Source organism: Nocardia takedensis NBRC 100417 (assembly GCF_000308695.1).
Taxonomy (GTDB): domain Bacteria; phylum Actinomycetota; class Actinomycetes; order Mycobacteriales; family Mycobacteriaceae; genus Nocardia; species Nocardia takedensis.
Map to the genome: position 1 here is coordinate 1 of NZ_BAGG01000124.1, position 57,671 is coordinate 57,671.

At 69.1% G+C, this 57,671-nt stretch carries 50 protein-coding genes and 2 pseudogenes (1 of these 52 running past the window's edge); 32 read left to right on the plus strand and 20 right to left on the minus strand.

Going from position 1 to position 57,671, the window contains the following annotated elements; genetic code table 11:
- The 3 genes and pseudogenes from ON30_RS40695 to ON30_RS26940 all read left to right on the plus strand — a co-directional run.
- Positions 1 to 426, plus strand: a pseudogene (locus ON30_RS40695) (hypothetical protein); the annotation flags it as partial.
- Positions 384 to 2,543 carry a transglycosylase domain-containing protein gene (locus ON30_RS26935; RefSeq protein ID WP_040711477.1) on the plus strand — a complete coding sequence of 720 codons (2,160 nt, stop codon included), beginning with the start codon at positions 384 to 386 and terminating at the stop codon, positions 2,541 to 2,543. The pseudogene ON30_RS40695 and the gene ON30_RS26935, both read left to right, overlap by 43 nt.
- Before the next feature lie 120 nt (positions 2,544 to 2,663).
- Positions 2,664 to 4,382 carry a glycosyltransferase family 87 protein gene (locus ON30_RS26940; protein WP_373282637.1) on the plus strand — a complete coding sequence of 573 codons (1,719 nt, stop codon included), beginning with the start codon at positions 2,664 to 2,666 and terminating at the stop codon, positions 4,380 to 4,382.
- Here ON30_RS26940 and ON30_RS40700 read toward each other — a convergent pair.
- The 5 genes from ON30_RS40700 to ON30_RS40710 form a co-directional block, all read right to left on the minus strand.
- The gene (locus ON30_RS40700; protein WP_218006307.1) at positions 4,375 to 4,734 is read right to left on the minus strand and encodes a PIN domain-containing protein; all 360 of its coding nucleotides are present in this window, start codon (positions 4,732 to 4,734) and stop codon (positions 4,375 to 4,377) included. The two genes, ON30_RS26940 and ON30_RS40700, sit on opposite strands and share 8 nt — an antisense overlap.
- 300 nt (positions 4,735 to 5,034) lie before the next feature.
- Complete coding sequence (locus ON30_RS26950; RefSeq protein WP_040711479.1) at positions 5,035 to 5,868, minus strand: ImmA/IrrE family metallo-endopeptidase; 834 nt, start codon at positions 5,866 to 5,868, stop codon at positions 5,035 to 5,037.
- The gene (locus ON30_RS26955) at positions 5,865 to 6,197 is read right to left on the minus strand and encodes a helix-turn-helix domain-containing protein (protein ID WP_040711482.1); all 333 of its coding nucleotides are present in this window, start codon (positions 6,195 to 6,197) and stop codon (positions 5,865 to 5,867) included. Before ON30_RS26955 ends, ON30_RS26950 begins: the two co-directional genes overlap by 4 nt.
- 93 nt (positions 6,198 to 6,290) lie before the next feature.
- Complete coding sequence (locus ON30_RS40705; RefSeq protein WP_040711484.1) at positions 6,291 to 6,515, minus strand: hypothetical protein; 225 nt, start codon at positions 6,513 to 6,515, stop codon at positions 6,291 to 6,293.
- The gene (locus ON30_RS40710; protein ID WP_218006308.1) at positions 6,491 to 6,733 is read right to left on the minus strand and encodes a maleylpyruvate isomerase N-terminal domain-containing protein; all 243 of its coding nucleotides are present in this window, start codon (positions 6,731 to 6,733) and stop codon (positions 6,491 to 6,493) included. The genes ON30_RS40705 and ON30_RS40710 overlap by 25 nt, the downstream gene beginning before the upstream one ends.
- 175 nt (positions 6,734 to 6,908) lie before the next feature.
- Between ON30_RS40710 and ON30_RS37830 the strand changes: the two genes are divergently transcribed.
- Positions 6,909 to 7,175: a hypothetical protein gene (locus tag ON30_RS37830; RefSeq protein ID WP_083911698.1), complete on the plus strand. Its 267-nt coding sequence runs from the start codon at positions 6,909 to 6,911 to the stop codon at positions 7,173 to 7,175.
- The gene (locus tag ON30_RS26965; protein WP_051030034.1) at positions 7,172 to 7,768 is read left to right on the plus strand and encodes a hypothetical protein; all 597 of its coding nucleotides are present in this window, start codon (positions 7,172 to 7,174) and stop codon (positions 7,766 to 7,768) included. The genes ON30_RS37830 and ON30_RS26965 overlap by 4 nt, the downstream gene beginning before the upstream one ends.
- Positions 7,769 to 7,858: 90 nt before the next feature.
- Here ON30_RS26965 and ON30_RS41805 read toward each other — a convergent pair whose 3' ends face one another.
- Both ON30_RS41805 and ON30_RS26975 read right to left on the minus strand, forming a co-directional pair.
- Positions 7,859 to 9,436 (minus strand): TerD family protein, encoded by a 1,578-nt coding sequence (locus tag ON30_RS41805; protein ID WP_040711672.1) that lies wholly within the window; start codon positions 9,434 to 9,436, stop codon positions 7,859 to 7,861.
- Positions 9,437 to 9,470: 34 nt separating this feature from the next.
- Positions 9,471 to 10,781, minus strand: a complete 1,311-nt coding sequence (locus ON30_RS26975) for a TerD family protein (protein WP_040711485.1) — start codon at positions 10,779 to 10,781, stop codon at positions 9,471 to 9,473.
- Between the two features lie 269 nt (positions 10,782 to 11,050).
- On the opposite strand from ON30_RS26975, the gene ON30_RS26980 reads away from it, so the two are divergent.
- The 5 genes from ON30_RS26980 (at position 11,051) to ON30_RS27000 (ending at position 15,840) form a co-directional block, all read left to right on the plus strand.
- The gene (locus ON30_RS26980) at positions 11,051 to 11,674 is read left to right on the plus strand and encodes an AIM24 family protein (protein WP_040711487.1); all 624 of its coding nucleotides are present in this window, start codon (positions 11,051 to 11,053) and stop codon (positions 11,672 to 11,674) included.
- Positions 11,675 to 11,684: 10 nt separating this feature from the next.
- On the plus strand, positions 11,685 to 12,389 hold the full coding sequence (locus tag ON30_RS26985; protein ID WP_040711488.1) for an AIM24 family protein: 705 nt from the start codon (positions 11,685 to 11,687) through the stop codon (positions 12,387 to 12,389).
- Between the two features lie 3 nt (positions 12,390 to 12,392).
- Positions 12,393 to 13,154 (plus strand): AIM24 family protein, encoded by a 762-nt coding sequence (locus ON30_RS26990; RefSeq protein ID WP_040711491.1) that lies wholly within the window; start codon positions 12,393 to 12,395, stop codon positions 13,152 to 13,154.
- A 37-nt stretch (positions 13,155 to 13,191) separates the two neighbouring features.
- A complete protein-coding gene (locus ON30_RS26995; RefSeq protein WP_040711492.1) occupies positions 13,192 to 14,691 on the plus strand; it encodes a hypothetical protein in 1,500 nt (499 codons plus the stop codon).
- 96 nt (positions 14,692 to 14,787) lie between these two features.
- Complete coding sequence (locus tag ON30_RS27000) at positions 14,788 to 15,840, plus strand: alpha/beta hydrolase (protein WP_040711494.1); 1,053 nt, start codon at positions 14,788 to 14,790, stop codon at positions 15,838 to 15,840.
- A gap of 35 nt (positions 15,841 to 15,875) precedes the next feature.
- Here the strand turns inward: ON30_RS27000 and ON30_RS27005 are convergent, their stop codons facing one another.
- The 5 genes from ON30_RS27005 to ON30_RS27025 all read right to left on the minus strand — a co-directional run bounded on the left by ON30_RS27005 (position 15,876) and on the right by ON30_RS27025 (position 21,753).
- Positions 15,876 to 16,649, minus strand: coding sequence for an HAD family hydrolase (locus ON30_RS27005; RefSeq protein ID WP_051030049.1), 774 nt, complete (start codon positions 16,647 to 16,649; stop codon positions 15,876 to 15,878).
- 119 nt (positions 16,650 to 16,768) lie between these two features.
- Positions 16,769 to 17,929: a cysteine protease StiP family protein gene (locus ON30_RS27010; RefSeq protein ID WP_245554236.1), complete on the minus strand. Its 1,161-nt coding sequence runs from the start codon at positions 17,927 to 17,929 to the stop codon at positions 16,769 to 16,771.
- On the minus strand, positions 17,926 to 19,317 hold the full coding sequence (locus tag ON30_RS27015; RefSeq protein WP_083911700.1) for a phosphoribosyltransferase family protein: 1,392 nt from the start codon (positions 19,315 to 19,317) through the stop codon (positions 17,926 to 17,928). Before ON30_RS27015 ends, ON30_RS27010 begins: the two co-directional genes overlap by 4 nt.
- Positions 19,314 to 20,525, minus strand: a complete 1,212-nt coding sequence (locus ON30_RS27020) for an HpcH/HpaI aldolase/citrate lyase family protein (RefSeq protein WP_085999419.1) — start codon at positions 20,523 to 20,525, stop codon at positions 19,314 to 19,316. The genes ON30_RS27015 and ON30_RS27020 overlap by 4 nt, the downstream gene beginning before the upstream one ends.
- A gap of 13 nt (positions 20,526 to 20,538) precedes the next feature.
- Positions 20,539 to 21,753 (minus strand): coiled-coil domain-containing protein, encoded by a 1,215-nt coding sequence (locus ON30_RS27025; RefSeq protein ID WP_245554237.1) that lies wholly within the window; start codon positions 21,751 to 21,753, stop codon positions 20,539 to 20,541.
- 192 nt (positions 21,754 to 21,945) lie between these two features.
- On the opposite strand from ON30_RS27025, the gene ON30_RS27030 reads away from it, so the two are divergent.
- The 3 genes from ON30_RS27030 to ON30_RS27040 all read left to right on the plus strand — a co-directional run bounded on the left by ON30_RS27030 (position 21,946) and on the right by ON30_RS27040 (position 24,542).
- On the plus strand, positions 21,946 to 22,521 hold the full coding sequence (locus ON30_RS27030; protein WP_040711498.1) for a TerD family protein: 576 nt from the start codon (positions 21,946 to 21,948) through the stop codon (positions 22,519 to 22,521).
- A gap of 168 nt (positions 22,522 to 22,689) precedes the next feature.
- On the plus strand, positions 22,690 to 23,796 hold the full coding sequence (locus tag ON30_RS27035; RefSeq protein ID WP_040711499.1) for a DUF475 domain-containing protein: 1,107 nt from the start codon (positions 22,690 to 22,692) through the stop codon (positions 23,794 to 23,796).
- A 131-nt stretch (positions 23,797 to 23,927) separates the two neighbouring features.
- Entirely contained in the window at positions 23,928 to 24,542 is a 615-nt protein-coding gene (locus ON30_RS27040) for a TerD family protein (protein ID WP_040711501.1), read from the plus strand.
- Between the two features lies 1 nt (position 24,543).
- Here the strand turns inward: ON30_RS27040 and ON30_RS27045 are convergent, their stop codons facing one another.
- On the minus strand, positions 24,544 to 25,926 hold the full coding sequence (locus ON30_RS27045) for a glycosyltransferase family protein (protein WP_083911701.1): 1,383 nt from the start codon (positions 25,924 to 25,926) through the stop codon (positions 24,544 to 24,546).
- 133 nt (positions 25,927 to 26,059) lie between these two features.
- On the opposite strand from ON30_RS27045, the gene rpsF reads away from it, so the two are divergent.
- The 9 genes from rpsF to ON30_RS27090 all read left to right on the plus strand — a co-directional run bounded on the left by rpsF (position 26,060) and on the right by ON30_RS27090 (position 36,433).
- The gene (gene rpsF / locus ON30_RS27050; protein ID WP_040711502.1) at positions 26,060 to 26,347 is read left to right on the plus strand and encodes a 30S ribosomal protein S6; all 288 of its coding nucleotides are present in this window, start codon (positions 26,060 to 26,062) and stop codon (positions 26,345 to 26,347) included.
- Between the two features lie 96 nt (positions 26,348 to 26,443).
- Positions 26,444 to 27,001, plus strand: coding sequence for a single-stranded DNA-binding protein (locus ON30_RS27055; RefSeq protein ID WP_040711504.1), 558 nt, complete (start codon positions 26,444 to 26,446; stop codon positions 26,999 to 27,001).
- Between the two features lie 77 nt (positions 27,002 to 27,078).
- Positions 27,079 to 27,330: a 30S ribosomal protein S18 gene (rpsR, locus tag ON30_RS27060; RefSeq protein ID WP_040711506.1), complete on the plus strand. Its 252-nt coding sequence runs from the start codon at positions 27,079 to 27,081 to the stop codon at positions 27,328 to 27,330.
- A gap of 16 nt (positions 27,331 to 27,346) precedes the next feature.
- Entirely contained in the window at positions 27,347 to 27,799 is a 453-nt protein-coding gene (rplI, locus tag ON30_RS27065) for a 50S ribosomal protein L9 (protein ID WP_040711509.1), read from the plus strand.
- 707 nt (positions 27,800 to 28,506) lie between these two features.
- The gene (gene dnaB / locus ON30_RS27070; protein ID WP_040711511.1) at positions 28,507 to 30,891 is read left to right on the plus strand and encodes a replicative DNA helicase; all 2,385 of its coding nucleotides are present in this window, start codon (positions 28,507 to 28,509) and stop codon (positions 30,889 to 30,891) included.
- A 238-nt stretch (positions 30,892 to 31,129) separates the two neighbouring features.
- Positions 31,130 to 32,878, plus strand: coding sequence for a cutinase family protein (locus tag ON30_RS27075; RefSeq protein WP_040711513.1), 1,749 nt, complete (start codon positions 31,130 to 31,132; stop codon positions 32,876 to 32,878).
- A gap of 90 nt (positions 32,879 to 32,968) precedes the next feature.
- Positions 32,969 to 33,583 (plus strand): class I SAM-dependent methyltransferase, encoded by a 615-nt coding sequence (locus ON30_RS27080; RefSeq protein ID WP_245554238.1) that lies wholly within the window; start codon positions 32,969 to 32,971, stop codon positions 33,581 to 33,583.
- 119 nt (positions 33,584 to 33,702) lie between these two features.
- Entirely contained in the window at positions 33,703 to 35,058 is a 1,356-nt protein-coding gene (locus ON30_RS27085; RefSeq protein WP_040711515.1) for a WS/DGAT/MGAT family O-acyltransferase, read from the plus strand.
- Positions 35,059 to 35,311: 253 nt separating this feature from the next.
- On the plus strand, positions 35,312 to 36,433 hold the full coding sequence (locus tag ON30_RS27090; protein WP_040711518.1) for a nitronate monooxygenase: 1,122 nt from the start codon (positions 35,312 to 35,314) through the stop codon (positions 36,431 to 36,433).
- A gap of 2 nt (positions 36,434 to 36,435) precedes the next feature.
- Here the strand turns inward: ON30_RS27090 and ON30_RS27095 are convergent, their stop codons facing one another.
- Both ON30_RS27095 and ON30_RS27100 read right to left on the minus strand, forming a co-directional pair.
- A complete protein-coding gene (locus ON30_RS27095) occupies positions 36,436 to 37,410 on the minus strand; it encodes a DUF5996 family protein (protein ID WP_040711521.1) in 975 nt (324 codons plus the stop codon).
- Positions 37,411 to 37,503: 93 nt separating this feature from the next.
- Positions 37,504 to 38,277 carry a GntR family transcriptional regulator gene (locus ON30_RS27100; protein WP_040711524.1) on the minus strand — a complete coding sequence of 258 codons (774 nt, stop codon included), beginning with the start codon at positions 38,275 to 38,277 and terminating at the stop codon, positions 37,504 to 37,506.
- 128 nt (positions 38,278 to 38,405) lie between these two features.
- Here ON30_RS27100 and ON30_RS27105 point away from each other — a divergent pair, with 128 nt between their 5' ends.
- Positions 38,406 to 39,932, plus strand: coding sequence for an ABC1 kinase family protein (locus tag ON30_RS27105; RefSeq protein ID WP_083911702.1), 1,527 nt, complete (start codon positions 38,406 to 38,408; stop codon positions 39,930 to 39,932).
- 26 nt (positions 39,933 to 39,958) lie between these two features.
- Here ON30_RS27105 and ON30_RS27110 read toward each other — a convergent pair whose 3' ends face one another.
- Genes ON30_RS27110 through ON30_RS27120 form a run of 3 tightly spaced genes read right to left on the minus strand, consistent with a single transcriptional unit; the run spans position 39,959 to position 41,290 of the window.
- Positions 39,959 to 40,552 (minus strand): GDSL-type esterase/lipase family protein, encoded by a 594-nt coding sequence (locus ON30_RS27110; protein WP_040711526.1) that lies wholly within the window; start codon positions 40,550 to 40,552, stop codon positions 39,959 to 39,961.
- A 58-nt stretch (positions 40,553 to 40,610) separates the two neighbouring features.
- On the minus strand, positions 40,611 to 41,030 hold the full coding sequence (locus ON30_RS27115; RefSeq protein WP_040711529.1) for a PIN domain-containing protein: 420 nt from the start codon (positions 41,028 to 41,030) through the stop codon (positions 40,611 to 40,613).
- Positions 41,027 to 41,290, minus strand: a complete 264-nt coding sequence (locus ON30_RS27120; protein ID WP_245554239.1) for a FitA-like ribbon-helix-helix domain-containing protein — start codon at positions 41,288 to 41,290, stop codon at positions 41,027 to 41,029. Before ON30_RS27120 ends, ON30_RS27115 begins: the two co-directional genes overlap by 4 nt.
- A gap of 160 nt (positions 41,291 to 41,450) precedes the next feature.
- On the opposite strand from ON30_RS27120, the gene ON30_RS27125 reads away from it, so the two are divergent.
- The 3 genes from ON30_RS27125 to ON30_RS27135 all read left to right on the plus strand — a co-directional run bounded on the left by ON30_RS27125 (position 41,451) and on the right by ON30_RS27135 (position 45,604).
- Positions 41,451 to 42,248: a 2OG-Fe(II) oxygenase gene (locus ON30_RS27125; protein WP_051030052.1), complete on the plus strand. Its 798-nt coding sequence runs from the start codon at positions 41,451 to 41,453 to the stop codon at positions 42,246 to 42,248.
- A complete protein-coding gene (locus ON30_RS27130; RefSeq protein ID WP_040711537.1) occupies positions 42,235 to 43,008 on the plus strand; it encodes an SDR family NAD(P)-dependent oxidoreductase in 774 nt (257 codons plus the stop codon). Before ON30_RS27125 ends, ON30_RS27130 begins: the two co-directional genes overlap by 14 nt.
- 223 nt (positions 43,009 to 43,231) lie before the next feature.
- Complete coding sequence (locus ON30_RS27135; protein ID WP_040711540.1) at positions 43,232 to 45,604, plus strand: flippase-like domain-containing protein; 2,373 nt, start codon at positions 43,232 to 43,234, stop codon at positions 45,602 to 45,604.
- A 52-nt stretch (positions 45,605 to 45,656) separates the two neighbouring features.
- On the opposite strand, the gene ON30_RS27140 is transcribed toward ON30_RS27135, so the two are convergent.
- A complete protein-coding gene (locus tag ON30_RS27140; RefSeq protein ID WP_174387582.1) occupies positions 45,657 to 46,634 on the minus strand; it encodes an NAD(P)H-dependent flavin oxidoreductase in 978 nt (325 codons plus the stop codon).
- 381 nt (positions 46,635 to 47,015) lie between these two features.
- Between ON30_RS27140 and fadD5 the strand changes: the two genes are divergently transcribed.
- Positions 47,016 to 48,587: a fatty-acid--CoA ligase FadD5 gene (fadD5, locus tag ON30_RS27145; protein WP_040711542.1), complete on the plus strand. Its 1,572-nt coding sequence runs from the start codon at positions 47,016 to 47,018 to the stop codon at positions 48,585 to 48,587.
- Positions 48,588 to 48,748: 161 nt separating this feature from the next.
- Here fadD5 and ON30_RS36415 read toward each other — a convergent pair whose 3' ends face one another.
- Entirely contained in the window at positions 48,749 to 49,357 is a 609-nt protein-coding gene (locus ON30_RS36415; protein WP_051030035.1) for a TetR/AcrR family transcriptional regulator, read from the minus strand.
- Between the two features lie 351 nt (positions 49,358 to 49,708).
- Here ON30_RS36415 and ON30_RS27155 point away from each other — a divergent pair, with 351 nt between their 5' ends.
- The 5 genes and pseudogenes from ON30_RS27155 to ON30_RS27175 form a co-directional block, all read left to right on the plus strand.
- Positions 49,709 to 49,990, plus strand: coding sequence for an acyl carrier protein (locus tag ON30_RS27155; protein ID WP_051030036.1), 282 nt, complete (start codon positions 49,709 to 49,711; stop codon positions 49,988 to 49,990).
- Entirely contained in the window at positions 49,987 to 55,002 is a 5,016-nt protein-coding gene (locus ON30_RS27160; protein WP_040711545.1) for a type I polyketide synthase, read from the plus strand. Before ON30_RS27155 ends, ON30_RS27160 begins: the two co-directional genes overlap by 4 nt.
- Positions 54,999 to 56,864 (plus strand): fatty acyl-AMP ligase, encoded by a 1,866-nt coding sequence (locus ON30_RS27165; RefSeq protein WP_063719951.1) that lies wholly within the window; start codon positions 54,999 to 55,001, stop codon positions 56,862 to 56,864. The genes ON30_RS27160 and ON30_RS27165 overlap by 4 nt, the downstream gene beginning before the upstream one ends.
- A gap of 51 nt (positions 56,865 to 56,915) precedes the next feature.
- Positions 56,916 to 57,305: a hypothetical protein gene (locus tag ON30_RS27170; protein WP_040711548.1), complete on the plus strand. Its 390-nt coding sequence runs from the start codon at positions 56,916 to 56,918 to the stop codon at positions 57,303 to 57,305.
- A pseudogene (locus ON30_RS27175) lies at positions 57,302 to 57,671 on the plus strand (cation:proton antiporter) (it continues 777 nt past the right edge of the window). Before ON30_RS27170 ends, ON30_RS27175 begins: the two are co-directional and overlap by 4 nt.

Consider the following 57,671-nt stretch of genomic DNA (forward strand, 5'->3'; position numbering starts at 1 on the left):
CCGCAGGCTCCCGGCGCCCCGCAGGCCACCCAGCGCATCGCGCGTCCCGGCCAGGAGGGACGCCCCGCCAACGGTCGCCCCGGTTCGCTGAGCGAAGCCGTCGCCGACCGCGAACGCCGCACCGGCCCCACCACCGGCCCGCGGCCTGCTGGCGCGCGGCCCACCACCGGCGCACGCCCCACCGTCGATGACCGCAACACCGGAGCCCGCCGCGTCAACGGCACGGGCACCGGCGAACGCCGCGCCGCCACCGCGGGCGGACCGCCCTCCGGCCCCCGCCCCGCCGCGGCAGCGGTGACGCGAGCGGCCCCGGCGGCGGCAAGCGCGGCCCCGGACAGAAGCGCAAATTCCCCTGGAAGATCGTTCGTCGCGTCCTCTACGTCATGGTGGCCTTGGCCATCGTGCTGCCCAGCACCGTCTTCCTGATCGCCTACAGCACCGTCTCGGTACCCGAACCGGGCGACCTGAAAACCAATCAGGTCGCGACGATCTACGCCACCGACGGCTCCACCGTGCTCAGCAAGGTGGTCCCGCCGCAGGGCAACCGCACCGATGTGACGATCGAACAGATCCCGCCGCACGTGCGCAACGCCGTCATCGCCGCCGAGGACCGCGATTTCTACAGCAACCCCGGCTTCTCCATCAGCGGTTTCGTGCGCGCCGCGCGCGACAACGTGCTGGGCCGCGAGAGCGCGGGCGGCGGTTCGACCATCACCCAGCAGTACGTGAAGAACGCGCTGGTCGGTGACGAACGCTCGCTCACCCGAAAGATGCGCGAACTCGTCATCTCGGCGAAGATGGCGCGCCAGTGGAGCAAGGACGAAATCCTCGCCGCCTACCTGAACACCATCTACTTCGGCCGCGGCGCCTACGGCATCGACGCCGCCGCCAAGGCGTACTTCGGCAAGCCCGTGCAGGAACTGTCGGTCGCCGAAGGCGCGGTGCTGGCCGCCACCATCCAGTTGCCCTCGCTGCTGGACCCGGAGAAGAACCCCGAAGGCGCCAAGACCCGCTGGGGATACGTGCTCGACGGCATGGTCGACGGCGGCAACCTCCAGGCCGCCGAACGTCAGGGCATGGTCTACCCGGCCGTGCAGCCCAACGCAGCCACCCAGGACAAGACCCTCGACACCGGCCCGGAAGGGCTGATCAAGACCCAGGTGCTCAAGGAACTGGCCTCGGCGGGCATCAGCGAACAGCAACTCAACACCGCCGGCCTGAACATCACCACCACGATCGACCCGAAGGCGCAGGAGGCGGCGGTCAACGCGGCCACCTCGAAGATGGACGGCGAACCCGAACAGTTACGGACCGCGGTCGTGTCGATCGACCCGCGCACCGGCGCGGTGCGCGCCTACTACGGCGGGGCCGACGGCCAGGGCTACGACTTCGCCAACGCGGGCTTGCAGACCGGTTCCTCGTTCAAGGTGATCGGCTTGGCCGCCAACCTCGAACAGGGCGTCCCGCTGTCGCAGATGTACGACAGCTCGCCGCTGTCGATCAACGGCATCAAGATCACCAACGTCGAAGGCGAGCAGTGCGGCACCTGCACCATCGCCGAAGCGTTGAAACGGTCGCTGAACACCAGCTTCTACCGGATGCAGCTGGACATGGGCAACGGTCCGCAGAAGATCGCCGACATGGGGCACAAGCTCGGCATCCCCAAGGAGATCCCCGGCGTCGGCGCCACCCTGACCGAACCCGACGGCTCCGGCCCGAACAACGGCATCGTGCTCGGCCAGTACCAGGCGCGTCCGCTGGACATGGCCTCCGCCTACGCCACCCTGGCCGCCTCCGGCATGTACCACGCGCCGCATTTCGTGCAGAAGGTCGTCACCGCCGACGGGCAGGTGCTGCTCGACCGCGGTGACGTCGCGGGCGAACAGCGGGTCTCCGCGGCCGTCGCCGACAACGCCACCGCCGCGATGAAGCCGATCGCCGGCTACTCGCGCAACCACGGACTCGCGGGCGGTCGCGAATCGGCCGCCAAGACCGGTACCGCGCAGTTGCTCGACACCGGCGAGAACAAGGACGCCTGGATGGTCGGCTACACGCCGTCGCTGTCCACCGCCGTGTGGGTCGGCAGCGTCGACAACACCCCGCTGCGCAACTACGCGGGGTCGATGATCTACGGCTCCAGCCTGCCGTCGGACATCTGGAAGCTCACCATGGACGGCGCGCTGTCGGGCACGCCCAACGAGAACTTCCCGAAACCGGCCCCGATCAAGGGACAGTCCGGCGTACCGGAATGGACCGCGCCCTACACCCCGCCCTCGACCACCGAGTCGACCTTCGCGCCGCCTGTGGTCATCGCGCCGACCCAGGTCGAGATCCTGCCCGGCATCACCATCCCGGTGCCCGGCGTGCAGCCCAATCCGCAGTCCCAGCAACAACAGCCCTCGCGTGAACAGGACCCGGGGCCGATGCCCGGTCAGCCGATCGCGCCGAGCAACGGGGCGCAGCCGACCACCGGCAGCAGACCGGGCAACGGCAACGGCAACGACTCCGAGGGTCAGGGCAACTACGGCACCATCCCGCGCTGACCCGCACACGCTTCGCGGCCCGGTTCCCCCAGGGGACCGGGCCGCGTCGCGTCCGCGGCCCGTGCTCCGCGACCGCCACCGCACGCCCGGTAGCCTCGGACCGTGACCGATCAGCGACTGGTGGATGAGCGTGCGGACGCAATCGCACCGCCCGACCACGGGGGGCAGGCCGATGGGCCACAGTTCGTCTCGCCCGCGCCGATAGCGCCCGATCTGCGTTCCGCCGACGACCGCGACCGGCCCAGCCGCACCGACCCGATGACAGCGCAACTGTCCACCATCGTCGGCGGCCCGGTCGGCGACCACGCGCTCCTCGGCCGCGTCCGGTTCTGGACGCCGCTGCGCGTGCTGTTCATGCTCGCGCTGGTCTTCCTGGCGCTCGGCTGGGCGGGCAAAGCGGGCTGCATCCAACAGACCCCCGGCCCCGACGGCCGCCCCACCCTCGACTGGCACGACGGCCGCCAGTACATCGCGATGTGCTACTCCGACACGGTGCCGCTCTACGGCGCCGAACGCCTCGACGAGGGCGCGTTCCCGTACAAGAAACAGTGGACCGAGGAAACCCCCGACGGCGGCACCGAGACCCGCTACATGGAATATCCGGTGCTGTCCGGGCTCTACCAGTACGTCGGGATGCAGATCGCCAAGACCTGGGACGCGCTGCCGCTGCCCGGCGCGCTGCAAGTGGTCATCTACTTCAATGTGATCGCCGTCGGGCTCGCGCTCGCCTGGCTGGTCACCATCTGGGCGTCCTCGATGCTCGCGGGCCGCCGCATCTGGGACGTCGCGCTCATCGCCTGCTCACCGCTGGTCCTGGTACACGCGTTCACCAACTTCGACGCCATCGCCACCGCGTTCGCCGCCACCGGCCTGCTCGCCTGGGCCAGGCGGCGCCCCGTCCTGGCCGGTGTCCTGCTCGGCCTCGGCGGTGCCGCGAAACTGTATCCGCTGCTACTGCTCGGCCCCCTGGTCATCCTGTGCCTGCGCGCGGACTCGCTGCGCCGCACCCCGTTCGGCCAATCCGGCCTGATCCGGATGGGCGACATCGACAGCCTCGACGCCGCCACCACCTGGCTGCGCCAGACCCCCGCCCGCATCGAACACCTCAGCGGCCGCCCCCTCGGCGCCGCCGGCGTCACCGTCGGCGCGGCCGCAGGCACCTGGATCGCCGTCAACCTGCCGATCGCCGCCCTCTACCCCGCCGGGTGGCGGGAGTTCTTCCGCCTCAACACCACCCGCCACGCCGACCCCGACTCGATCTACAACGTCATCACCTCGTTCACCGGTTGGCCCGGCTTCGACGGCTACCTGAACCACGGCGAACCCCCCGCCATCCTCAACGCCGTCTCCCTGCTGCTGTTCGTCCTGGCCTGCCTCGGCATCGCCTACCTCGCGCTCACCGCGCCCCGCCGCCCCCGCCTGGCCCAACTCGGCTTCCTGCTGATCGCGGCCTTCCTGCTCACCAACAAGGTGTGGAGCCCCCAGTACTCCCTGTGGCTGGTGCCGCTCGCCGTCCTCGCCCTCCCGCACCGCCGAATCCTGTTGGCCTGGATGACGATCGACGCCCTGGTCTGGGTCCCCCGCATGTTCTACTACCTCGGCCTCGACCGAAAAGGTCTCCCCGAACAGTGGTTCACCGCCACCGTCGTCCTCCGCGACCTCGCCGTCCTCGCCCTCTGCGCCCTCATCCTGCGCCAGATCCACCACCCCGAAGAAGACCTCGTCCGCCACGACCACCACGACGACCCCGTAGGCGGAATCCTCAACCGCGCCCCCGACCCCGACTCCCCCCTCCCCACCTTCCTCCGCCCCCACAAACCCCCCACCAAGGTCACTTGACGCCGGACCGATCGGTATCAGCGGGAACTCGGACAGGCGCGGACGGAGCCCACAGACGCCTGTCCATCAGGGGCGTTGTCTCGATGGGGGCCAAACCGTCATCCAGGCCGCGCAACCGTCCGTAGATATCGCGCATCTGTGACCTGCCAGGCACCAGTCCTTTCCGCGCCGCCGCCTCGAGGATCGTCACGGTATCGACCAGTCGGATTCGGCCCACCGACGTTCCGGTGGCGCGGCGGTGATCGAGGTGACTCGCTTCGACGGCCGCCATCCGGGCACCGGCCCGATCATCGATGATCACTGTGACGTCCTGTCCCTGTTCGGCCTTGACGAGCGCATGGGCGACAACCATCAACTCCCCCCAAGTCCTTCGCCTGCTTCCGCCGCTCGCGCATCGTGATCCCCGCCAAGCGCCGCACAACCGAGTGCAACTCCGGCCAGTCGTCGGAAAGGACGGCCATATAGGTCGGAGTCAACTTCGACCATTCTTTCTCGACCGCCGCGAATCTCGGATCGGATTTCGACTTCCTGAGCACTTCGGCCTCGACCGTCTCCGGGGTGCTGAGTTTGCCCAGCACCCCGATCAACAGTCGGGTCTGATGTGTGGCAAGGAAGTTGAGAGCAGGACCCGCGTCGATGACCGGTCGTTCGCTCACTCGATACCGCGATTCATGGCGGCATCGAACTCCTCCATATCAATCGAGACCTCGGGCAGATCGGAGGCGCTGCTCCACCTCGGCGCCGATGTCTGCTCGACCGGCCGTAGACCGGCCTGCCGCAACTCGTTCTCGACCTCGGTCGCGTTCAACCCTCGCAAGGTCGCGACGGTCTGAATGGACACCGCGTTCCGCATCCAGCCCGAAATGGCTCTGGCCAACAGTCGCTGCGGCGCGCGGCGACTGTTCGAGGCGTTCGACAACGACTGATACCTGTCCAGCCAGCCGAACTCCGCTGCCAACGTGGGCGTCGACACCGACTTCCACTGTTCCTTCGTCTCTTCGCAGATCACCGCGCACTGCTCCATCGCGATGGCCGCGATCGCCGGTGAGACCAGAAATCTCTGGACGACAGCCGACAACATCGCACGGCCCTGACCCACATGCTCTCCGTCGAGCATCTGACGGATTCCTTCCTGAGGAATCAACAAGTGTCGCGCGAAGGCATTCGCGCGACGCTCGAGCGGATTCGTGGAATCGACCTGCGGTGCGCCCGACCAATCCCCGAAGACGACATGGGCCAATTCATGCGCGAGAGTGCTGCGCTGACGCATCGGATGCGGGGTACGTGCGACAGCGATGTAGACCTGTCCGTCAACGCCGCGACGCATGGTGATTCCGTGTTGGTCCTGCTCGGTGTCCAGCACGGCGACATCCGCGCCGACCGTCTGCTCGATCAGGGTGACCAGATCGCCGAGCGGCGCGGAACCCAGGTTGTGCGATTCCCGGAACCGTACCGCCTCCCGTCGCGCTTCGGCTTCGACGCTCATACGACCGCCGCTATCGACTGATCATCCAGATAGGCATCGAGTTCGATGAAATGCAGCACCTGCGCGTACATCGAATCCATCGGTACGCCGTTCGCCGATCGCGCCGCGCACCGCACCTCGCCGACCACCTCCGAGGCGCCGGTCAGCTCGGTCAGGACATACCCCGTTGCCGCGGCGATCGCGATCAACTCGTTCATTTTCGCCACCCGCTCGTTCCGAATGGTCCGCGACAGGGTCGCCTGAGAGATCCCGGTCACCGTCGCGAGTTCACGTTGACTCAGTCCCGCGGCCACGCCGGCGCGCTCTATCCGCTCACCCACGGTGGTCATGAGCCGACCTCCTCGTCTGAATCACTCCGATAGATGTGATTCAGTGTAGCGGCGCGGAACACAGACGAGCAATGACCTGCGCGTGCCCGCTGGTCAGATGGCGGCGATGGTGGTGGGGGCCCGTTCGGCGCGGGCGAGGGTGCGCAGGACGGCGGTTTGGCCGTGGCGGGTCACGGCGAGGCGGGTCAGGAGGTCGAGGACGGGTTCGTAGACGTGCGGCGGGAGGGGCGGGGTGGGGAGGTCGGCGCTGAGGGCGAGGTCGTCGGAGTGGACGACGAGTTCGAGCAGGCGGGTCAGGAGGAAGTCGTCCAGGAGCATCGCGCGGCCGAGGAAGGAGATGGCGGATCGGCCGGCGTCTCACTGCTCAACGCCCGCGCCACGTGGAACACCTGCGACCCGACATGCCCCGCGAGCCCGCGCACACTGAATTCCTTCAGCACACTGGGCCGCTCCCACGCCGCCCCGACCGCCGGATCCCGCAACAACGCCAACACCGACGCCGTCGCCTCGAGATACGCACCCCTGATACCGGTCATCTCCACCCCTCCCGCTGACGCCCGAATTACACCACAGCAGAACACCTTTCGTGCCGTCATGTGGCCGGCGTCATGTACGGACCGGCGATTTCCCCAGTCAAACCTTGACGATGTAGAGTCTTCAAAGCTTGACATACCGCAAGATTTATACAATCCTGGAGGGGAAGAGAACAACTTGAACAGCGATATCAGGGATCTTGCGACCTGGGCTCGTTCACAGGGATGGAAGGTGGAGGACACTGCCGCCGGTTACACCCGGTTCTTCGACCCGGACGGTGAATACATCGCCCGGTACCCGGCCACGCCGAGCAATCCTCGTCGCCGGTTGGCCGACCTGACGGTGAAGTTGAAGGCCGCCGGGTTACCTGTACCTCCGCCGAGCAAGAAAGAGCAGCGCGCGGAACGCCGCAGAGCATCGATGGAAGGAGCGTGGGATCGATGATGTGGGTGGTGACCTTGCGCTATGCGTCCGATGGGATCGATCGGGAGGTGCTCGATTCCTGGGAGGACGAGCTCGAAGACCTCGATGCGACAGCGGGACGCCTCCCCGGTACGGCAACCACGCTGACGGTTTACATCGATGCGGTGGAACTCGTCGGCGCGTTGGCAGAGGCCGGACGGCTCGTGCGGCCGATCACCGGGCTCGACCCCGCGGGCGCGGAGGTGGTCGATGAGCGGACCTATCTCGACCGGGCCGACGAACCCACCCTTCCGCGGTTGGTTTCGGCGGTGGAGGTCGGCGACATGTTGGCGATTTCCCGGCAGCGCGTGCACCAACTCCAGAGCACAGTGGGATTTCCGGAACCGTTGTACCGCCTGCGAACCGGGCCGGTGTGGGATGCGAGGGCCATCGAAGCATTCGCGACGCGCTGGGATCGCCGCCCCGGACGCAGGGGCGGTGACGCGCGGATCAGCGGGCCGGAGCGTGTCGCGGACGCGCGATCGGCGGCTGATCTCGCGGCCGAGTTGGCGGTGCAGCCGCCGCGACGCACGATGTCGCGTGGTGGAGCGCCGCGCAAGCGAGCCGAGTCGTAGCCGGGCCGAGCGTCCGACATCGGGCCGAATCGCGACGCGGCCCGGTGATTCCACAGCGAACGGATGCGGAAGTGTGCCTTCGGTCCGCGTTCAGGATTGGTGGGGGGTGCGGAGGAGGCGGGCTCGGTGGTGGGGGTCGGTGGGGAGGAGGTCGAGGGCGAGTTGCCAGGCGCTGGAGGTCCAGGGGTCGAACAGGGGGGTGTCTTCGACGGTGGGGAGGTGGCGGCAGGATTGGGAGAGCAGGGAGACGGTGCTGTCGGCGGATTCGGATTCGTCGCTGCCGACGATGACGATGGACAGGCCGATCAGGTCGCCGCGGGTGATGAGGGAGGCGATGCGGACGGCGTCGGAGGCTTGGTAACCGTGCGGGAAATCGGCGGCGACCAGCACGCGGTGCACGGTGGGCGGGACGAAATGTCCGCTGGTGTAGGCCATCTCGGCGAGTTCGGCGGCGTCGGCGAGGGCTTGCAGGCGCGGTGAGATGTCGGCGTGGTCGGTGACGACGGGGCCGTTGAGGAGGCCGGCGAGCGGGGTGACGAGGTCGCGGAACGCGCCGGTCAGGTCGATGACGTCCATGCTGGTGCGGCGGGCGGGGTCGGCGACGAGCAGACGGGCCAGCAGCGCGCCGACGACGGGGACCACGGCGGCGGTGATCTCGGTGTCGATCCACAGCGGGCGGGTCAGCGGTACGGGGACGCAGTATGGGATGCGCAGCGGTCCGCGTTCGGCGGCGTACAGCTCACCCAGGCGGATGCCGTCGCTGGCGCGGGGCGGTCCGTCCCAGGCGGGCGAGTTCCAGGAGGCGAGCGCGGCGGGCAGTCGCCGGTCGGCTTCGGCGAGTTCGCGGATGAGTTGGTCGGCGTCGCGCCGGTGGCTCGTCTCGGCGGTCGCGACGAGTTCGTCGGCGCGGTGCTGCGCGTCGCGGCGGGCCTGGTCGGCGGCGGGGGTGTTGCGGGTCGCGGGGTCGGCGACGGCGGCGGACAGTTCGCTGTCGAGTCGTTGGGCCGCGTAGTCGCGGGCGGCGATCAGCGCGGCGGCCGAGCGGGCGGCGTCCTCGAAGATCATCCACAGCCGTTCGAGCCCGTGCGCGACCTCGACCGGTGCGGGCGGGGCGTGCGGCGCGGGTTGCGGGCCGCGGATGGTGTCGCGGCCGTGGTCGGGGGCGGGTTGCGCGGCGGCGGGCGCGGGGCCGTCCACTTCCACGCCGTGCGCGGGCAGCAGGACGGCGAGTCCGCCCGCGTACCCCTGGCCGACCGCGCGGACCTTCCAGTCCGGTCCGCGCCGGTACACCTCGAGGCAGATCAGCGCCGTCTCGCCCGCGGTGGGGGTGATCGCGAATTCGGCGGTGACCGCGCCGTTCTCGGTGAGCGCGACCGTCACCGAACCGAGTCCGGCGGCGGGGTCGGGCGCGGCCGGGTCGGCGCTGACGACGAGCAGGACGGCTTTCGCGTCGGCGCGGATCTCGGCGGGCGTGATGCCGACCGCGCCGTCCGACAGCACCACGCCGTCGGTGGCGGGCTGGTTGTAGAAGACGAAATCCGCCTGGTCCGCGACCCGCAGGTTCTCGCCGACGACCAGCGCCGAGACGTCCAGCGCGGCGTCGGCGCGCGCCGTGAATTCTAGGGTTCCGCCGGTCAGTGGCGTGTTCTGACCGGCCTTCAACTGCATCACGTCCTCAACCTCGTCGTGCGACCTCACGCGTTCACAGGAAGCGGCCGAGTTGCGGAATGGCCTCGCCGGGATGCTTGGCCTGGAACCCTTCGCCGATGGCCTGCAATTTCCAGTCGCCGCCGACCCGGAACACCTTCGACATCACCATCGCCGTGAACTTCATGCCGCCGGCGAGGGTGTAGCGGGCGAGTTCGGCGTTGTTGGCGCCGTCGACCAGGCGGCAGAACGCGTTCTGCACCTGCTCGAAGGTGTGGCCCTTGTAGGAGGTGACGATGAACATCAGCGTGGTGATGTGCGCGGGAATCCTGGTGAGGTCGACCAGGATCACCTCGTCGTCGCCTTCGCCCTCGCCGGTGAGGTTGTCGCCTTGGTGGCGGATCGACCCGTCCTTGGAGGAGAGCTGACCGTAGTAGGCGTAGTCGGCGGGGTTCTGGTCGGCGAACATGATGACCGACGCGTCGAGGTCGATGTCGACGGTGCGGTTGCCGAACATGCCGCGGGTCTGCACCGGATCCCAGCCGAGCCCCATCTTGACGAAGGTCAGCGCGGCCCCGCCCTCCTTGCGCAGGGTGACCCGCTGCCCCTTCTGGAGGCTGACCGGTCGGTCCTTGCTCAGGCTGACCTCGCCGGTGGGTTGCGGCGGCGCGGGCGGCGGGTAGTTCTGGCCGGTGGGCGGGTAGTTGCCGGTGGGCGGGCCGTAGCCGGGGCCGGGCGGCGGCGGATAGCTCTGCCCGGTGGCCGCGTACTGCGGGGCCTGCTGGGTGGGCGGCGGCGCGACGGGCGGTTGGTAGACGGGCGGCGGCGGGGCCTGCTGCGGTTGCGCGGCGGGCGCGGGCGAGTCCTCGACGGTGACACCGTGATCGGTGACCAGCGCGGCGAAACCGCCCGCGTAGCCTTGGCCGACCGCGCGCACCTTCCAGGAGCCCTGGCGGCGGTACAGCTCGAGCGCGATGACGATCGACTCCGTCTGCAAGCCCTCGATCTGGTAGGCGTACAGCTGGTTTCCGGCCCCGTCGGCGACGATCGCGGTGGGCGCGGGGAACTGGCCGAAGTTGCTGGAGGCGTCGTCGAGGGTGATGACGGCGCGGATCTGATCGATGTCCTGCGGGACGGCGCTCAGCGACACCGCGAGCGAGGCCGCCTGGCCCGCGGGCGCGGGTTGCAGCCGCACGCCGGGGCCGCTGGGCTGGTTGAAGAACACGAAGTCCGCGTCGGACCTGACCTTGCCTCGTTCGGTCACCAGCAGGGCGGACAGGTCCGCCGGCGCCGTCAGCTGGACGGAGATCACCACGTCATCGGAGGCCAGCGGACCGTTCTGGCCCTTGGCAAGTGTTGCGGACAAGGTCGACCCTTCGCTTGTCGGTGCGTTCGGTTGCCACTCTACGAGAAACGGGCGGGCCACGATTGCGGTAAAGGCCGGGTCGATACGGACACTCCGGTGAACAGGGAACACCGGCGATCGATCGGTTACTGTGACCGCACACGGGAGAGCGCGTGGATACACCGCGGTGGCGGCACGCGATCTACGGGGTGCGGGAAAACCCGCGGAACTGGAATGGAACGTGGCGAGGACTCCCACATTCCCGGACTACTAAGCAGGCAAACTCCCCCATGGCGCAACTGTTCGAACAGTCGAAGAAGGTGATCGAGGCCCATCTGTCCGGAACCAGTATCCGGGCGATCGCGGGCTCGATGATCGCCTATGAAGGAAACGTCCAGTTCAAGTCGGCCGGGTTCGGCGGCGGCGACGGCATTCTGGCCGGGATGAAGCGGCGGGCGACGGGCGAGAAGCTGTCGCTGATGGAGTGCGGCGGCAACGGCCGGGTGTTCTTCGCCGTCAACGGCCAGGACGTCACCGTCGTGAACCTGAACAACGAGACCTTGCAGGTGGAGTCCCAGCAGTTGCTGGCCTTCGCCGGAAACCTGCGCACCGACGTGCGTTTCGCGGGCGTGCGCGGCGCGTCGACGGGCGCGGGCCTGTTCACCACCACGGTGTCGGGCCAGGGTCAGGTGGCCTTGTTGTCGGCGGGCGGCCCGCTCATCCACCTCGAGGTCTCACCGCAGTATCCGCTGGTGGTGGACCCGGACGCGTTCGTCGCGGCGCAGGGCAATCTCCAGCAGTCCTTCGTCACCGACGTCTCGTGGCGCACGATGGTCGGCCAGGACGCGGGCGAGGCGTTCTCGCTGCGCTGGGACGGTCAGGGCGTGGTGTTGATCCAGCCGGCGGAACGGTAAGGGCGGGGCGATGTTCGAGAAAGTCAACGGCAAGGTCGTCAAGGTCAATGTCGGGATGGCGGGCGGCGTGGTCGCGCGCACCGGCGCGATGCTGTTCTACACCGGGCAGGTCTCCTTCGCCCCGCACCAGATCCCGGGCGGGCAGAGCATGCCCGGGGTGGGCGGCGGTCTGATGGGGATGGCGGGCCGCATGATGGCGGGCGAGCACGAGCGGACCATGCTGGCCCAGGGCAACGGCGAGGTGCACTACGGGCTGGCCGGTCTGGAGGTGCACGTGGTGCAGATGCAGCCGGGCGCGACCTTGCGGGTCGAGGCGTCGCGGTTGCTGGCCAACAGCGCGGGCTTGCAGAGCTCGATCGTCTCGGTGATGAGTTCGGGCGGCGGTGGCGGTGGCGGCGGCGGCATCATGGGCGCGCTGCGCGGCGCGGCGGCGGGCGCGCTGACCGGTCAGGGCATGTTCACCACCCAGCTCAGCGGTCAGGGTTCGGCGGTGCTGCTGGCCCACGGCGGATTCCTGGAGTTGCAGGTCGGCGGGCCGAACCCGATCGTGGTCGACCCGCAGGCGTTCGTCGCCGCCTACGGCAACGTGCAGACCGAATTGAAGTCGGCGCTCAGCTGGCGTGACGCGGTGGGCCGCGGCGCGGGCGAGGCGATGCAGTTGCACTGCGTCGGTCAGGGTGTCGTGTACGTGCAGGCCTCCGAGGAGAAGTTGTAGACCATGGCCCAGGTATTCAGTCCCATGAATCTCGGTGAGAGCGACAACATCCCGGGAAACGACTACGCCTACTGCATCGATCTGACCAAACCGTGGTTCATGCGCAAGGGCGCGATGATCGCCTACTACGGGCAGATGAACTTCCAGACGCTGACCCACGGCCTGCACGGCGGGTTGATGCACATGGTGTCCCAGCAGTTCTCGGCGCCGCTGTTCACCGGTGACTACGTGGTGGTCGAGGGCCACGGCAAACTGCTGATCGGCGACCGTGGCTACAACATCAACTCCTACGACCTGGAGGAGGGCAATCTGACGATCCGCGCGGCGAATCTGCTGGCCTTCGATCCCGGTCTGTCGCTGAACCAGTCGATCGTGCCCGGGTTCCTGACCCTGATCGGCACCGGTAAGTTCCTGGCCTCCTCCAACGGCCCGGTGATGTTCGCCGAACCGCCGCTGCGGGTCGATCCGGAGTCGCTGGTCGGGTGGGCGGACTGTCCGTCGCCGAGTCATCACTACGACCACCAGTGGGTGTCGAGTTTCCTGGCGGCGGGCGCGGCGCGCTTCGGCGTGAACTCCGGTGAGGAGCGGCAGTTCGATTTCACCGGCGCGGGCACGGTGCTGATCCAGTCCAGCGAGAAGGTGATGAGCGATTCGGTGCTGGTGCGCACCATCGAGGGCCAATTGCAGAGCGGGATGACGGTGGGCGGACTCCAGCGCATCCAGTCGGTGATCGCCCAGCAGTTGGCGGGTCAACAGCAGTACTGAGCGCGGCCGGGTCGGCCCCGGCGGTTAGGGTGCTCGGGTGACGCGCACCCTCGCCTCCGGGGCCGCCTGGTTCGTCGGCCTGGCCACCGCTTTGACCTGCGCTGTCGGTGTGGCGGCGGCCGCGCCCATCCCGTCGGTGCCCGCGGGGCCGGGCGTCCCCGAATTCCTGGGGGCACCCGCGACGCCGGCGCCGGTCAGCGGTGTCACGCCCGCGCCGCAGCATCCGTTCCTCGCGAACACCGGCGATTCGGGCATCCACAACGACGGGTGGATGAGCGACACCTATACCCGGCCCGGGCCGCTGGGCGTCGGCACGCGGGTGGATTCGCTGCTGCTGGCCAGCGAGTGCGGGTCGATCGCCTTCGACCGCGCGGGCCGTATCGTCGCCACCTGCATCGGCGCGTCGACCGGGCTGTATCTGATCGACCCGACCACGTTGACGGTGCTGGGCAGTCATCCGCTGCCCGGCCGGAACGCGTTGGATCTGCTGAAGCCGGGCGCGTTCTCGAATTTCGGCGGGGGCGGCTACTTCTATCTCGACAACCGCGATCGCGCGGTGATCGGCACGAACACCGGGCATCTGCTGGTCTTCGCGCAGACCCCGGCGGCCGACGGATTCGTGGTGGAGCGCGACTACGACCTGACCTCCGTGCTGCGGCCCGGCGAGACGTTGAATTCCGCGCTGCCGGACTCCGACGGGCTGATCTGGTTCGTCGCCAAGACCAACGGCGTCGTCGGCACGCTCGATCCGGACTCCGGCGCGATCCACGTGCTGCGCCTCGGCGAGGGCGAGAACGGTCAGATCGAGAACTCGTTCGCGGTCGGCGCGAACGGCGACGTTTACGTCGCCACCAACCGTGAACTGCTGCGTTTCGACGCGGGCGCGGACGGTGCGCCGGAGATCACCTGGCGGGTCGTCTACGCCAACAGCGGTCAGCGCAAACCGGGTCAGGTGGACGACGGCACCGGCACCACGCCGACGGTGCTGCCGGACGGCTATGTCGCGATCACCGACAACGCCGACCCGATGAACGTGGTCGTCTACCGGACCGCGCCGGACGCGACCGACCGTGAGGTGTGCGCGGTGCCGGTGTTCGCGCCGGGTGCGAGCGCGACGGAGAATTCGCTGATCGGCGCGGGTCGGTCGCTGATCGTGGAGAACAATTTCGGCTACACCGGCCCGCAGTCGACCATGTTCGGGCGCACCACCACTCCCGGTTTCGCCCGCGTCGACATCGATGCCGACGGACAGGGGTGCACGCTGGCCTGGACCAACGACACGGTGGCCGCGCCGAGCGTGGTGCCGAAGCTCTCGCTGGCGACCGGCCTGATCTACACCTACACCAAGGGCGAGCAGCCCACCGATCCCTGGTACTGGACGGCGTTGGACTTCCGCACGGGTGCGGTCGTGTTCCAGCGGTTGGCCGGTGTCGGCTTCGGTTTCAACAACAACTACGCGGGTCTCGCGCTGGGTCCCGACGGCGCCGCCTACCTCGGCACGCTCGGTGGCCTGATCTCCCTGCGCGATGCCCGCTGACCTGCCCCATTGATGCGAAAAGTGAATGAGTAACACGTGCGACACCTTGCCCGATCAGCCCCGTGGACGACCGGATCGACAACAGAGGGGCAGCCGATGGCGCAGCACCGCACCAGGAGACGAATCGCGCTCGCGGCGGCGCTGAGCGTGATATCGCTCGGGATCGGGCTCGCCCCCGCCTCCGCCGAACCGCCCACCGCCCCCGGTGTCGTCCAGCCCTCGGTGCAGGCCCCCGACGGGTCCTACATCAAGAAGATCGACGTCAAGGACGCGCGCAACGTGCGCCTGCACGTCCACTCGGCGGCGATGAACACCACCGTCCTGGTCGATGTGCTGCGGCCCTCGGACGTCTCGGAGCCGAAGCCCTCGCTGTACCTGTTCAACGGCGCGGGCGGCGGCATGGACGCGGCCTCCTGGCGGCGCAACACCGACGCGCTGGAATTTCTCGGCACCAAGGACATCAACGTCATCCAGGTGCTGGGCGGCGCGTGGAGTTTCTACACCGACTGGATCAACCCGGACCCGGTGCTCGGCGTGAACAAGTGGCAGACCTTCACCACCGAGGAACTGCCCCCGCTGGTCGACGCGGCGCTGGGGACCAACGGCGTCAACGCCATCGCGGCCCTGTCGATGACGGGCACCTCCGTGCTGAACTACGCCATCGCCAAGCCGGGCCTGTTCCGCAGCGTCGCCGCCTACAGCGGGATCGCGCAGGTCAGCGACCCGGTGGGCCAGGAGATGGTGAAGCTGACGGTGGAGACGTGGGGCGGCGGCGACACCCGCAACATGTGGGGCCCCGCCGACAGCCCGATGTGGGCCGCCAACGACCCGATGGTCAACGCCGACAAACTGCGCGGCACCCACCTGTTCTTCTCCACCGGCAACGGCGTGCCCGGCGAATTCGATCAGGCGGGCGGCAAGTTCCGAATGGAGTCTCCGGCGGAGACCCCGCAGACGGTGGCCCTCGGCGCGATCATCGAGGCCGGTGTGAACTGGTCCAACCACAACATGAACGACCGCCTCAACCAGCTCGGCATCCCGGCCAAATTCGTCTACCGGAACACCGGAACCCACTCGTGGGGGTACTGGCAGGACGACCTGAAGTCGTCGTGGCCGGTGCTGGCCGAGGGATTGTTCAGCGCTCCCTGAGCCGCGACGACCTGATCGCCGACGACCGCCGCGGCTCAGGCCGCGTCGAGGAACCAGTCGATGATCTCCTCCCCGGCGAGAATGCCGGTGGCCCGGGTGATCGTCAGGTTCGGATGCGTCCAGTTGAGCAGTTCGAGTTCACCGTGCCGGGGGCGGATCGCCGAATCGGCGGCGCGCAGCATCTCCGCGTCCAGCGCGCCGTCTCCGGCGGCCAGGGTGCGCGCGTCCTCGGCGAGTTCGCCGGAGTCGAGCAGTCTGCGCCGCACCTCGGCGACGGCGATGCTCTTGCACACCGCGTCCGGCATCGTGTAGATCTTGCGTCCCTGCTGCGAGGCCGACCAACCGCGCGCCCGGCACCACTGGTCCCATTCGGCGAGGAACCCGTCGGGCACCGCTTTAGGCTTGACCACCAGATAGCAGAACAGGTGGTCGGCGATCCGGAACTTCGACACCCACGAATCGTCCACGCGGGCCCGCAGTTCCGCGCTGACCTCGGACAACGTCGCGCCGCCCGAGCGGACCTTCGCGTCGACGTCGATGCGCCAGCGCATATCCGGGACGCCGTCGACCAGGATGTTGCCGCCGTTGCTGGTGATCGCGTAACGCCACGGCGCGCCGGGCAACTGGATCCTGGTGAACTGCTTGATGGTCCGCGTGGTCGTGGGAATCACCGCGGCGGGTTCGGTGAGCGACTGCATGCGCAGCGCGGCGGCGGTGGTCATGAACGACAGCGGCGCGCCCTCGAGATGTTCCACGCACACCGTGGGCACCTCGTCGGTGGTGCTGAAAGCGTTGCGCGAGTAGATCATCGTCCGATCCAGGTCGGTGGCGATCAACGCGTATCTGAGTCGGTGACGGCGACCGTGCGGCCATCCGTGGTCGCGTAGGTCACCGTCGTCGTGGGATTGCTGAACCAGCACCATCGGGGCTACCGCACTTCCTTGATCAGACCCATGCACGAATACGCCAGATCGGGCACCACATCCACCGGCACGCCCCTGGCCTCGGCCAGTAGTCGCAGGTGCGCGTGTTCGGGGGCGTCGGCCTCGCGCACCAGCACGCGCCACGGCACGCGGCGCAACAGCACCCGGGTCGTCTCGCCCACACCGGGTTTGACGAAGTTGACGCTCGCGATGCCGTATTCCTCGCGCACCTTCTCCACCGACGCCCATCCCGACCAGGTCGGGGTGCGGTCGCCGCCGGTGACGGCGGCCAGTTCGGCGGGCACCGCGTCGCGCACGCTGTCGAATTCCGCGGCGACGGTGTCGAGCATCCGCACCGACACGTCGGCCTCGGCCAGTTCGCGGTAGAACTTCGCGCCATGGAAATCGCCGGGACCGATCACCGTGTCGTTGAGGACGGTGCGCGAGATGAGCCCGGAGACCGTGGAATTCAGGCATGCGGAGGCGATGAGGAAATCGTCACGTGTTCCGTAGGTGCGCACGCACTGCCCAGGGTCGGCGAGGACGGCGAGTTCGTCGTCGAAGCGCGCGCCGCCTGCCGCGTGGTAGGCGTCGAGCGCCTCGGTCAGTTCGCGGGTGATCGCGCCCTTGCCCGTCCACCCGTCCACGAACACCACCGAGGCCGGATCGTGGTGGCGGGCCAGATAGTCCAGCGCGACGGCGTCGACGCCGCGGTCGCGCACGATCGACACCGCGTAGTGCGGGACGTCGAGGCTCTGCTCGCCGCCGCGCGCCGCCAGCCACCGTTTCATCAGGATGCCGACCGGCGTGCCCGCCCTGGCCAGCGACACCAGCACGATATCCGTGCCGCGTTCGGCGACCACGAGTTCGGCGACCGTACCCACGGCCAGCGCCAACCGTCGCGCGCTGTCGGCGAGGACCTGCTCGAACAGGTCGCGGTAGGCGGCATCGGGCTGGTATTCGATCGGCAGCGATTCCGCGTAGTGGGCCTCGCCCGCCTGGATGCGCTGTTCGCGTTCGGCGATGTCGGCTTCCAGGTCCAGCTCGGACAGATCCTTCAACAACCACGAGACCTCGTGCGCCGCATACGATCCGAACTCCGGCCCGTGCAGCGGGGTGGGTAGGGCGAGCGCCGATCCCGGCGAAGTGTTCGACAGCTGACTCAACGGGGCTCCACCGGATTCTCTGGTGCGGACATCCCGGCATCACCGACGGGAACGAGACGCACGCCGTCGCGGTCGGCGTGCAGGACACGCGGATCGGCGCAGGGGACGACGGCGAGCACCACGTCCTCGCCCGCGGCGGTGAGCACATCGATGAGCCCACCTTCGGCGCGGAGTTCGGCGGTGTCGGCGGGCGCGTCGAGCACCACGACCAGCACCGGGTTCTCGACGTGGGTCGTGTCCGCGCCGAATTCGGGGCCGTCGGACCAGCGCGCGTTGTAGAGGTAGCGCCGCGCCGCCGGGTCGAATTCGGGTGCGGCGAAACCGAATCCGCGCCGCAGCGGGTAGCCCGGTTCGTCCAGGACGTAGGCGGGTGAGCGGGTGGTGGTCTGGAATCGCGTCGGAATCCCCGACTCGCGCAGTTCGTCGGCCAGCCGCAGCGGCAGGTACATCAGCTCTTCGTGGCCGATGACGATCGCGGGCCGCCCCGGCGCGACCGCGCCCAGATGGTCGCGCAGATCGGCCGCGGCGAGGACCACCGCGGCGTCGAACGCGCCGGCGTCGACGTCACGGAACCCGTGCCTGCCGCCTTCGGGAACCGCGGCGGGCCAGGACAATTCGACCCGCGTCACCGTGCCGCGGCGTTCCGCCACCGGATTGAGGGTGTGGTCCGGCAACGCCATGACCCGCTCGCGGATGCCCTCGGGCAGGTGGGTGCGCCCAGACACCAGGCAGACCGTGTCGATGCGCACGCCGAGTTCGGTCTCCACCGCGCGGAAGCTCTCGTGATCGGCCTCCGACCGCATGTCGACCAGCGAGGCCAGCACGTAGTGCGCGCGCGGGGCGAAGGCGTGCAAGGCGCGCAACGCGTCCAACGCGGTACGGCCGGTGGAGATCTCGTCGTCGACCATGACCAGCGGCAGGTCGCCCTGGAACACGCTCGCCGGGGCGGGCTGCAACAGGTGCGTCGTCGCGTGCGAATGCCCTTCCTCGAAACTCGTCAGGGTCTCGGCCTCGGGCACGTCACGGCGGGTGGAGTGCAGATAGCAGCGCGCGTCCAACCGCGCCGCCACGATGTGCCCGAGACCGGTGGCCGTCTCGGCGAAACCGAGGACCAGCGCGTCCGCACCGCCGAGAACCTCGCGCACCAGGTCGCCGAGACGGTCGCCCGCTTCCAGGACCGCGCGCGGATCGGTGGGCAGATGTTTGCCCAGCACCGTCGACACCAGCAGGTGCGCCCGCTTCGGATTGCGCCGCAAACCCACCTCGAGCAAGGTCGCGATCGTCAGGTCGGCGGGCAGCACCGCCGCCCCCGCACCGCCGTGACCGCGCACGTGCCGAAGGGCGATCCCCAGTTCCCTGGTCGCCCACGGCTCGGATCGAGCACTCACACCTGCACCGCCGCGGTCAGCAGATCCACGAAGGACACTCCTTTGTTGGCCACGCCGAACACCCGGGCCCGCAGCAACGTCTGCCGGGCCCAACTGCGATGCGGGCGCATCTCGTTCATCTTGTTGCGGTACTCCGAGGCCGCGACCCCGCCCACGTCGACCTGGAGGATGTCCAGCGCGTCGGAGTACTCCTCGTGGGTGACCACCGACAGCGCGTGCACCGCCGCCACATGCGAGGGATGGATCACCGTCTTGCCCTGGATGCCGTTGGCCCGGTCCAGGGTGATCTCGCGCAGTAAACCGTCCAGATCGCGCGAGACCAGGTACCGGCGGAACGGCACCGCGTCGGACTCCTCGAACGGCGCGGTGCGCAGCAACGGACGGAACATGCGCTCGTGATCGGCGAAGTACTCCCACACCGGGCCCGTGATCACATAGCCGGTGCCGTCGGTGCGGCCCAGGTAGTTCACGATGTCGGCGATCACGTCGGCGACCACGCGCACGTCGTAGATCGTCAGGTCGCGGTCGCGGCGGATGCCGAAGGTCGAGCACATGTCGGTGGCGCCGACACGCACCGCCAGCACCCGTTCGCGGTGCTCGGCCAGCATCGCGGCGATCCGACCCAACTCGTGGTCGCGGGTCTGCCGGTGCACCAGCGCCGCCGACTCCAACACCGGCATCCCGTACAGCGGCCGGTCCAGCGCGCGGCCCGCCGCCTCGAGCGCGTCGAGATACTTCTGCCCCGTGGCGCTGTCGAACTTGGGGAACACGAACCCCACCAGCGCTGCGGCGCCCGCGCCGAGACGCTCCACGATCTCGCCCACGGTGTCCGCGTCGCGCACCCGGATGAACAGCAGCGGATTCGGATCGGGACTGCTCGCCAGCAGATCCAACGTCTCCACCGCGCGCTGCTTGGCCGATTCGACCTCGTGATCGGCGACCGCGTCCTCGAGATCGATCACCATCGAGCACACCCCGTGATCGGAGCGTTTGCGTATGGTCTCGGCCAGGTCCGGTCTGGTCGCGGGCGCGTACAGCGTCGCGCCCAAGGCGTACGCCAACAGTTCTCGGTCAGTGTGCGCGCCGAAAGGCTCGGGTTGCCGATGGAAAAGGTGCCGTGCGTCCGGTCCGTGCAGCTGCCGAAAATGGCGCAGCGGCAGTGCCTTCCGCAGGGAAACCTCCTGCTGGACGGCGATGCCTGCGGTCATCGAGGGCCCATCCTCATTCTCGTCGTTGTCCTACGTGTTTTCTCATGCGATCCACCACACCGGCGATGAAATCGGTGACGGCATCCAGTTCCGCCACATACGCCCGGTAATCGGGATGACGTCCCGACAGTGTTTCCGAAATTCGATCGATACGGTCGACCTGTGCGTCGAGCACAGATCCCCACTCGGCGACGAGCCCCCGGCTCACCGCCAGCATCTGCGCGTCCCGCAGCCGGAATCGTACGGCCTCCGCTTTCGCGCGCGGGTCGGCACGGACCTCACGCAGCAGGGCGAGCCTACGGGTCACGGCGTCGATCTGCTGCTCGGCCTCGGCCAGGCTGCCCCTGGCGGACGTGGTCAATTCAAGTGCGGACTCCGGATTGTTCTGGTCGGCCGCCGCGCGCGCCCGTTCCAAGGCGTCGGCGGCGGCGCTGATGGCGCGCTGACTTTCCCGCTCATTGTTGGCCAAGTCCGCCGAACTCGCAGCGTTGAACTCACGCAGCAGCGCCGAGTACGCGGGCGCGAGCCCCTCGGCGCGGTTGCGCACCGCCGACAACCTGGTGTTCACCGAGGTGAGGGCGGTTTTCGCGGCCTCCTGTCGAGAGGGGGCCTGCGCCAAGGCATCCGCCAGTTCCCGGCTGACCGCCTCCAGTCGATTGGCTGCCCTTCGCTGCTCGGCGATCCCGCTGCGGGCGGCCGCCTCCAGTGTGAGCAGAGCCTCATCGACCGCGGCCGCGTGGCGCAGCACCGACGGGTAGCCCGCGAACTCCGACTCCGCGGCCCGACCGCGCACCCGCGCGGCGCTCGCCTTCACCTGCGCGACCAGTTGCGGGACGGTCGCGCGCACCCCCAACGCCTGCTCCAACACCGCCTGATTCCCGCGATAGAACTCGTCCACCGCGCGCGCCGCGTCACCGAGCGACGCCGTGACGGCGGCGGCCCGCTCGGGCCCCTGCGGGAACGGCGTCCCGTCGCGTTCGGCGGCCTCGAGTTCCTCGGTCAGCGCCAGATACCGGCCCGCCGCGTCGTAACACCGCGAGCGCACCGGCTCCCACGCCGACCCCAGCGCACGCTCGGGGAACACCTCGTCGCAGGCGTGCACGGCGTCCTCGGCCACGCTCTGTCGCCGGTCCATGTCGAGGAACGCGTCCGCGAGCTGCGAGCGCGCCTGCTGAATCCATTCGCTGTTCCGGGAGGACCGGAACCAGCCACGCCTACGGCCTGCCACGCCCCGATGGTAGGTCCTGAACCGACCGGTCGACGGTGGAAGTCCGGGAGGCGACCGCAGACGACAGTGCTGTTCGCCGGGGGTTACCCCACTTTCTACGCAAGTTCGCCGAAACCTACTACTGTCGTAACTCGTACCCGGCGATTCGGACATGCTGGGACCACAGACGGACTATTCGAAAGGGAATCCCGCATGGGTGTCAGTTTGTCCAAGGGCGGCAATGTCTCGCTGACCAAGGCGGCGCCGAACCTTACCGCTGTCGCCGTCGGTCTGGGGTGGGACGTCCGCTCCACCACCGGCACCGACTTCGACCTCGACGCCAGCGCCATCGCGACCGGCGCGGACAAGAAGGTGCTCTCCGATCAGCACTTCGTGTTCTTCAACAACCTGAAGTCCCCCGAAGGCGCGATCGAGCACACCGGGGACAACACCACCGGCGAGGGCGAAGGCGACGACGAGGTCATCAACGTCGACCTGGCCAACACCCCGCCCACCATCGAGAGCATCTTCTTCCCGGTCTCGATCTACGACGCGGAGACCCGTCAGCAGTCCTTCGGCCAGGTCCGCAACGCCTACATCCGGGTCGTCGACCGCAGCAACGGCAGCGAACTGGCCCGCTACGACCTCACCGAGGACGCCTCCACCGAGACCGCGATGGTCTTCGGCGAGCTCTACCGCAACGGCGCCGAGTGGAAGTTCCGCGCCATCGGCCAGGGCTACGCCTCGGGCCTGTCCGGCATCGCGCGCGACTACGGCGTGAACGTCTAGCCACAACGCTTTCGGCGCGGGAGGGGGCTCGGCGACGAGCCCCCTCCTCGCGCGTGCGCCACACCCGAGCGCCCGGAATTCGGCGCATCGTTGGACATACGGCGGTTCAACGGCCACGCTGGTACCGATTTCGCCGATTCTGTTCCCAAGCAACGAAAGGTCCCTCGCGTGGTCCTGCGTATATTCGGCCTCTCCGGCGTTGTCACGGTGGTGTCGCTGGTGGTGGCGTTCCTCTACGGCGGCCCCGAGGCGCTCATCCTGTGCGCCATCCTCGGCATCCTCGAAGTCTCGTTGTCCTTCGACAACGCCGTCATCAACGCCACCGTCCTCCAGCGGATGAGCGAATTCTGGCAGAAGATCTTCCTCACCGTCGGCGTTCTGATCGCCGTGTTCGGCATGCGGTTGGTCTTCCCGCTGGCGATCGTGTGGATCACCGCCGGGCTGAACCCGGTCGAAGCCCTCGACCTGGCGCTGAACCCGCCGCCGAACGACGGCGCCTATTTCGAGAACGGCGACCCGAGCTACGAGACGCTCATCACCGACGCCCACCCGCAGATCGCGGCCTTCGGCGGCATGTTCCTGGCGCTGCTGTTCCTGAACTTCATCTTCGAAGAGCGTGAGATCACCTGGCTGGCGTGGCTGGAGAAGCCGCTGGCCAAGGCGGGCAAGCTCGACATGCTCTCGGTCGTGGTCGCGGGCGGTGCGCTGGTGCTGGTCGCCGAACTGCTCGCCGACGACGACAAGCGCGCCACCGTCCTGGTCGCGGGCCTGCTCGGCATGATCACCTACATCGCGGTCGACGGTCTGGGCTCGATGTTCCACACCGACGAACTCGAGGAGCAGTCCGGTCCGTCCGATCTGGCCAAGGCCACCGGTAAAGCCGGCTTCTTCCTGTTCCTCTACCTGGAGGTCCTCGACGCGTCGTTCTCCTTCGACGGCGTGATCGGCGCGTTCGCCATCACCTCCGACCCGATCATCATCGCCCTGGGCCTCGGCCTGATCGGTGCGATGTTCGTCCGGTCCATCACGGTGTACCTGGTCCGCCAGGGCACGCTCTCGGAGTACGTGTACCTCGAGCACGGCGCGCACTGGGCGATCGGCGCGCTGGCCACCATCCTGTTGGTCTCCATCGGCGTGCACGTCAACGAGATCATCACCGGCCTGGTCGGTGTCGCGTTCATCGGCGCGGCGTTGGTGTCCAGCATCCTGCGCAACCGCCGCAACGGCGATGCCGACGAGATCGAGAGCGAACGCTCCGCCACGCCGGTAGGCTGATCGGCGGCACGCAGCCGACCGACCTCGAGTGGCAGCGGGTCCGAACCGGAACCGCTGCCACTTTCGCGTTTCGACGACTCCCGTGTCACGGCATTTTTCCGGCACGAGGATTCACGAGGGGGATCGCGCCGATGACTCCACCCGAGAGCGTCGACCTGGCCACGGTGACGCTGTCCAAGGCCACTCCGAGCATCAACCTCACCAAACCCGGTGACGCGCAAGGTGTGATGCGAGTGAATCTGAACTGGTCCAAGGGCCGGCGCGGAATCTTCCGGCGCGGCAAGCCCGTCGACCTCGACCTGGGCTGCCTCTACGAATTGGCCGACGGGACCAAAGGCGTCGTGCAGGCCATCGGCGACAACTTCGGGAACCTCGACGCCGCACCGTATATCCGCCTCGACGGCGACGACCGCAGCGGAGCCGACGCCGCGGGCGAGACCATGCACATCGACCTGAGCCGTCCCGAAGTCTTCAAGCGGGTGCTCATCTTCGCCTTCATCTACGACGGCGTGCCCAACTGGGCCGCCGCCGACGGGGTGGTCACCCTGTATCCCACCAGCGGGCCGCGGGTCGAGGTGCGACTCGACTCCCCGGTGAACGGCGCCCGCTCGTGCGCGGTCGCGCTGTTGCAGAACCAGGGCCCGGGGATCACCGTGCACCGGGAAGTGAACTACATCAACGGAACCCAGCGCTACATCGACGAGGCGTACCGGTGGGGCATGCAGTGGCACAGCACGAGCAAATAGCTCACGCCCGTTCCGCGGCCACCAATTGCCCGGTGTCCCGCGAGCTTTCGGGTGGCGCGAGCGTGGCCGCGCGCCACCGCGCGCCCACGAACAGGAAGAACAGCACCACCAGCAGGATCGCGCGCCCCCACACCCCGAACTGCACGACGCTCTCGATCGTGTCCACCGGATCGCCCGTGCCGATCGTGTAGAAGTAGCGGAACACCCCCACACCCACCGCCGCGTCGGCCAGCAGGTAGCCCGCGATCAGCGGGAACGGCACCTTCAGCAACACCAGGAACGGCAGCAGCCACAGCGTGTACTGCGGTGAGTGCACCTTGTGGAACAGCAGGAAGCCGCACAGCATCGCGCCGCTGACGCCCACCCACGGGAACACCCCCGTCGCCAGGTACCGCTGCCGCCCCAGCCAGATCGCCAGCGCGAACGAGCCGAGCACCAGCAGCGGCGAGGCCACCGAAACGGTGTCCTGGAACGCGGATTCGCTGTCGGCGCCGTCCTCGAAGAGCAACCGCAGACCCCAGTACCAGACGGAATTGGTGGTGATGTCGGCCTGGCGCATCTGCTGGAAGGCGATCGAGGCCCGCCACCCCTCGTAGCCCGCCAGCGCGAAGGGCAGGTTCACCGCGACCACGGTGCCGATCGCGGCGGCCGCCGTCAGCAGCGCGCCGCGCACGTCCAGCGGGCGGCCCCGATCCCGCGCCGCGCCGTTGGTCAGCACGTAGATCAGCAGCGGCAGGACGAAGATCCCCGGATACAACTTCAGACAGAAGCCGAGACCGAGCAGCACCGCAGCGACCACGCCCCTGCTCCGCAGCGAATACCGCGGCAGATACCCCACCACGTAGATCGCGGCGACCGCCGTGGCGACCACCGGCAACTCCCAGTTGTGGAAGGCGTAGAGCACCAGCGGCGGACCGGCCGCCCACAGCAACGCGGCCCGACCCGCCATCCGATACAGCAGCCAGGCGATCAGCAGCGCGAACGGCGCCAGCAACAGCGCGGTGTAGGCCAGGAACTGCGCGTCGGTCTCCGCGCCGATCGCGCCCACCCACATCAGCACGCCGCTGAGCACCGGGTATTCCACCGCGCCGCCGGTCAGCGTGCCGTCGTCGGTGATGCCGCCGCCGATGTAGGGGAAGACGTGGTTGTCGATGTCACGGCCGATCCACAGCAACTGGATGTCGGAGTAACAGACCTCCGCGTCCTTGCGGACCTCGAACGCGGCGCTGCGACCGCTGTCGTCGACCGGACCGGTCGCGCAGCGCGCCTTGTTCGCGTACCCGAGTGCCAGCGTGACCGCGCACAACAGCAGGATCGCCAGGGCGAACACCCGGCGGCGGACCACGCGATCCGCGAACAGCTCGCTGGCGGGTCCGATCGGCATGGACCCACCCTAGAGGAGGGCGGATTTCCGAGGTCAGGGCCTGGTCATGTAGCCTATCCGGGTTGCTGACGCAACGACCCTCCTGCCACGGACCGTCCGTGGCCGTTATGAGTCCACAGGAGGTGATTGGTCCGTGCGTCATTATGAAGTGATGGTCATCCTCGACCCCAGTCTCGACGAGCGCACTGTTGGTCCGTCGCTGGACAACTTGCTCACCGTTGTGAAGACCGAAGGCGGCAAGATCGACAAGGTCGACATCTGGGGCCGTCGCCGGCTGGCCTACGAGATCCGCAAGCAGGCCGAGGGCATCTACGCGGTGGTCGATCTGACCGCGACCCCGGCCACGGTGAGCGAGCTCGATCGCCAGCTCGGCCTCAACGAGTCGGTGCTGCGCACCAAGGTTCTGCGCCACGACAAGTAGTTCCCACCAGCACTCGATCGCGTCGGTGCCTGACTCTAGGCTCTAGCGCGACAAGCGAGTGCACGGCGGACTGCACACCCGAGCAGGAGGAACCTCATGGCAGCAGGCGACACGGTCATCACCGTCATCGGAAATCTGACGGCCGACCCCGAGCTTCGATTCACGCCCGCGGGCGCCGCGGTGGCGAATTTCACCGTCGCGTCGACTCCCCGTGTTTTCGACCGTAATACGAACGAATGGAAAGACGGCGAAGCGCTCTTCCTGCGCTGCAACATCTGGCGTGAAGCCGCGGAGAATGTCGCTGAAAGCCTGACCCGGGGCGCTCGCGTGATCGTGAGCGGACGACTCAAGCAGCGCTCCTACGAAACCCGCGAGGGTGAGAAGCGCACGGTCGTCGAACTCGAGGTCGACGAGGTCGGCCCCTCGCTGCGCTACGCGACCGCGAAGGTCAACAAGGCCAATCGCGGTGGCGGTGGCGGCGGCGGATTCGGCGGCGGCAACAGTGGCGGTGGTGGCGGCAACAACAGCTACAACTCCGCTCCCTCCGGTGGTGGCGGTGGTCGTTCCGGCGGAGCCGACGACGACCCCTGGGGCAGTGCGCCCGCGGCGGGTTCCTTCGGGGGCGGCCGCGTAGACGACGAACCGCCGTTCTGATACGGCTCTCATCGGCCCGGCTCGGACGCGCTCGACGCGAAAGAGCCGGACCATCAGTGATTACGGAGTAACACGACATGCCTAAAGCGCCCGCGCGCGAAAAGGTGCTGAAGAAGAAGGCCTGCGCGTTCTGCAAGGAAGCCAAGGCCGGTACCGTTTCGATCGATTACAAGGACACGACGCTGCTGCGCAAGTACGTCAGCGACCGGGGCAAGATCCGCGCCCGCCGTGTCACCGGCAACTGCGTGCAGCACCAGCGCGATATCGCCGTTGCCGTCAAGAACTCTCGTGAGGTCGCCCTGCTGCCTTACGTGTCGACGGCTCGCTGAGAAGGGTGACACGCACATGAAGCTGATTCTGACCGCTGATGTCGACAACCTCGGTGCGCCCGGCGACACCGTGGAGGTCAAGGACGGTTACGGCCGCAACTTCCTGCTGCCGCGCGGTCTCGCGATCGTGGCGAGCCGTGGCGCGCAGAAGCAGGTCGAGGGCATCCGCCGGGCGCAGGACGCGCGTCGGGTCCGCGACCTCGATCACGCCAACGAGCTGAAGCAGGCCATCGAGGGCCTGGAGTCGGTCTCGCTGACCGTGAAGACGGCGGGCACCGGCAAGCTGTTCGGTTCGGTCACCCAGTCCGACGTCGCCGCGGCCATCAAGACCGCCGGTGGCCCGGTCGTCGACAAGCGCAGCATCGAACTGCCGAAGTCGCACATCAAGACCACCGGCAAGCACCGCGTCGTGGTGCACCTGCACCCGGATGTCGCGGCCAAGTTCGACCTCCAGGTCGCCGCGAACTGATTTCTTCCGCCTCGGCGGATCATTCGGTCGAAGACCACTTCCTCGCGTATGCACGGAAGTGGTCTTCGGCTGTGCGCGCACGTCCGGTTCGGTCAATTGCGGGCTGTTAGCCATTCGACGGTTGTCGATGTGCCGACACGGTTCGTTATGGTGTGGACCACACCCGTGTGATTTCCCCGGGCCTTCTACCTCCCGTTATTCGCCCTGTGGATTACCGAGAAAACCGACCGAGCGAAATGTGATCCAGGTCATAAACCGGACGCTCGCCGTTAACCCAACACGCCCGGCTGTTCAACTTCGCCGACACGCCGAGACTTCATTGATCCACACCCGGATAGATGTCGAAATCACTATCTATCAGCGGGTTCATGGTGGCCGAGCTGGGTTTTCCCCAAGTTGTCCACAGGGGGTGCACACGGTTGGGTAAACAGTCCCCAAGTTATCCACAGCTGTGTGCACAGGGGTGATTGTGGAGCGCCCACCGCGTGCCCTAGGTTCGTCCCGAAGCCGTGGGCGAGCCCGTGGACGTGCGGGAATCGGAACTCTCGGAAGCGGTTTGCTGGAACCGTTCCGAACAGGCCGAGCCCGCAGCGTCGTTCGTGTTCGCACACGCCGAAAACTGTCGGTACCCGGGAGTAGAAACTCCGGGTAGAAACTCATCTCGGGCGCCGACCCGATCGTGGGGTTAGAGAGGACGGTCGAGTCAGGTGACGACCACCGATGACCGCGGGCACACGAACTACCCGCCCGAACCTCCCGGTGAAGACTTCGGCCGCCAACCCCCACACGACATGGCCGCCGAACAGTCCGTCCTCGGCGGCATGCTGCTGAGCAAGGACGCCATCGCCGACGTCGTGGAAGTGTTGCGCCCCGGCGATTTCTACCGCCCCGCCCACCAAGCCGTCTACGACGCGATCCTCGACCTCTACGGCCGCGGCGAACCCGCCGACCCCGTCACCGTCGCCGCCGGACTCGACCGCCGCGGCGAACTCAAACGCATCGGCGGCGCCCCCTACCTCGTCACCCTCACCCAGACCGTCCCCACCGCCGCCAACGCGGGCTTCTACGCCGAGATCGTCGCCGAGAAGGCCATCCTGCGCCGCCTGGTCGAAGCGGGCACCCGCATCGTGCAATACGGCTACGCGGGCGCCGACGGACAAGACGTCGCCGAAGTCGTCGACCGCGCCCAGGCCGAGGTCTACGAAGTCACCGAACGCCGCACCACCGAAGACTTCCTCCCCCTCGAGGAACTCCTCCAACCCACCATGGACGAAATAGATTCCATCGCCTCCCGCGGCGGCATCTCCCTCGGCGTCCCCACCGGCTTCACCGAACTCGACGAACTCACCAACGGCCTGCACCCCGGCCAGATGATCATCGTCGCCGCGCGCCCCGGCGTCGGCAAGGCACTCGCCCTCGACACCCCGCTGCCCACGCCGACCGGCTGGACCACCATGGGCGAGGTCCGTGTCGGCGACGAACTCCTCGACGCGCAGGGCCGACCCACCCGCGTCGTGGCCGCCACCGACGTACTGGCCGGACGGCCTTGCTACGAGGTCGAATTCTCCGACGGCTCCGTCCTCGTCGCCGACGAACAGCACCAGTGGCTCACCGAGACCAGGGCGTCGCGGCGTTCGGCGCGACAAGCCGCGCTCGGACGCAACCGCCAACGCAACCAACGCACCTTCGCCGAAGTCCGCACCACCGCGCAGATCGCCGCCACCGTGCGCTGCGACACCGCCGACCGCCGCCTCCAGCACTCGGTCACCAACACCGCCCCCTTGCACCTCCCCGAAGCAGACCTTCTCGTCCCGCCCTACACTCTCGGCGCGTGGCTCGGCGACGGCACCTCCGCCGCCGCCCAACTCACCACCGCCGACCCCGAGATAGTCGCCCGCGTCGAAGGGGACGGCATCTTGGATGATTTCCAGGCGCGGTTGCGGACCGTCGGGGTGCTCGGTGACAAGCACATTCCGATCGGTTACCTGCGCGGGTCGGAGACGCAACGGCGCGCGTTGCTCGCGGGGCTGCTGGACACCGACGGCACCGTGACTGCGGGCGGGTCGGTGCAGTTCGCGGTGACGAGCGCCCGATTGATCGAAGACGTGCGCGAACTGATCGTCGGACTCGGATACCGCTGCCAGATCTCGACCAAACGGGTGCGAGGGCGCACCGAAGATTCCTCGACCTGCTACACCCTCACCTTCGCCACCGAGGACGAAGTGTTCGGCCTGCACCGCAAGGCGATCCTGCACAAGGAGCGCCGCGCAGGGCGCGGCGTCACCCGCTCGAATTCGCGGTTCATCGTGGCTGTCCGCCCGGTCGCGAGCGTCCCGGTGCGCTGCGTCGAAGTGGATAATTCGGCGCACCTCTACCTGGCGGGCCGCTCGATGATCCCCACCCACAATTCCACGCTCGGCATGGATTTCATGCGGAGTTGTTCGGTGAAGCATGGGTTGGCCAGTGTCATCTTCTCGCTGGAGATGAGTCGGACCGAGATCGTGATGCGTCTGCTGTCGGCAGAGGCGAAGATCAAACTCGGGGATATGCGGTCCGGGCGGATGAGCGACGACGACTGGACGAAATTGGCGCGGCGGATGAGTGAGATCAGCGAAGCGCCGCTGTTCGTGGACGATTCGCCGAACCTGACGATGATGGAGATCCGCGCGAAGGCGCGGCGGCTCAAACAGCGCCACGATCTGCGCTTGGTGGTGGTCGACTACCTCCAGCTGATGACCTCCGGCAAGAAGGTCGAATCGCGTCAGCAGGAAGTCTCGGACTTCTCCCGAAACCTCAAACTGCTCGCCAAGGAACTCGAGGTTCCGGTGGTCGCGATCAGTCAGCTCAACCGGGGCCCCGAACAACGCACCGACAAACGCCCCATGGTCTCCGACCTGCGTGAATCGGGTTCACTCGAACAGGACGCCGACATGGTCATCCTGCTGCACCGCCCCGACGCCTTCGAACGCGACGACCCCCGCGGCGGCGAAGCCGACCTCATCGTCGGCAAACACCGCAACGGCCCCACCGCCACCATCACCGTCGCCCACCAACTCCACCTCTCCCGCTTCGTGGACATGGCCAGGGGCTAGTCCGATTCGTTCCGGCGAGCGGGACGACAATTCTCGTGAGGTGACGCGCGGGGCGGGACCGGACTGTCATGGAAAGCGTCAGTGACGGTGGGTGGGGTGGGTCGCAGGAGGATACGGAAGTGTCACGGGTCGCATTCGCGTAACGCGCGGGGCTGGTACCGCGACGTTCCTGGTGAACATGGCCCTTCGGGGGGGCCTGGTCCTTCCAGCGCACTTCACGAGAATTGGGGATTAGGGCATGGCATTGCGTGGGTATCTCGATCGCTCCCGGGCCTTCTTCGAACGACATCGGATGGCCTCGGCTGTCGCCGCACCGGCGGCGCTCGGGGTGGTGGCGTTGGTCGCCGCCTCGTTGACGCTGACATCGTCGCCCCGAAACGACGAGACGCTGCTCACGACGTCGGTGACCGAATGCCGGGATATGGTCACGATCTCGGTGGCCGGTCGCGGGGATACGCCCGTGGAGGGCACCACGCGGATGCTGGTGGACGCGAACGGCAACGCGCTGCCCGCGGCGATGGCGGGCGACCACAACAGCGAGTGGGTGGATCCGGTGGTGAACGCGCCCGCGGGTGCGGTCGGCCCGGACGCCTATGCCGCGATCTATATCGCCTACCCGGCGAACATGGCCTCCTACGAGGACGCGGTGAACACCGGTGTGGCCAACACCAGGCAGGTCATGCGTGAGATCGCGCAGGCTTGCCCCGATACGCGGTTCTCGATCGTCGGCTACAGCGAGGGCGCGGATGTGGTGCGCCGGGTGGCGATGGAGGTCGGCCATCAGGAGCAGGGCGCGGACGGCAAGTACGGGATCGTCGACCCGGACCAGGTGGTGGGCGTGGTGATCCTCGCGGACGCGGGTCGCGGCCTGGACGACGGTCCGTTCCCGGGTGCGGAGAACCCGTACGGCAATCCGGACAATTTCGATCAGAAGTATCAGACCGGCAAGAACACGGCGGCGGGCCAGGGCGCGCTGCCGGGGACCAGCGGCGATTTCGGCGCGCTGAACGGCAAGATCGCCTCGTTCTGCTCCGACGGTGACCTGACGTGCGCGGCGCCGGAGAACATCTCGCTGTTGCAGTTGGTGGTGAACGTCGGCAGGCAGTTGAACGTCGACGCGTTGGAGAAGGAAGGGTTGACGCCCGCGACCGGTCAGGACGTCGCGGTGACGTTGGGCAAGATCGCGCTGCTCGCGTTCGCCGACATCCAGAAGCAGGACAATTGGATGGCGAGCGACGAGACGTTCCTCGATGTGCTGCTGCGGGTCTCGGACCCGGCCTACGACCCGAACAAGGTGGTGACGCCGGTGGCGAAGCAGGACAAGATCGACACCGAGGAGATGTCGCCGCTGGCCTACCTGCCGCAGAAGGTGCTCAACGAGATCATCGGGCTGATCGTCACGAACCAGAACACGATCCCGGTCGTGATGAGCGATCCGTATCAGCTGACGCTGGGCCCGAATCACAGCGGTCATCACTTCGACTACTGGGAGGACGCGGACGCGGGCAACGGCAAGCCGCTGACCTCGGCCGAATACGCGGCGGCGTGGTTGACGCATCTGGCGAAGCAGGCGCAGGCCGGTGAGCCGGTGGACAAGGCCGCGAAGCCGAATCAGAGCGATATGGCCGCGGTGCAGCAGGCGGTGGTCGAGTCGACCACCAAGAAGTCGGCTGCCCCGTCGACCACGCCGACCACCACGTCCGCGGCTCCGGCCACCTCGACCGCGACCACGACGCCGTCGACCACCGCGCCGACGACGACGGGTTCCGCGCCTGCGACCACCACTCCCGAGAGCACCACGCCGAGCACCACGACGGCTCCGACGACGACCGTGACGCCGGAACCGGTGACAGCGGAGTCGACCGCCCCGCAGTCGCCGCAGCCGGGACGCAGTTCGGTGGTCGAGCATTCCGCCCCGGTCACCGTGATCCCGCCGACCACGACCGCGGCCGAGTCCTCGACGGAAGCGCCGACGACCACCCGCTGACCGGAACGATTCCGCGCGCCGCACCTCGGAAGGGGTGCGGCGCGCGGCATTTCGGCCGTCGACCGCGCGGGTGCGGATAGGGTGGCGAGGGTGCACGACATCGCCGCCGCCTACGACGACATCGCCGCGCTCTACGACGACCACGTCCGCGACCTGCTGGCCGCCCGGCCGTTCGAGCGCCCGATGATCGACCTGTTCGCCGAGTACGTGGAGCCGGGGCCGGTGGCCGATCTGGGCTGCGGTCAGGGCCGTGTCACCCGCTATCTGGCCGATCGGGGTCTGCCGATCACGGGAATGGACGCCTCGACCGGCCTGCTGGCCCTGGCGCGGGAGCGTCACCCGGATCTGACCTTCCGCGAGGGCACGCTCGAGACCCTCGACTTCGCCGACGGGGAGCTGGCCGGGCTGCTGGCCTGGTATTCGCTGATCCATCTGCCGCCGGATCGTGTGACGGGCGTGTTAAGCGAATTCGCGCGGGTACTCCGTCCCCGAGGGCTCGCACTGCTCGCTTTTCCGGCCACCGACGAACCGATCGACGTGGACGCTTTCGATCATCGGGTCGCACCCGCCCACCGTTGGTCGCCGCGCAGGCTCGCCGAGTTGTGTCGCGATCGAGGGTTGGTCGAGGTGTGCCGGATGGTGCGCCGACCGGAACCCGACGAACGGTTCGATCAGGCCTGTCTGTTGCTCCGCAAGGAGCACTGAACGCCGAATACCGAAGCCCCGGTGGAGTTTCCACCGGGGCTGGTCTCGCCTCCCGTGCGCGCCCCTCGACAACGCGGTCGACCACCGCCGAACACCCACGACGCCTCAGGGGGCGACCAATGGAAATCGTGTCACCGATCGATGCCCTGTTCCTGTTAGCGGAATCCCGCGAACATCCCATGCACGTGGGCGGGCTCATGCTGTTCGAGCCGCCCGAGGGCGCCGGACCGGACTTCCTGCGTGACATCCACGCGCGGCTGTTGACCCGCGACGAATTCCATCCGACTTTCCGCAAACGCCCGGCGACCTGGTTGAGCGCGCCGCAGATGGCCTGGACGCGCGATGACGAGGTGGAGTTGGCCTATCACGTCCGCCACGAAGCGCTGCCCGCGCCCGCGGGCGAGTACGAACTGCTGGAACTGGCCGCCCGCCTGCACAGCACCCTGCTGGACCGGCATCGCCCGCTGTGGGAGATGCATCTGATCGAGGGCTTGGCCGACGGCCGTTTCGCGATGTACACGAAGATGCACCACGCGCTGATCGACGGGGTGTCCGGGCAGCGGGTGCTGCGCAAGGCGATGTCGGAGGACCCGGCCGACGATCATCTCGGCACGCCGTGGAATCCGCCGCGCGGCACCGGGCGGTCGACCGAGCCGGGGTCGCGGCTGGGTTTCATGCGCGATCTGTGGTCGGCGGCGACCTCGGTGCCCGCGTTGACGCGCACGGTCACCGAGGCGCTGCTGCACCAGCAGTTGACGTTGCCTTTCGCCGCGCCGCGCACGCTGCTCAACGGCCCGATCGGGGGCGCGCGGCGCGCGGCGATCCGGTCGTGGCCGCTGGAGCGGCTGGAACTGGTGGGCAAGGCGAGCGGGGCGACGGTCAACGACGTGGTGTTGGCGATGTCGTCGGGGGCGTTGCGCCGGTTCCTGCTCGAGCGCGAGGCGCTGCCGGACAAGCCGTTGATCGCGATGGTGCCGATGTCGCTGCGCGGTGCGCAGGACAAGGAGCCGGACGGGAACAAGGTCTGCGCGATCCTGTGCAATCTGGCCACCGATCTGGCCGATCCGGTGGCCCGGTTGACGGCGATCCGGGAGTCGACCGGGCGCAACAAGGAGGTCTACCAGTCGCTGTCGAACACCCAGGCGATGGCGTTGTCGGCGTTGACGTTGAGTCCGGTGGCGATGTCGCTGCTGCCGGCGTTGACGGCGGTGGCCGATCCGCCGTTCAACATCGTCATCTCGAATGTGCCAGGGCCGCGCACGCCGTTGTTCTGGGGTGGGGCGCGGTTGGACGCGGCCTATCCGATGTCGCTGCCGATCGACGGTCAGGCGGCCAACATCACCGTGACGACGGTGGGCGACCAGTTGGATTTCGGTCTGGTCGCCTGCCGCAGCAGTGTGCCGGATCTGGAGGTGCTGCTCGAGCACCTGGAGGCCACGTTGGCCGAGTTGGAGGCCGCGGTCGACACGGTGTGACCACGACGGTCTTCGGCGAAGGTCTTCTCCGCAAAAACTAGAACGTGTTACTGTCACAATATGGTGCACCCACCGATGGGACGGCTCGCCGGCGCGCAATGGCGATACCCGCGTTACGCGGGTCATTCCACCGATATGGGCAGCCGCTCGCCACGATCGCACCAAGCACGGCGTGGCGAGCACGAAAACTCGTTCTAGAACGTTGTCGGTCCGCGGTTCGCGACCGTGGAGCCAGTAAGGGAGACCAGCACCGATGCGTACCGAAATCTGCGACCGGCTGGGGATCGAATTCCCCATCTTCGCCTTCACCCACTGCCGCGACGTCGCGGCCGCGGTCAGCAACGCCGGTGGAATCGGCGTGCTCGGCGCGGTCGGCTTCACCGCCGAACAGCTCGAGGTCGAGCTCGCCTGGCTCGACGAGCACGTCACCGGCGTGTACGGCGTCGACCTGGTCATCCCCTCCAAGTACGAGGGCAAGGGCATCGACGGACTCAGCCCCGAGGAACTGGAAGCCAAACTGGCCGAACTCGTTCCGCAGGGACACCGCGACTTCGCCGAGAAGATCCTGGCCGACCACGGCGTCCCCAAGCTGCCCGACGGCGAACACCACAACCAGTTGCTCGGCTGGACCGCGACCACCGTCGCCCCGCAGATCGAGGTGATCCTGCGCCACCCCAAGGCCAAGCTGGTCGCCAACGCGCTGGGCACCCCGCCCGCCGAATTCATCTCCCAGATCCAGGATTCCGGCCGCCTCATCGGCGCGCTGTGCGGATCGGTCAAGCACGCGCTCAACCACAAGAACGCGGGCCTGGACTTCGTGGTCTGCCAGGGCACCGAGGGCGGCGGGCACTGCGGCGAGGTCAGCTCGCTGGTGCTGTGGCCGCAGGTCGTCGACGCCGTCGGAGACCTGCCGGTGCTGGCCGCGGGCGGCATCGGCAACGGCCGCCAGGTCGCGGCCGCGATGGCGATGGGCGCCGCGGGCGCGTGGACCGGGTCGATCTGGCTGACCGTCGAGGAGGCCAACGTGCCGCCCGCGCAGATGCAGTCCTACATCGACGCCTCCAGCAACGACACCATCCGCTCGCGCGCCTGGACCGGCAAGCCGGCCCGCATGCTGCGCAACGATTGGACCGACGCCTGGGAGAACCCGGACAACCCCAAGCCGCTGCCCATGCCGTTGCAGATGATGGTCGCCCTCGACGGCGTCAAGCGCGGCCACCGGTACCCGGAGGCCGCCAAGGACGTCAACTTCAACCCGGTCGGCCAGGTCGTCGGCATGATGAACAAGGTCGAGCGCTCCGCCGACGTCATCGCGCGGCTCATCGGGGAGTACGTGGAAGCCTGCGAGCGACTCAACAAGCTCAACGAGGGCTAGAGTCAGGCGGGCCATTCCGGCCAGCGCGGATGCTCGCGTTCCAGGACCGGATCGGTGATGCCGCCCCAGCACGCCAGTCGGGCGGCATCCCACCCCGCCAACTCCGAACCGCGCGCGTACACCGCCTGATAGAACGCCAGCGCCGCACCGACGGGGTCGTCGGTGCGGCGCGCGGCGTCGTAGGCGAAGTAGGCCGAATGACCCGACCCCGCGTCCACCCACCGCGCGCCGGCGGGCAGCGGACAGCCGGCGAGTCCGTCGGGTTCGGGGGCGACGTAGGAATAGAACGTCGGCTCGGGCACTTTCTCGTCGCCGAACCAGAACCCCGAACTGACCTCCTCGCGCGAATACGCCTCGCGGGTCACCGAATCCACCGAGGCGGGCATCTCCACGCGCCGGTCGGAGAACCGTTGGACCGCGAGATCGAAGGTGTGCCAGAAGAACTGGACCGGACTGACCTTGCCGGAGTACGTCGCGGTGAACTCCTCCATGATCCGGCCGACCCGACTGAGAGCCTGAAAAGCGTTGCGCGCCTTGTCCGGATCGTAGTCGGCGTGCTCGGTGTCCTCGGCGAACGGCCGGGCGGCGTCGGGCAGGTCGAACGGGTGCGGATGCGGCACGAGGACCTCGACGCCCAGATCGGCCAGACCGCTCATCACCTCGCGATGGAATTCGGCGACCGACCGGTTCGGCAGGTCGATCTCGACCTCGACACCGCGGTCGTCGGCCAGGCGCAGCACGTGGTCGAAGAAGTCGAACGCGCAGGTGAACACCGGGCCGTTGGCGGAACGCCCCAGCGGCACGGTGGTCAGACCGCGCGCGGTGAGGCGGTAGGTGATGTGCCACCAGTGGTTGCGGCGGATGCCCTCGGCCAGCGCGATCTTGCCGACGACCTGGGTGAACCGGTGCAGCGTCTCCTTGGTGGGACGCCACGACTCGTAGGGCAGGGCGGGCAGTGCCTCGGCGGAGTCGGTCATGACCGCTACGGTACGGACCACCCCGGCCGTATGCTGGAAGTTAGCCGCAATCGCGGATCGACCGGGACCGATTCGTCTGAGACAACGGAGGCGTCACGCCGTGGCGGCGTGCGCGCCCTCGGCCTGCTCGACCGCGCCGAGCTGATCCTCGAACTTCGCGACCACCTTGTCGTGGTACATCACGAACAGGTCGTCGAACAGCGCCAACTGCGCCTGCGACGGACCCGAGCCCGACTCCCACACCGCCACCAGCGCGCGCCAGACGAGCACGTGCAGATCCGCCGCGCCCGCGAAGAACGCCTCGACCGCCTCGGGCACCTCCAACACCATCTCCCCGATGGAATTGAAGATTGCCCGCTGCATGCTGAGCCCGAGCGAGGTGAGCAGTCGGCGCACCAACTCCACCTCGATCGCCAGGATCCGGCGCAGATCCGGAACCTCCTGACGGGCAAGGGCTTCGAGTTCGTCGATGGCGGTCTTCAACTCGGCCGGATCGATGTCCTGCTCGGATTCGGTGTAGCCGAGCAGCGCGCCCATCACGATGCCGCGCTCGACCTCGACCACGTCGCGGAACATCTCGATCGCGACCTCGGGCATGGGGATCGAGAACCGGAACAGATGCCGGTACACGTCGATGCCGCCCGCCTCGCGCACGTCGCGGATGGTGAACCCCTTGCCGCGGCGGGCCTCGACGAAGCCGTAGGACTCCAGCCGACCCAGGGTCAGCTGCGCGGTGGCCCGGTTCATCTCGAATTCCTCGGCGACCTGGCGCACCGAGGGCATCAACTGCCCCGGCTGATACTCCCCTGCGGCAACCCGGCGCGCCAGTTCGTCGGCGACGTCGGCGACTACCGTGTGGGATCCCATCGCGATGCCACCCTTTCGTCCTCTGGTGCCCGTGACAACTCGTCTCAGCTACGTCCCAGACAGTCTAGGCCGCGGTTCGGGCGACCGCACCTGTGTAACACTGTTCTGCGCACAGTGTGAGGTGATTCATGACCATTCAACGCGGATTCGACCGCCGGGACGCGGATCAGCGGGGAATCGACCGCCGGGACGCGGAATCGACCGACCTGGGCACGCGCGTTCCCGAACTCGGCGCCGGCGGCACCCCACCGGTGCGGACCGCGGTGCGCAACGCCAAACTCGCCGCGCTGCCCGTCGCCTTCGCGGGCCGCCGCGCGCTCGGCTTCGGACGGCGCGCGCTCGGCCACTCACCCGCCGAGATCGATCGCGACATCCGCACGCGCACCGCGCGCCACATCTTCGAGGTCCTCGGCGAACTGAAGGGTTGCGCCACCAAACTCGGCCAACTGCTGGCCATCTACGAACTCGCGCTGCCGCCGGAACTGTCCGAGCCCTACAAGATCGCGCTGAGCGAACTCCAGGACTCCGCGCCCGCCATGCTGCCCGCCACCGTGCGCGCGACGATGGCCGCTCACCTCGGCCCGCACTGGCGCACGCGCTTCCGCGAGTTCGACGACCGGCGCGCCGCGGCCGCCTCGCTCGGGCAGGTGCACCGGGCGGTGTGGCACGACGGGCGCGAGGTCGCGGTCAAGATCATGTACCCGGGGGCCCGCGAATCGGTGCAGGGCGATCTCGCGCAGTTGCGCAGGCTGTCCACCTTCGCGGGAGTGTTCGTGCCGGGCGCCGACGTCAAGGCCGTCACCGAGGCGATCTGCGCGTGCCTGCTCGAGGAACTCGACTACGCCGTCGAGGCGCGCTACCAGCGCGCGTTCGCCGCCGCGTTCGCCGACGACCCGGACTTCCGGGTCCCCGACGTGGTCGAACAATACGGGGACGTGCTGATCACCGAATGGCTCGACGGCGTCCCGCTCTCGCGCCTGGTCACCACCGGCACCCAGCGGGAACGCGACCGCGCGGGCATGCGGATGGTGCGTTTCGTACTCGACGGGTGCGCGCGCACCACCCTGCTCTACGGCGATCCGCACCCCGGCAATTTCCGGGTGCTGCCCGACGGCAGACTCGGCGTGGTCGACTTCGGCGCGTGCTGCGTGTGGCCGCCGGAAGGTTTCGAGGATCTGGCGGTCGACTACTGCCGGGCCATCTTCGAGGGCGGGCCGTCGGAGTTGGCCGAGGCCACCCGGCGGCACGGATTCGTCCAGGCCGGGCGGGTGTTCGATGTGGACGCGCTGTTCAAGGCGATGCTGCCGTGCGGTGAACCGCTGCGGCACCCCACCTTCCGCATGTCCTCGCCGTGGCTGCGCAGGCAGGTGGTGCGCGCGACCAGGCCGAAACTGTCGAATGTGGCGCGCGAATGCACGATTCCCGCCTATTTCGTCCCGTTCGCGCGGTCCTCGCTGACGTTGATCGGCGCGTTGGCGCAGTTGGAGACCGAGGGCGCCTACCGCGACGAGGTGGTGCGCTCGATCCCCGCCCTGGCCGAGGTGTTCGACCGGGTGGATCAGCGCGCGAGCGGGCCGGTGGATCTGGCGGCGGCTCGGGAGCGGCGGGCCTCTTCGGGCGCTGTCACCGCAGGTCCAGACCGTACCCGCCGGTAACGTCCCAGACAGTTCGTGTCGGCGTGTCAGCCAGCCAGCCAGTCCCGCCAATGCGGGGCGACCAGCGTCGCCATCAAACCGTAGCCCGCAGCACCGGGATGCGCGCCGTCGCCCGCCGCCACCTCGCGCATCCACACCGGACTCTCCCGCAGCGCCCGGTGCACCCGCACGTAGCGCACGCGCGCGTCCGCGCACACCTCGGCGAACCGGTCGTCGAGCGCGGCGACCCGGTCGGCGTGCTCGGGATCGGCGACCGGCGGCGGCGACACCACCAGCACCGACCACTCGTATTCGGCGGCCCGCTCCAGCATCATCGCCAGCATCGCCGCCGAGACGTCGGGACGCACCCGCTCCCGCCCGCCGAGCGCCGTCGCGTCGTTGACGCCGAACGACAGCACCACCCGCCCGTCACACCCCGCGGGCAACCGCTGCTCGCACTCCCCCAACCACCGCGCCCCGATATCCACCGACGTCTGCCGCCGCACCCCCAGGTTGTAGAGGGTCGGCGCGAACTCGACCGAGTCCACCGCGAGTCGCCCCACCCACCCCAGGAATTCGGGATCACCCACACCGGCGACATAGGAATCCCCGACACAGCAGATACGCAGATCACGAGCCACGCGAATATCCTGCCCCGTCCCGAACACCCATGGGGGACGGGCCTTCCGACCGGTTGACTCAGTCCGCCCAGGGATCGATGACGGACACGCCCGCCGCCTCGAACGGCCCGGTGTCGCGGGTGGCGACGGCCATATCCGCCGCCGCGGCGATCGCCGCGATCATGGCGTCGGCGACACCGAGCGCCGCCCCGGCGAGACGGGCCGCGGCCATGAGGCGGGCGTATGCCGCCGCGGCACCGCTGTCGTAGGGCAGGACGCGACCGTCGAACAGCGGCAGGACCCTGGTCTCCAGTTGACGGGTGAGCAGATCACGGCGTTGCCCGGCGGGTAGGACCGCCGCGCCGAATCGCAGTTCACCGACCGTGACGGCGCTCAGGTACAGGGTCCGCACGTCCTGCGCGTCGATCCACTCCACGACCCGACTGTCCGGAGCCTTGCGGAGCGGTTCGCTGATGACATTGGTGTCGAGGATGATCACCGGTCGAGATCCAGCGGTGCGGCGGGTTCGTCGTCCCTGGCGGTGAGGGCGGCGTATTCCTCGTCGGTCACCTCGATCTCGCGGCCGACCTCGGCGAGCAACGAGCCGAGTTTGACCCGGTCCTCGGGCAGTACGGCCTCGGTGATGATCGCTCGCAGTTCGGCTTCCGCGCTCCGACCGCGCGCGGCGGCGCGCATCTTGACGGCGCGGTGTACCTCGTCGGGGAGGTTGCGGATGGTCACGTTCGCCACTGCTGTCACCTGATCCAGTCTGCCATCGATGCAAGCACTTAGGCCACGATGCTAGCACTCGATGGTTATCGGAGGCCAGGAGGAATGGGGCGGGGGTGCTCGCGGACCGGGGTCGATTACGGGGGCGGGAGTCAATAGGATCGCGAGGGTGTTCCGGGAGGGAGTCGAGATGACGGGAGCTGGGGTGGCGGGGGGAGTTCGGGGGCGGGCGCAGCCCGCGTGGTTCACGGAGTTGTTCGCGCATCGGCGGTGGATACGGCGCACGCGGCCGTTTCCGCACATCTACGCGCGTGACGTGTTCGCGGCCGAGTTCTACGAGCGGCTCGCCGAGGAGTACACGCGGATCCGGCGGGAGCGCGGTACGGAATTCCGGGCCACGGCGGTGAACTACAGCGCCACCGGGATGACGTTGGCCGAGGTGCGCGACGGGCCGTTGGCGCTGTTCACCACGCGGGAATGGCACGACCTCGTCGCGGGGGTCACGGGGATCGCGGCCACCGGTGACGTCGAGGGGTCGGTGCACAACCATCCGCCGGGGTCGCCCGGTGGGTGGCCGCACCACGATCTCACCCCGGCCTGGTTCGGCGGTCCCGAGCCGGGGCCGGACGAGATACGCCTGCCCGATCCGCGGGTCGCGCTGAAATCCGGGCCGATCAGCCCGGAGGTGCGCGCGCGGGAGCTGGTGCGCGCGGTGGCGGTCATGTTCTACCTGGGCAATCCGGGATGGCGGCCGGGCGACGGCGGCGAGACGGCGCTCTACGCCGATATCGCCGGTCCCACACCGTATCCCGCGCTGCTGGTGCCGCCGCTGGACAACTCGATGGTGATCTTCGAGTGCACGCCGCGATCCTGGCACACCTTCGCGGGCGGCAACACCGCCGAACGCAACAGCGTGGTCATGTGGCTGCACCGGCCGAAGAACGAAGCGGTCCTGCGGTGGGGAGGAGACAACATTGTCCAGTGGTGAACGTCAGGGGGCGCGCCGGGTCTGCCTGATCACCGGGGCGGGCGGTCTGCTCGGCGACGCGTTCTGCCGCGCCGCCCACCTCGACTACGACATCGTCGCGGTGCATCGCGGGCGTGTCCCGGCGGTGCCGTCACAGCACGAATGGTTCATCGATCCGTTCGATCCGGACGGCGCGGTCCCGGAGAACGGGTCGCGGGTCCACCTCATCGAGGCCGATCTCGCCGAGCCGGGCGCGGTGGAGCGGGTGGTGGATCTGGCGTTGGCCCGCTTCGGCGGGGTCGACCTGCTGGTCAACAACGCGGCGCACCTGCGGATGTTCCCGATGGGCGTGGTCGACGGTGACGCGGCCCTCGACGATTTCGAGCGCACGTTCACCACCAACGTGGCGGTGCCGCTGCGACTGGCGACCCGCTTGGCGCAGCGTTGCTGGCTGCACGACGACGTGACCAACCGCGCGCGCAACCGCGGGGTCGTGAACGTGTCGAGCCTGTCGGGGTCGACGGTGTATCCGGGCGGGCAGACGCTCTACGCGGCGTCCAAGGCGGCGTTGAACCAGTTGACCAGGAATCTCGCGGCCGAGTTCGCCGAATTCGGTGTGCGCGTCAACGCGATCGCGCCGACCGCGTTCCCGCAGGTGGTTCCCACCGAGACGGTGGTGCGCTCGATCCTGGAACTGGATCGCGGGGCGATGTCGGGGTCGGTGTTCGCGGTGGACGCGGCGAACGAGCAGCGGGGGCGGCACGCGCTTTCCACGCCGTGAGGCGGCGAAGGCGCTGATCAGAACGGGTACGGCCGTGCCGGTACCCTCCCGCTCAGGGATGTCGACAGGGTCTCTGGCAGGCTGATCAGCGCCCGGGCGGCAGCGCGCGAGGTCGAACCGCCGCGGCGTGTCAGTGTCGATCGGGTCCGGAAACCTGCTGCATACTCACGCTCTGCGCGGTGGACGGCGTAGCGCCAACTCGATCCGAAAGTGCCGATACGACATGCGAGTCGACGGGCGGGACATCCCGGTCACGGGCAGCCTGCTACAACCGCTGATCCGGCGGACCACTGACATCGTCCGTGTCGTGCTCGCGGCGCTGTGGTTGGCCGTCGTCATCGCCGCCTCGGTGATCACCCGGCCGGAGTGGCTGGCCCTGGAGCGGTCGGTCTCCGACATCGTCGGCTTCCTCACCCCGGACCAGTCGAATCTGGTCTATCTGATCTACGGCATCGCGATCCTGATCCTGCCGTTCGCGATCCTGGTCGAACTGATCATCGGCAGGCAGTGGAAGCTGCTGGCCGGGTACGCGGCGGCGGGTCTGGTGGCCGGACTGCTGCTCTCGATCACCGGCACCGGACTGTCCGCGCCGAGATGGCACCTCCAGGTGCCCGATCGGCTGGACACCTTCCTGTCGCAGTTCCTCGACGATCCGCGCTGGATCGCGATGTTGGCGGCGGTGCTGACGGTGTCGAGTCCGTGGCTGCCGACACGACCCCGGCGCTGGCTGTGGTTCCTGCTGTTGGCGTTCGCGCCCATGCACTTGGTGGTCAGCACCGTCGTCCCGGCGCGGGCGATGTTCGGCCTGGCGGTGGGGTGGCTGGTCGGCGCGGTCATCGTCTGGGTGGTGGGCACGCCCGCGCTGGAGGTGCCGTTGGACGCGGCGGTGCGGATGCTGGCGCGGCGCGGGCACACCGTGACCGCGTTGACGGTGGTGCGCCCGGCCGGTCCGGCCCCGCTGACGTTGGCCGCGGCGGTCGAGGGCGCCGACCACGAGTTGATGATCGAGTTGTACGGCAAGAACCAGCGCAGTTGGGGCGCGCTGCGGATGCTGTGGCGCTGGTTGACCTTCCGCAGCAGCGAGACGGCGGCGCTGCACGGGTCGATGCATCGCGCGGTCGAGCACCGGGCGCTGATGACGATCGCCGCCGACGATCTGGGGCTGGCCGCGCAGACGGCGGTCGGGGTGGCGGCGCTGGATCGCGGCTGGATGCTGTACGCGCACACCACGCCGCGCGGCGCCCCGTTGTCCGACCATGCCGAGTCGGCGCTGCCGGGGGTCTGGACGGCGTTGGACCTGCTGCACCGCGGCCAGATCTCGCACGGTGACCTGCGTCCGGCGGAGATCAGGATCGAGGACGGCGGCACCTTGTTCGCCGGATTCGGCAGCGCCGAGTTCGGGCCCTCCGACACCCAGATCCAGTCCGACATCGCCCAGTTGCTGGTGGCGACGACGGCGATCTTCGGCAAGGAGACCGCGGTGCGCGCGGCGATCGAGGCGCTCGGCGAGCAGGCGATCCTGCTGGCTTCGCGGCGGCTGACGAAATCGGCGATGCCGGGCGGTATCCGCAAGTCGGTGCCGGAGTGGGGTTCGAAGGTGTCGCAGGCGCGCGAGGAGGTGCGCAAGCAGACGGGGCAGGACCGCATCGAGGCCGATCAGATCACCCGGTTCAGCCGCAACCAGATCATCCAGTTGGTGCTGCTGATCGGCCTGGTCTACGTCGCCTACCCGTTCATCAGCGCGGTACCGACGTTCTTCACCCAGCTCAGGACGGCCAACTGGTGGTGGGCGCTGCTGGGGCTCGCGGTCTCGGCGCTGACCTACGTGGGCGCGGCGGCGGCGCTGTGGGCGTGCGCGTCGGGGTTGGTGAGTTTCAAGAACCTGGTGATCATGCAGATCGCCAACACCTTCGCCGCGACGACGACGCCCGCGCGGGTCGGCGGTCTGGCGTTGAGCGTGCGGTTCCTCCAGAAGGGCGGGTTGGGCGCGGTGCGCGCGACCGCCGCGGTGGCGCTGCAACAGGCGGTGCAGATCAGCACGCACCTGAGCCTGCTGGTGCTGTTCAGCATCGTGGCGGGCACTTCGGCGGATCTGTCGCATTTCGTGCCGGACGCGATGATCATCTACCTGGCGGTCGGTGTCGCGGTGGGCATCATCGGCACGTTCATGTTCGTGCCGAAACTGCGTCGCTGGCTGAACACCTCGGTGCGCCCGCAACTCCAGGAAGTGCTGGGCGAACTGGGTCAGTTGGCGCGCGACCCGAAACGCTTCGCCACGATCGTGCTCGGATGCGCGGCGATCACCCTGGGGCAGGCGGGCGCGCTGTGGGCCAGCGTCGAGGCGTTCGGGGGCGGAACGACTTTCGTGACGGTCACGATCGTCACGATGATCGGCGGCACGCTGGCCTCGGCCGCGCCGACACCGGGCGGCGTCGGCGCGGTGGAGGCGGCGCTGATCGGCGGTCTGGCCGCCTTCGGCGTGCCCGCGGCGGTGGCGGTGCCCTCGGTCCTGCTCTATCGCGTGCTGACCTGCTGGCTGCCGGTGTTCTGCGGGTGGTTCACGATGCGCTGGATGACCGAGCGCAACATGATCTGAGAACGCGAGAACCCCGGGCCGCGTCGCCGCCCGGGGTTCTCGAGGGTAGGGATCAGCCGACCACGACGGTCTCGGCGAGCCGGGTACGGATCAGGTCCTCGGCCTCGCGCACCATGCGCTCGATCAGGTCGGCGCAGGTCGGGATGTCGTGGATCAGGCCCTGGGCCAGACCGGCGGTCCAGATGCCCGCGTCGAGATCGCCTTCCTCGAACACCCGGCGGCCGCGGGCGCCCGCGACCAGTTCGCGCACGTCCTCGAATTTGCCGCCGGCCTTCTCGATCTCGACCACCTTGCGGCTGATCTCGTTGTCGGCCACCCGCGCGGTGTTGCCCATCGTGCGGAAGATCAGCTGGGTGTCCAGTTCGCTGTTGGCCACGATCTGTTCCTTGACCTGCTGCGCGATCGAGGACTCCTGGGTGCACAGGAAGCGGGTGCCCATGTTGACGCCGTCCGCGCCCAGCGCCAGCGCGGCCACCAGGCCCTGCGCGTCGGCGATGCCGCCGGAGGCGATCATCGGGATGTCGAGCACGCGCGCGGCGGCCGGGATCAGGATCAGGCCCGGGATGTCGTCCTCGCCGGGGTGGCCCGCGCATTCGAAGCCGTCGATGGAGACGCCGTCGACGCCGATCCGCTGCGCCTTGAGCGCGTGCCGGACGCTGGTGCACTTGTGCAGCACCTTGATGCCTGCCGCGTGGTAGGCGGGCAGGAACGGTTCCGGGTTGGAGCCGGCGGTCTCGACGATCTTGATGCCGCTCTCGACGATCGCCTGCGCGTATTCGGCGTACGGCGGCGGGTTGATCGACGGCAGGATCGTCACGTTGACGCCGAAGGGCTTGTCGGTGAGCTCCCGGGTGCGCGCGATCTCCTTGCGCAGGTCGTCGGGGGTCGGCTGGGTCAGCGCCGTGATGAACCCGAGGCCGCCCGCGTTGGCGACGGCCGCGACGAGCTCCGCGCGACCGACCCACATCATGCCGCCCTGCACGATCGGGTGCTCGACCCCGAAGGTCTCGGTGAACTTGGTACGCAGCATCGCGCCACTCCTCTATTCCGCGCGGGCGCGTCGTCCCGCCCTGTGCCGGGTCGATCGTGTCACGAGGATGGACCCGCATACAAGCGTAAGTAAGCCGGGATTCGCACATTCGGCGAACCTGAACGCTCCGGTAACCCCGGTCGAACGGGTCGAACTGTGCGCATATCACCAGATCGACGGGCATTCGGCTCGTCAAACGCACCAAAGAGACGATTAACGCCCATTCATCTCGGCATCCCTTGCCGGTGGTTTAAGTTAGTTGTTATTCTCGTCTCAGTTAACCCCGTCACCGTGGTCGGATCACACCGCACACCGGTGTCAAGCACCCTCTCGCGACTGCTCGCAGTTCGCGCGGACCAGCACAGCCAAGGAGTTTGTGGCATGACCACTGGTGCACATGCGCTCGACGAACCGCTCCGGTCTCGGCGCAACCACTGGAACAACCAGATCGCGACACACGCCCAGGTGCGTCCGGACGAAGTCGCCCTCCGGTTCCGTGGGCAGGACACCACGTGGCGGCAGCTCAACGACCGCTCGCTGAAATTCGCCGACGGCCTGTCGCGCCGCGGCGTCGGCTTCGGCGACCGCGTGCTGATCCTCGCGCTGAACTACCCCGAATACCTGGAAGCCGTCTTCGGCATCACCGCACTCGGCGCGATCGCCGTCCCGGTGAACTTCCGGCTCACCCCGCCCGAGGTCGCCTACATCGTCAGCGACAGCGGGGCCAAGGCCATCGTCACCGACACGATGCTCCAGCCGCTGGCCGCCGCGGTCAAGGCGCAGGCCCCCGACCTCGACACCCTGATCGTCATCGGCGGCACGTCCGCCGACGGCGCCATCGGCTTCGAGGACTTCCTGGCCGAGGAGGGGGAAGCGCACACCCCGCTCGACATCCCCGAGGACACCCCCTCGCTGATCATGTACACCTCGGGCACCACCGGCAGCCCGAAGGGCGCGATCCTGTCGCACGCCAACATGAACGCCCAGGCGCTGACCTGTATCCGCGCGCTGGCCCTCGAGTCGAACGCGGTCGCCTTCCTGACCTCGCCGCTGTTCCACATCGCGGGCATCGGCAGCCTCACCCCGGCCTGGGTGCTGGGCACCAAGACCGTGCTGCACCCGCTGGGCGCCTTCGACGCCACCGAATTCCTCGACGCGCTCGAAGCCGAACAGGCCACCACCGCCTTCTGCGTGCCCGCGCAGTGGCAGCTGATCTGCGCCGAGCCCACCGTCAAGGAGCGCAAGCTGGCGCTCGAGGCGCTGAGCTGGGGCGCCGCGCCCGCCTCCACCACCGTGCTCGAGGCGATGGCCGACTGCTTCCCGACCGCGTTCAACGTCGCGGTGTTCGGCCAGACCGAGATGTCGCCGATCACCTGCGTGCTCGAGGGCAAGGACGCGATCCGCAAGATCGGCTCGGTCGGCAAGCCCATCCCGACCATCCAGTCCCGCATCGTCGACGACGAGATGAACGACGTCGCGCCCGGCGAGATCGGCGAGATCGTCTACCGCGGCCCGACCATGATGCAGGGCTACTGGAACAAGCCGGAAGCGACCGCCGAGGCGTTCGCGGGCGGCTGGTTCCACTCCGGTGACCTGGTGCGCCAGGACGAGGAGGGCTTCATCTACGTCGTGGACCGCAAGAAGGACATGATCATCTCCGGCGGCGAGAACATCTACTGCGCCGAGGTCGAGAACGTCCTGTTCGCCCACCCGAAGATCCGCGAGGCCGCGGTCATCGGCCGGTCGCACGAGAAGTGGGGCGAGGTCCCGGTGGCCATCATCGCGCTGCACAACCCGGACGACGAACTGACGATCGCCGATCTCGAACCGTTCCTCAACGAGAACCTGGCCCGCTACAAGCACCCGAAGGATCTGGTGCTGGTCGCCGAACTGCCGCGCAACGCCAGCGGCAAGGTCGTCAAGGTGCAGTTGCGCAAGGACTACTCGTCCTGACGGACCGGGACTACTCGTCCTGACGGACAGGACTACTCGTCCTGATGAGCACCCCCTCCTCGTGAACTGGGTCGCGGGAGGCGGGTAACGGGGGCGGCGCGGATACGTTCGGATCGACGTATCCGCGCCGCAGTCTTTTCGAAGTCCTGATCGCGGACCGCTCAGCCGAGGGATTCGGCGCGGTCGCGGCCGTGCAGCGACTTCTCCAGGCCGGGGGCGACCAGATCCTCCAGACGGCGATAGGCGTCGGCGGCGGTCAACGGCGGGTCCGCGTCGACGATCATGCCGAGCAGTCCGACGATGCCCCAGGACAGGAAGGTCAAGGGGGCGGCCAATTCCCGCTCGTCCACGTCGAAGGTGACGGTCAACCGTTCGGCCAGGATCTTGGCCACCATGCCGCGCGTCGCGCGCAACAGCACCGCGTTGGCCTTCGCGCCCAGCAGCGCGCGGTAGACCTGCGGGTTCTGCGCGGCGGTGCCGAACAGCGTGTACACCGGGGCCAGCGGTTCGTCGATCGACGGCGCCGCCGGGTCGTCCGGGTCGGGCCGGGCGGCGGTGAACGTGGCGCGCAGGTATTCGGTGCTGCTGACCAGCAGCAGATCGTCCTTGTCGCGGAAATGGGCGTAGAAGGTGGAGCGGCCGATATCGGCGCGTTCCAAGATGTCGGCGACCGAGATACGGTCGTAGCCGCGCTCGAGCATGAGTTCGATCAGCGCCCGGTTCAGCAGGTTCCGGGTGCGCCGGACGCGGCGATCGGTGTCGCGGTTCATCGGCCGCGCCCGGCGACGGAACTCGAGCGGCGGTCGGTCGGGCGGGAAATCGGTGTGCGCATGGGTCCTCCGGCGAAGCGCGCGGAAACCGCCGACGGGTCGGGGTCGCCCGCACTTCGCACCTGGTCGAGCCGGTGATGCCCCAACGATCATGGACACTCGGCCGGAAACAGACAACCGTACGGCGCGCTCGGACGGCGCGCCAAAGCCGACCCCGCCCGCCCGCGTGGCGCGAAACCGGCAGGCGGACAGCACAAACGGCATTCTCTGTTCGGTCCGTCACTGCGGCATAATCGCTGGGGAACCGCCGCACGGACCCGCCGGACCGGGCGAGCGGAGAGGGAGGACGCGATGCGGCCCGAGCTGTCGGATGGGCACGAAGGGATCGGATACGGACGGGGAAGGCGCGCCGCGCTACTCACGGCCGCCGTGAACGCTGTCGCCGACCTGCTCGGCATCGCCCCCGACGCGGTCCCCACCGGCATGCCCTTCAGCGATCTCGGGCTCACTTCCACCCAGCTCGCGCGCCTGACAGCCCAGCTCGAAGATGCGATGGGTGTCGAGGTGACGCTGACCGCCCTCTACGACCACCCCGACATCGAACAGCTTGTCGAGCATCTCGCGATGCGATGACCGCCACCGAACCCGCCCGCTCGCCCGCGCATGCGCCGGTCGCCATCGTCGGGATGGGCTGTCGGCTGCCCGGCGCCGACGGCCTCGACGCCTACTGGCGGTTGCTGCTCGACGGCCGCGACGTCACCGGCGCTCCCCCGCCCGGCCGCGCGGTCACCCGGCGCGGCGGCTACCTCCCCGACATCGACCGCTTCGACAACGACTGGTTCGCGATCTCCGCCCGCGAAGCCGCCGTGATGGACCCGCAGCAGCGGCTTGCTCTGGAAGTCGCCGTGGAAGCGGTCGACGACGCCGGCCTGGGGCACCGGGTGCGCGGCAGCGGCGGCGCGGTGGTCTTCGGCGCGTGCGGCTACGACCACGGCATCACGGTGCTCGGCGCGGGCGGACACGACGCGCCCTACGCGGTCACCGGATCGGCGCTGAGCATCATCGCCAATCGCCTGTCCTACGTGCTGGATCTGCGCGGACCGAGTCTGGTGGTGGACAGCGCCTGCTCGTCGTCGCTGGCCGCCGTCGACATCGCGGTGCGGCTGCTGGCCGACGAGACAGTGCCGTTCGCGCTGGTCGGCGGGGTCAACCTGACGCTGTTGCCGCACACCTCGGACTATCTGGCCGACAGCGGATTCCTCGCCGAGGACGGGCGCTGCAAACCGTTCGACGCCGCCGCCGACGGATACACCCGCGGTGACGGTTGCGGGGTGCTGGTGCTGCGTCGCAGCGCCGACGCGCACCGCGCGGGCGAGCGGGTCTACGCCGAGGTCGCCGGGGCGGCGGTCGGTTCCGACGGTCGCTCCAACGGGTTGTACGCGCCCAACGGCCGCGCCCAACGCGACACCGTGCGCGCGGCGTGGCGGCGGGCCGGTCTCGACCCGCGTCGCGCGGGTTACGTCGAATGTCACGGCACCGGGACCGCGCTCGGCGACGCGGTGGAGGTCGGCGCGCTGGCGACGGTGCTGGCGCGACCCGAACCCGACCCGCCGATCTGGATCGGTTCGGCGAAATCCAATCTCGGGCACCTCGAGGCGGCAGCGGGCGCGGCGGGGCTGATCAAGACCGCACTGTCGATCCACCACGGCGTCATCGCGCCGACCGCGCACTTCCGCACCGAGAATCCGCTGCTGAAACTGTCCGAGCGCGGATTGCGGGTGCCGACAGCCCCCGTCGACTGGACCGCCACACCGCCCGGACAGCGACTGGCGGGCGTGAGTTCGTTCGGCTTCGGCGGCACCAACGCGCACGTCGTGCTGCGCGGAGTCGACCCGGCGCTGCCCGCGCGCGCCGCCGAACCGCCGGTGCTGATCCCGATCACCGGACGCGACGTCGCCGACCTGCGCCGCCACGCCGCCGACTGCGCCGACCTGCTCGACGTCGAGGACCGGGACCTGCGCCGGGTCGCCGTGGCCGCCGCGCGGACCCTGCCCGAACAGGTGCGCGCCGCCGTCCTCGCCCACGACGCCGACCAGGCGATCCAGCGGTTGCGCGCGCTGTCGGCCGGAGAATCGGGCACCGGGATCACCGGGCCGAGCGCGACCCGGCGACGCGGCGGCGTGCTGTTCCTGTTCTCCGGTCAAGGCGGACAACACATCCGGATGGGTCGGGCACTGGCCGCCCGCCACCCGGTCTTCGCCCGCGCGCTGACCGCCGCGGCCGACGCCGTCGCCGCCGCGGGCGGCCCGAAGGTGTGGACGCCGCGCCACGGATTCGGCGCACTCGGCGCCGACCCCGACGCCACCGCCCTCGTACAGCCCGCGGTGTTCGCCTACCAGGTCGCGCTGGCCGAACTGTTCGCCGCGTGGGGCGTGCGGCCCGACGCCATCATCGGGCACAGCATGGGCGAGATCGCGGCCGCCGTCGCCGCCGGAGCCCTCCCGCTCGCCGACGCCGCGCGGGTCGTCGTCGCCCGCAGCGCGGCACTGGGCACCCTCGACGGACTCGGCGCGATGGCGCTGCTCGAGACCACCCCGGAAGAAGCCGCGCACCTGGTCGAACCGGTGCGTGCCGAAGTCGCGATCGCGGCGGTCAACGGGCCGCGCTCGGTGGTCGTCTCCGGCGACCCGCGCTACGTGGAGACTGTGGTGCGCCGGGCCAAGCGCCGCGACATCTTCGCCCGCCGCGTAGCCGTCGAATTCGCCGCGCACAGTCCGCAGGTCGCCGCCGTGCTGCCCGACTTCCGCGCCGCGCTCACCGACCTCGAACCGCGCCCGCCCGCGCGACGTCTCTACTCCACCGCGCGGCGCGGCGCACTGCTCGACGACACCGACATGGACGCCGACTACTGGATCGAGAACGCCTCCGGCACCGTCGAACTCGCCGCCGCGCTGGAACGCGCCGCCGACGAGGGACACACCACCGTCGTCGAGATCGCGCCGCACCCGGTGCTGATCCCGGCCGTGCGCGAATACCCCGAATTCCGGGAATCGGCGCATCCGGGCGTCACCCGCGAGGACGAGGCGGGCGCGTTCCTGGACTGTCTGGCCCGCCTGCACGTCGAAGGCCGCGCGGTGGACTGGTCGGCGCTCGGCCCCTTCACCGGCCCCGCCGGGCGCAGACGCTGGCACCGACGACAGTTCCCGCCGCTGGTCACCGTCGAGATCGCCCCCGACGTACCGGAATTCGTCACCGACCGACTCGAGGACCACATCGTCGCCTCGGTCCCCACCGTGCCCGCGGTGTACTGGCTGCGCAGACTGCTGCACCTCGCGCACGCCGAGACCGCCACCGTCGTCCGCGATTTCGTCGTCCACGAGATGACCGAACTGCGCGCGCTGTCCCGGGTCGAGTACCGCGGCGAGGACGAACTGCGGGTGATCGCGGGCGGCAGAACCCTCGCGGCGGCCGTCGCGAGCGGCGACCCGTCCCCCGCCGACATCGTCGCCTGGATGCGATCGGCCGACGCCAACCGCGCGCTGCACCACCAGATGCACAGCCTGGAAGCCGGCTACTTCTACGCCGAACTGCGCGGGCGGCAACTGGAATACGGGCCGCGGTTCCGTCCGTTGCGCCGCATCGCCACCGGCGAAGGCCGCGCGCTGGGCACCTTCGAGGACGCCGACCTGCACAGCACCGCCACCCTCGACGGCTGCCTGCACCTGCTCGCGGCGGCCTGCTGGGAAGACCTGCCCGAGGAGATCGTGCCGCTGCCGGTCGGCATCGACGCCGCGTGGCTGTCCACCGAGGCGGGCCGCGTGGTGTTGCAGGGGCACGCGCTGATCCGCGAACGCACCGGCGCCGGCCTGGTCGGCGACGTCGTCGCCACCGATCAGCACGGCGCGCCCGTCCTCGCGCTGATCGGAGTCCACGTCCGCTTCGCGCACGCCGCCGCCCCGGCGCGCGCGCTCACCGCGCCCCGCGAACTGCCGCCGAGCGGGCTGCCCGCGTTCCGGCGCGAAACCTGGCAGGCCCTGCACCCCGACGTCCTCACCGCCCACGCCGACACCGGAGACAAGCACCCCCGCCGGGTACTGGTCGTCGGCGAATCCGACCTGGCCCGAGGACTGGCACGGGAACTGGAGGCGCGCGTGCCCACCGAACGCGTCGCCCGCGAACCCGAAGGCGCGCTCGCCGTACTGACCTCCACCCTGCTGCGCCGCACCGCCGCCGAACGCCTCGCCGTGGCGCTGGTGTGGCCCCCCGACGGCGACGAATCGGTCGCCGCGCTCGGCCGGGTGGTCGGCGTGCTGCAACACCTGCGCTCCCACGACGCGGTCGGCGCGCTCACCGTCATCCTGCCGCGGGGGCATTCGAGCAACGCCCACGCCGCCGCCGCGCTGGTCCGGTCGCTGCAACTGGAATCCGGCCGGGCGATCCGACTGGCCTGGGCCGACCAGCGGGACGGCAACGTGGAAGTGCTCGCCGCGCTGGTCACCGCCGAACCCGACGCCGCCGTCCCCGACGAGATCCGGCTCAGCGGCGGCGATCCCGCGATCCGACGATTCACCGTCGCCGAGGCCGACACCGCGCCGCCCACCATCGACCCGGGCGGCACCTACGTGGTCACCGGCGGACTCGGCGCGCTCGGCGCGGTCGCGGTGCGCTGGCTGCTCGACGCGGGCGCCCACGACGTCGTCGTCCTGACCCGCTCACCGCGGCCGGTGCCTGCCCTGCTCGACGGCTCCGAGGACCGCATCGTCGTCGTCCGCTGCGACGCCGCCGACCACAGCGACCTGGACAACGCGCTGCGCGACATCCGCGAATGCGGGTCGACCATCCGCGGCGTCGTCCACGCGGCGGGCACCCTGGAGGACGCGGCCTTCGAGGCCGTCACCGCCGACCAGATCGCCCGCCTCGCCGCCGCCAAAGCGGTCGCCGCCGCCAACCTGCTCACCCTCACCGCGGGCGACCCGCTGGATTTCCTGCTGCTGTTCTCCTCCGCCACCGGCGCGCTCGGCGCACCGGGGCAAGCCGCCTACGCCGCCGCCAACGCGGCCATGGACGCACTCGCCGCCGGCGCGGAACGGCGGGTGCTCAGCATCGGCTGGGGCGTCTGGGAATCCGGGCTCGCCGAATCCGCGGGCGGCGCGATCCACCTGCGCCGCGCCGGCATCGCCGCCGTCGACACCCGGCGCGGCGCGGAACTGCTCGCGCGGGCCCTGCGCCACACCGAGCCCTACCTGCTCGCCGTCGACTACACGCCCACCGCCGACACCGCACCGGTCGCCGGACGCCTGCGCAGCCTGCTGGCCCCACGCCGCGACCTCGCCCCGGCACCGGTCGAACCGACCGCACCCGCCCCGACGCCGCCCCCGCCCACCGGTCCCGAACCGCTCACCGCGATCATCCGCCGGGTGCTGGCCGCCACCGTCGACCTGCCCGCCGAATCCATCGACTCCACCGCCGATTTCAACGACCTCGGGTTGAGTTCCCTGCTCGCCATCGAACTGCGCCGCGCCCTGGAGACCCGCTTGAGCATCGCCATCTCGACCGCGGAACTGTTCCGTCACCCCACCGTCGCGGCCCTCGGCGCGGCCCTCGCCGACCGCGTCGCCGCCGCGCACACCGGCGAAGCCTCGTGAACCCCGCCGACACGCTGCCCGCGCGCCTGGCCCGCTGGGCGCGGGTCCGCCCCGACACCACCGCCTACACGGCCCTCGAATTCCGCGGCCACGAACGCCTCTCGCACACCCTCGACTACGCCCGACTACACGGGGCCGCCGAAGCGACGGCACGGCGGCTGCGAAACCACAGCGACCCCGGCGACCGGGTCGCGATCCTCTGCGAACACGGACTCGACTACGTCGTCGCCTTCCTCGGCTGCCTCTACAGCGGACGCGTCGCGGTGCCGCTACTGCCGATCACCGGCGCGCGCAACACCGAACGCGTCGACCGGGTACTCGCCGACGCCCGACCCGCGATCGCACTCGTCTCGCCCGGCGACACCGTCACGAAGGCAGCGGTGGAATCCGCTGTGCGGCAAGTGCTGTCACCTGAATCCCGCGCGAGCTACGGTGGTGCGGGCGCTGTCGGCCCGGCCGGTGACAGCTCGGCCGGTGAGGGCCGCACGGCCCGCAAGACCGATGTCGCCTATCTGCAATACACCTCGGGATCGACCAAAGCACCTGCGGGCGTGCGCATCACGCACGCGAATCTGACCGCAGCCCTGGGGCAACTCCGCGAGGCCGTGCCCGTGGCCGTCGAGCGCCCGATCGTGACTTGGCTGCCGTTCTTCCACGACATGGGCCTGGTGATCGGGCTCGCGCTACCGCTCTACTGCGGGGTGCCGGGCGTGACGATGGCACCCTTGGATTTCGCGAAACGTCCGATCCGCTGGTTGCGCGCCTGCTCCGAGCACCGCGCCGGACTGACCGGCAGCCCCAACTTCGGTCTGGCACTGGCGGTCTCGGCCACCACGGACGCCGAACGCTCCGGTCTGGACCTGTCCGCTCTCGACGTCGTCCTCAACGGCGCGGAACCCGTCCGCGCCGAAGCCCTCACCGAATTCACCCGCGTCTACGCCCCCCACGGCTTCCGCCACCGCGCACACACCCCGGGCTACGGCCTCGCCGAAGCCACCCTCTCGGTCACCATCGCCGCCCCCTCCGCCGAACCGGTCGCCCACCACTTCGACCGCGCCGCCCTGAGCCGAGGCGTCGCGGTCCCCGTCGCAGACCATCCCGACAACGGGAGCAGTGCTGACGGATTCGGCGGTGACAGTGGCGGCGGCGGTGCGGCAGGGTCGTTGCTGTTGGTGGGGTGTGGGGCTCCGGTGGGGCAGCGGGTGGCGGTGATCGATGCGCGGGCGCGGGCGGTTCCGGATGGGCGGGTGGGCGAGATCTGGGTCTCGGGGCCGAATGTCGGCGGGGGCTATCACCTGGACCCGGTCGCGTCCGCCGCGACGTTCGGGGCCGAGCGCGCCGACGAGGCGACCGGCGGTTGGTTGCGTACCGGTGACCTGGGCTTCCTGTTCGACGGACAGCTCTATATCGCGGGCCGCGCGAAGGATCTGATCGTCGTCGACGGGCGCAACCACTACCCGTCCGACATCGAGTCCACCGCCACGGCCGCGACGCCGCACCTGCGCGCGGGCCATCTCACCGCCTTCGGCCACGACGACGGCGCGCGCGAAGACCTGGTGATCGTCGCCGAAGTCGTCGCCGATCTGCCCGCCGAGGTCGACCCGGTCGACCTCGCCCGCCGCGTCCGCTCGGCTGTCGCCGCCGCCCACGAGGTCATGCCCGCCGCGGTGGTGCTGGTCGCACCGGGCCGCATCCCGCGCACCTCCAGCGGGAAGGTGCGCCGCGGTGATTGCCACACCTTGTTCGCCGACGGCCTGCTCCCGGTCCTCGCGGCGGTCGGCACCGTGCCGAACGGAGGAGCCGGACGGGCGAATCCCGCGGGCGACCGCCGACGCCGCGGTGTGCCGCCACGACAGCCCTGACGCGCCCGCTCCGCTCACGGTGATCCGACACCGGTCGGGCGATGATGAGCTATGACCTCCGAAGCGATCGCCGTGACCTGGAAGCATCATCCGGACGAGCACGATTACCCGGCCGCCGCCGACTATCTCGAATTGCTCGGTGAGCCGGATGTGGTGGACGCGGTGGTGCGGCGGTTGCGGGACGCGCCGATCGTGCACAAGAAGGCCAAGGACATTCTGCGGGCGGCGCGGCTGGAATTGCTGTCGGCCGACAATCCGCATGTGCGCCGCGATCTGATCAAGATCAACAATGGCAAGGCGCTGTCGCCGATCCTGCTGGTGCGCGGCGATTTCCGGCACGACGTGCCGGTGGTGATCGCCGACGGCTACCACCGGGTATGCGCGATCCACTGGGCCGACGAGGACATCGAGATCCCGGCCAAGATCGCTTCGCTGCCGTGACCTTCTCCACCCTCGCGCTGGTGATCGCCCTCGGGTTGTGCGGTCCGCTGTTCGCGGTGCGCACCGCCTGGCACGTGCCGGTGATCCTGGGCGAACTGGTGGCCGGAATCGTATTCGGCGCCACCGGGTTCGGGGTACTGCACACCTCGGACCCGGTCTTCGTGTTCCTGGCCGACATGGGTTTCGCGATGGTGATGTTCGTGGCGGGCACCCATGTGCCGGTGCGCGATCCGGCGGTGCGGTCGGCGCTGGGCGTGGGCGCGCTGCGGGCGGTGCTGGTCGGCGTCCTGGCGGCGGCGGGCGGTTACGGCATCGCGGCCTGGTTCGGCACCGGTCACGGCGCGATCTACGCGGTGCTGCTCGCGT

Excerpts from the sequence above, each read along its gene's own strand:
- ON30_RS40710 (WP_218006308.1), bottom strand. The coding sequence starts at position 6,733 with ATGACCGGTATCAGGGGTGCGTATCTCGAGGCGACGGCGTCGGTGTTG.
- ON30_RS26985 (WP_040711488.1), top strand. The coding sequence starts at position 11,685 with ATGTTCGAGAAAGTCAACGGCAAGGTCGTCAAGGTCAATGTCGGGATG.
- ON30_RS26935 (WP_040711477.1), top strand. The coding sequence starts at position 384 with ATGGTGGCCTTGGCCATCGTGCTGCCCAGCACCGTCTTCCTGATCGCC.
- ON30_RS26955 (WP_040711482.1), bottom strand. The coding sequence starts at position 6,197 with ATGACCACCGTGGGTGAGCGGATAGAGCGCGCCGGCGTGGCCGCGGGA.
- ON30_RS27155 (WP_051030036.1), top strand. The coding sequence starts at position 49,709 with ATGCGGCCCGAGCTGTCGGATGGGCACGAAGGGATCGGATACGGACGG.
- ON30_RS27090 (WP_040711518.1), top strand. The coding sequence starts at position 35,312 with ATGCGTACCGAAATCTGCGACCGGCTGGGGATCGAATTCCCCATCTTC.
- ON30_RS27085 (WP_040711515.1), top strand. The coding sequence starts at position 33,703 with ATGGAAATCGTGTCACCGATCGATGCCCTGTTCCTGTTAGCGGAATCC.
- ON30_RS27100 (WP_040711524.1), bottom strand. The coding sequence starts at position 38,277 with ATGGGATCCCACACGGTAGTCGCCGACGTCGCCGACGAACTGGCGCGC.
- ON30_RS41805 (WP_040711672.1), bottom strand. The coding sequence starts at position 9,436 with ATGCAGTTGAAGGCCGGTCAGAACACGCCACTGACCGGCGGAACCCTA.
- ON30_RS27105 (WP_083911702.1), top strand. The coding sequence starts at position 38,406 with ATGACCATTCAACGCGGATTCGACCGCCGGGACGCGGATCAGCGGGGA.
- ON30_RS27170 (WP_040711548.1), top strand. The coding sequence starts at position 56,916 with ATGACCTCCGAAGCGATCGCCGTGACCTGGAAGCATCATCCGGACGAG.
- ON30_RS27000 (WP_040711494.1), top strand. The coding sequence starts at position 14,788 with ATGGCGCAGCACCGCACCAGGAGACGAATCGCGCTCGCGGCGGCGCTG.
- ON30_RS27095 (WP_040711521.1), bottom strand. The coding sequence starts at position 37,410 with ATGACCGACTCCGCCGAGGCACTGCCCGCCCTGCCCTACGAGTCGTGG.
- ON30_RS27160 (WP_040711545.1), top strand. The coding sequence starts at position 49,987 with ATGACCGCCACCGAACCCGCCCGCTCGCCCGCGCATGCGCCGGTCGCC.
- rpsR (WP_040711506.1), top strand. The coding sequence starts at position 27,079 with ATGCCTAAAGCGCCCGCGCGCGAAAAGGTGCTGAAGAAGAAGGCCTGC.
- ON30_RS27075 (WP_040711513.1), top strand. The coding sequence starts at position 31,130 with ATGGCATTGCGTGGGTATCTCGATCGCTCCCGGGCCTTCTTCGAACGA.
- ON30_RS27055 (WP_040711504.1), top strand. The coding sequence starts at position 26,444 with ATGGCAGCAGGCGACACGGTCATCACCGTCATCGGAAATCTGACGGCC.
- ON30_RS40705 (WP_040711484.1), bottom strand. The coding sequence starts at position 6,515 with ATGCTCCTGGACGACTTCCTCCTGACCCGCCTGCTCGAACTCGTCGTC.
- ON30_RS27020 (WP_085999419.1), bottom strand. The coding sequence starts at position 20,525 with ATGACCGCAGGCATCGCCGTCCAGCAGGAGGTTTCCCTGCGGAAGGCA.
- ON30_RS27125 (WP_051030052.1), top strand. The coding sequence starts at position 41,451 with ATGACGGGAGCTGGGGTGGCGGGGGGAGTTCGGGGGCGGGCGCAGCCC.
- ON30_RS27045 (WP_083911701.1), bottom strand. The coding sequence starts at position 25,926 with ATGCCGATCGGACCCGCCAGCGAGCTGTTCGCGGATCGCGTGGTCCGC.
- ON30_RS40700 (WP_218006307.1), bottom strand. The coding sequence starts at position 4,734 with ATGGTTGTCGCCCATGCGCTCGTCAAGGCCGAACAGGGACAGGACGTC.
- ON30_RS26990 (WP_040711491.1), top strand. The coding sequence starts at position 12,393 with ATGGCCCAGGTATTCAGTCCCATGAATCTCGGTGAGAGCGACAACATC.
- ON30_RS27140 (WP_174387582.1), bottom strand. The coding sequence starts at position 46,634 with ATGCTGCGTACCAAGTTCACCGAGACCTTCGGGGTCGAGCACCCGATC.
- ON30_RS27030 (WP_040711498.1), top strand. The coding sequence starts at position 21,946 with ATGGGTGTCAGTTTGTCCAAGGGCGGCAATGTCTCGCTGACCAAGGCG.
- ON30_RS27005 (WP_051030049.1), bottom strand. The coding sequence starts at position 16,649 with ATGATCTACTCGCGCAACGCTTTCAGCACCACCGACGAGGTGCCCACG.
- ON30_RS26950 (WP_040711479.1), bottom strand. The coding sequence starts at position 5,868 with ATGAGCGTCGAAGCCGAAGCGCGACGGGAGGCGGTACGGTTCCGGGAA.
- rplI (WP_040711509.1), top strand. The coding sequence starts at position 27,347 with ATGAAGCTGATTCTGACCGCTGATGTCGACAACCTCGGTGCGCCCGGC.
- ON30_RS27040 (WP_040711501.1), top strand. The coding sequence starts at position 23,928 with ATGACTCCACCCGAGAGCGTCGACCTGGCCACGGTGACGCTGTCCAAG.
- ON30_RS27135 (WP_040711540.1), top strand. The coding sequence starts at position 43,232 with ATGCGAGTCGACGGGCGGGACATCCCGGTCACGGGCAGCCTGCTACAA.
- ON30_RS26980 (WP_040711487.1), top strand. The coding sequence starts at position 11,051 with ATGGCGCAACTGTTCGAACAGTCGAAGAAGGTGATCGAGGCCCATCTG.
- ON30_RS26965 (WP_051030034.1), top strand. The coding sequence starts at position 7,172 with ATGATGTGGGTGGTGACCTTGCGCTATGCGTCCGATGGGATCGATCGG.
- ON30_RS36415 (WP_051030035.1), bottom strand. The coding sequence starts at position 49,357 with ATGAACCGCGACACCGATCGCCGCGTCCGGCGCACCCGGAACCTGCTG.
- fadD5 (WP_040711542.1), top strand. The coding sequence starts at position 47,016 with ATGACCACTGGTGCACATGCGCTCGACGAACCGCTCCGGTCTCGGCGC.